At 70.6% G+C, this 56,902-nt stretch carries 54 protein-coding genes (2 of these 54 only partly in view); 27 read left to right on the top strand and 27 right to left on the bottom strand.

From position 1 onward, the window contains the following. A protein-coding gene (locus IE325_RS06765; RefSeq protein WP_190068794.1) for an SCO2524 family protein crosses the window boundary here: on the bottom strand, positions 1-1,085 show its 5' portion. The gene continues 766 nt to the left of window position 1, outside the view; 1,085 of the gene's 1,851 nt are visible here — the first part of the coding sequence; it begins with the start codon at positions 1,083-1,085; the stop codon falls past the left edge of the window. Between the two features lie 97 nt (positions 1,086-1,182). Next, complete coding sequence (locus IE325_RS06770) at positions 1,183-1,977, bottom strand: SCO2525 family SAM-dependent methyltransferase (RefSeq protein WP_190068795.1); 795 nt, start codon at positions 1,975-1,977, stop codon at positions 1,183-1,185. A 222-nt stretch (positions 1,978-2,199) separates the two neighbouring features. Between IE325_RS06770 and IE325_RS06775 the strand changes: the two genes are divergently transcribed. Together IE325_RS06775 and IE325_RS06780 are read left to right on the top strand one after the other, a co-directional pair. Next, positions 2,200-2,658: a GNAT family N-acetyltransferase gene (locus IE325_RS06775; protein WP_229911693.1), complete on the top strand. Its 459-nt coding sequence runs from the start codon at positions 2,200-2,202 to the stop codon at positions 2,656-2,658. 66 nt (positions 2,659-2,724) lie between these two features. Beyond that, positions 2,725-4,206: an alpha/beta hydrolase gene (locus tag IE325_RS06780; protein ID WP_190068797.1), complete on the top strand. Its 1,482-nt coding sequence runs from the start codon at positions 2,725-2,727 to the stop codon at positions 4,204-4,206. Here IE325_RS06780 and IE325_RS06785 read toward each other — a convergent pair. Beyond that, on the bottom strand, positions 4,194-5,357 hold the full coding sequence (locus tag IE325_RS06785; RefSeq protein WP_190068798.1) for a glycoside hydrolase family 113 protein: 1,164 nt from the start codon (positions 5,355-5,357) through the stop codon (positions 4,194-4,196). The genes IE325_RS06780 and IE325_RS06785 overlap by 13 nt on opposite strands. Before the next feature lie 96 nt (positions 5,358-5,453). Between IE325_RS06785 and bla the strand changes: the two genes are divergently transcribed. Continuing rightward, positions 5,454-6,350 carry a class A beta-lactamase gene (bla, locus tag IE325_RS06790; protein ID WP_190069215.1) on the top strand — a complete coding sequence of 299 codons (897 nt, stop codon included), beginning with the start codon at positions 5,454-5,456 and terminating at the stop codon, positions 6,348-6,350. A gap of 15 nt (positions 6,351-6,365) precedes the next feature. Here the strand turns inward: bla and IE325_RS06795 are convergent, their stop codons facing one another. From IE325_RS06795 to IE325_RS06810, 4 genes are all read right to left on the bottom strand, one after another. Beyond that, positions 6,366-6,710: a helix-turn-helix transcriptional regulator gene (locus IE325_RS06795; RefSeq protein WP_229911720.1), complete on the bottom strand. Its 345-nt coding sequence runs from the start codon at positions 6,708-6,710 to the stop codon at positions 6,366-6,368. 180 nt (positions 6,711-6,890) lie between these two features. Next, positions 6,891-9,260, bottom strand: coding sequence for an ATP-binding cassette domain-containing protein (locus IE325_RS06800; protein ID WP_190068800.1), 2,370 nt, complete (start codon positions 9,258-9,260; stop codon positions 6,891-6,893). 5 nt (positions 9,261-9,265) lie between these two features. After that, the gene (locus IE325_RS06805; RefSeq protein ID WP_190068801.1) at positions 9,266-9,676 is read right to left on the bottom strand and encodes a VOC family protein; all 411 of its coding nucleotides are present in this window, start codon (positions 9,674-9,676) and stop codon (positions 9,266-9,268) included. Positions 9,677-9,895: 219 nt separating this feature from the next. Continuing rightward, a complete protein-coding gene (locus tag IE325_RS06810) occupies positions 9,896-10,621 on the bottom strand; it encodes a FadR/GntR family transcriptional regulator (RefSeq protein WP_190068802.1) in 726 nt (241 codons plus the stop codon). 259 nt (positions 10,622-10,880) lie between these two features. Between IE325_RS06810 and IE325_RS06815 the strand changes: the two genes are divergently transcribed. Genes IE325_RS06815 through IE325_RS06840 form a run of 6 tightly spaced genes read left to right on the top strand, consistent with a single transcriptional unit; the run spans position 10,881 to position 18,246 of the window. After that, positions 10,881-12,509: an ABC transporter substrate-binding protein gene (locus tag IE325_RS06815; RefSeq protein ID WP_190068803.1), complete on the top strand. Its 1,629-nt coding sequence runs from the start codon at positions 10,881-10,883 to the stop codon at positions 12,507-12,509. A gap of 10 nt (positions 12,510-12,519) precedes the next feature. Next, complete coding sequence (locus IE325_RS06820) at positions 12,520-13,479, top strand: ABC transporter permease (protein ID WP_190068804.1); 960 nt, start codon at positions 12,520-12,522, stop codon at positions 13,477-13,479. Next, entirely contained in the window at positions 13,476-15,464 is a 1,989-nt protein-coding gene (locus IE325_RS06825) for a dipeptide/oligopeptide/nickel ABC transporter permease/ATP-binding protein (protein WP_190068805.1), read from the top strand. Before IE325_RS06820 ends, IE325_RS06825 begins: the two co-directional genes overlap by 4 nt. Then, entirely contained in the window at positions 15,461-16,480 is a 1,020-nt protein-coding gene (locus IE325_RS06830) for an oligopeptide/dipeptide ABC transporter ATP-binding protein (RefSeq protein ID WP_190068806.1), read from the top strand. The genes IE325_RS06825 and IE325_RS06830 overlap by 4 nt, the downstream gene beginning before the upstream one ends. Further along, positions 16,480-17,418: a dihydrodipicolinate synthase family protein gene (locus IE325_RS06835; protein ID WP_190069216.1), complete on the top strand. Its 939-nt coding sequence runs from the start codon at positions 16,480-16,482 to the stop codon at positions 17,416-17,418. The genes IE325_RS06830 and IE325_RS06835 overlap by 1 nt, the downstream gene beginning before the upstream one ends. Positions 17,419-17,472: 54 nt before the next feature. After that, on the top strand, positions 17,473-18,246 hold the full coding sequence (locus IE325_RS06840) for a DUF4253 domain-containing protein (RefSeq protein ID WP_190068807.1): 774 nt from the start codon (positions 17,473-17,475) through the stop codon (positions 18,244-18,246). A gap of 13 nt (positions 18,247-18,259) precedes the next feature. Here IE325_RS06840 and IE325_RS06845 read toward each other — a convergent pair whose 3' ends face one another. The 4 genes from IE325_RS06845 to IE325_RS06860 are packed head-to-tail and all read right to left on the bottom strand — an operon-like array spanning position 18,260 to position 23,533. After that, positions 18,260-19,459 carry a sialidase family protein gene (locus tag IE325_RS06845; protein WP_190068808.1) on the bottom strand — a complete coding sequence of 400 codons (1,200 nt, stop codon included), beginning with the start codon at positions 19,457-19,459 and terminating at the stop codon, positions 18,260-18,262. 39 nt (positions 19,460-19,498) lie between these two features. Continuing rightward, positions 19,499-20,158, bottom strand: a complete 660-nt coding sequence (locus IE325_RS06850) for a response regulator transcription factor (protein WP_190068809.1) — start codon at positions 20,156-20,158, stop codon at positions 19,499-19,501. Continuing rightward, on the bottom strand, positions 20,155-21,390 hold the full coding sequence (locus tag IE325_RS06855; RefSeq protein WP_373315120.1) for a sensor histidine kinase: 1,236 nt from the start codon (positions 21,388-21,390) through the stop codon (positions 20,155-20,157). Before IE325_RS06855 ends, IE325_RS06850 begins: the two co-directional genes overlap by 4 nt. A 55-nt stretch (positions 21,391-21,445) precedes the next feature. After that, a complete protein-coding gene (locus tag IE325_RS06860) occupies positions 21,446-23,533 on the bottom strand; it encodes an MMPL family transporter (RefSeq protein WP_190068810.1) in 2,088 nt (695 codons plus the stop codon). Between the two features lie 210 nt (positions 23,534-23,743). On the opposite strand from IE325_RS06860, the gene IE325_RS06865 reads away from it, so the two are divergent. Further along, positions 23,744-24,109, top strand: coding sequence for a DUF6234 family protein (locus tag IE325_RS06865; RefSeq protein ID WP_190068811.1), 366 nt, complete (start codon positions 23,744-23,746; stop codon positions 24,107-24,109). Positions 24,110-24,119: 10 nt separating this feature from the next. Here IE325_RS06865 and IE325_RS06870 read toward each other — a convergent pair whose 3' ends face one another. Together IE325_RS06870 and leuA are read right to left on the bottom strand one after the other, a co-directional pair. Next, the gene (locus IE325_RS06870; protein ID WP_190068812.1) at positions 24,120-24,818 is read right to left on the bottom strand and encodes a TerB family tellurite resistance protein; all 699 of its coding nucleotides are present in this window, start codon (positions 24,816-24,818) and stop codon (positions 24,120-24,122) included. Positions 24,819-25,004: 186 nt separating this feature from the next. Beyond that, positions 25,005-26,726 (bottom strand): 2-isopropylmalate synthase, encoded by a 1,722-nt coding sequence (leuA, locus tag IE325_RS06875; protein ID WP_190068813.1) that lies wholly within the window; start codon positions 26,724-26,726, stop codon positions 25,005-25,007. Positions 26,727-27,046: 320 nt separating this feature from the next. Between leuA and IE325_RS06880 the strand changes: the two genes are divergently transcribed. Genes IE325_RS06880 through IE325_RS06895 form a run of 4 tightly spaced genes read left to right on the top strand, consistent with a single transcriptional unit; the run spans position 27,047 to position 31,006 of the window. Next, positions 27,047-28,117: a M4 family metallopeptidase gene (locus IE325_RS06880; protein ID WP_190068814.1), complete on the top strand. Its 1,071-nt coding sequence runs from the start codon at positions 27,047-27,049 to the stop codon at positions 28,115-28,117. A 21-nt stretch (positions 28,118-28,138) separates the two neighbouring features. Continuing rightward, entirely contained in the window at positions 28,139-28,405 is a 267-nt protein-coding gene (locus IE325_RS06885; protein ID WP_190068815.1) for a protealysin inhibitor emfourin, read from the top strand. 46 nt (positions 28,406-28,451) lie between these two features. Beyond that, on the top strand, positions 28,452-29,768 hold the full coding sequence (locus IE325_RS06890) for a GH1 family beta-glucosidase (RefSeq protein ID WP_190068816.1): 1,317 nt from the start codon (positions 28,452-28,454) through the stop codon (positions 29,766-29,768). After that, entirely contained in the window at positions 29,765-31,006 is a 1,242-nt protein-coding gene (locus IE325_RS06895) for an MFS transporter (RefSeq protein WP_190068817.1), read from the top strand. Before IE325_RS06890 ends, IE325_RS06895 begins: the two co-directional genes overlap by 4 nt. 6 nt (positions 31,007-31,012) lie before the next feature. Here the strand turns inward: IE325_RS06895 and IE325_RS06900 are convergent, their stop codons facing one another. Together IE325_RS06900 and IE325_RS06905 are read right to left on the bottom strand one after the other, a co-directional pair. Continuing rightward, a complete protein-coding gene (locus IE325_RS06900) occupies positions 31,013-31,471 on the bottom strand; it encodes a peptidase inhibitor family I36 protein (protein ID WP_190068818.1) in 459 nt (152 codons plus the stop codon). 48 nt (positions 31,472-31,519) lie between these two features. Then, on the bottom strand, positions 31,520-32,374 hold the full coding sequence (locus IE325_RS06905; RefSeq protein WP_190068819.1) for an NAD-dependent epimerase/dehydratase family protein: 855 nt from the start codon (positions 32,372-32,374) through the stop codon (positions 31,520-31,522). Between the two features lie 119 nt (positions 32,375-32,493). Between IE325_RS06905 and IE325_RS06910 the strand changes: the two genes are divergently transcribed. After that, on the top strand, positions 32,494-33,342 hold the full coding sequence (locus tag IE325_RS06910) for a helix-turn-helix transcriptional regulator (RefSeq protein ID WP_190068820.1): 849 nt from the start codon (positions 32,494-32,496) through the stop codon (positions 33,340-33,342). Here IE325_RS06910 and IE325_RS06915 read toward each other — a convergent pair. Beyond that, complete coding sequence (locus IE325_RS06915; RefSeq protein ID WP_190068821.1) at positions 33,325-33,969, bottom strand: TetR/AcrR family transcriptional regulator; 645 nt, start codon at positions 33,967-33,969, stop codon at positions 33,325-33,327. The two genes, IE325_RS06910 and IE325_RS06915, sit on opposite strands and share 18 nt — an antisense overlap. 74 nt (positions 33,970-34,043) lie before the next feature. Here IE325_RS06915 and IE325_RS06920 point away from each other — a divergent pair, with 74 nt between their 5' ends. Together IE325_RS06920 and IE325_RS06925 are read left to right on the top strand one after the other, a co-directional pair. Next, positions 34,044-34,781: an SGNH/GDSL hydrolase family protein gene (locus IE325_RS06920; RefSeq protein ID WP_190068822.1), complete on the top strand. Its 738-nt coding sequence runs from the start codon at positions 34,044-34,046 to the stop codon at positions 34,779-34,781. Positions 34,782-34,949: 168 nt separating this feature from the next. Continuing rightward, a complete protein-coding gene (locus IE325_RS06925; protein WP_190068823.1) occupies positions 34,950-35,426 on the top strand; it encodes a hypothetical protein in 477 nt (158 codons plus the stop codon). A 45-nt stretch (positions 35,427-35,471) separates the two neighbouring features. Here the strand turns inward: IE325_RS06925 and IE325_RS06930 are convergent, their stop codons facing one another. Both IE325_RS06930 and IE325_RS06935 read right to left on the bottom strand, forming a co-directional pair. Further along, positions 35,472-35,810, bottom strand: a complete 339-nt coding sequence (locus tag IE325_RS06930) for a P-II family nitrogen regulator (RefSeq protein ID WP_190068824.1) — start codon at positions 35,808-35,810, stop codon at positions 35,472-35,474. After that, entirely contained in the window at positions 35,807-37,114 is a 1,308-nt protein-coding gene (locus IE325_RS06935; protein WP_190069218.1) for an ammonium transporter, read from the bottom strand. The genes IE325_RS06930 and IE325_RS06935 overlap by 4 nt, the downstream gene beginning before the upstream one ends. 174 nt (positions 37,115-37,288) lie before the next feature. On the opposite strand from IE325_RS06935, the gene era reads away from it, so the two are divergent. The 5 genes from era (at position 37,289) to IE325_RS06960 (ending at position 41,616) form a co-directional block, all read left to right on the top strand. Continuing rightward, positions 37,289-38,257 (top strand): GTPase Era, encoded by a 969-nt coding sequence (era, locus tag IE325_RS06940; RefSeq protein WP_190068825.1) that lies wholly within the window; start codon positions 37,289-37,291, stop codon positions 38,255-38,257. A 130-nt stretch (positions 38,258-38,387) separates the two neighbouring features. After that, entirely contained in the window at positions 38,388-39,446 is a 1,059-nt protein-coding gene (locus tag IE325_RS06945; protein ID WP_190068826.1) for a PhoH family protein, read from the top strand. 12 nt (positions 39,447-39,458) lie between these two features. Continuing rightward, positions 39,459-39,956: an rRNA maturation RNase YbeY gene (ybeY, locus tag IE325_RS06950; RefSeq protein ID WP_190068827.1), complete on the top strand. Its 498-nt coding sequence runs from the start codon at positions 39,459-39,461 to the stop codon at positions 39,954-39,956. After that, positions 39,953-41,260, top strand: coding sequence for a hemolysin family protein (locus IE325_RS06955; protein ID WP_190068828.1), 1,308 nt, complete (start codon positions 39,953-39,955; stop codon positions 41,258-41,260). Before ybeY ends, IE325_RS06955 begins: the two co-directional genes overlap by 4 nt. Beyond that, the gene (locus IE325_RS06960; RefSeq protein WP_190068829.1) at positions 41,257-41,616 is read left to right on the top strand and encodes an MmcQ/YjbR family DNA-binding protein; all 360 of its coding nucleotides are present in this window, start codon (positions 41,257-41,259) and stop codon (positions 41,614-41,616) included. Before IE325_RS06955 ends, IE325_RS06960 begins: the two co-directional genes overlap by 4 nt. Here the strand turns inward: IE325_RS06960 and IE325_RS06965 are convergent. Then, entirely contained in the window at positions 41,578-43,026 is a 1,449-nt protein-coding gene (locus IE325_RS06965) for an MFS transporter (protein ID WP_190068830.1), read from the bottom strand. The two genes, IE325_RS06960 and IE325_RS06965, sit on opposite strands and share 39 nt — an antisense overlap. A gap of 148 nt (positions 43,027-43,174) precedes the next feature. On the opposite strand from IE325_RS06965, the gene IE325_RS06970 reads away from it, so the two are divergent. From IE325_RS06970 to IE325_RS06980, 3 genes are all read left to right on the top strand, one after another. Further along, positions 43,175-43,996 carry a helix-turn-helix transcriptional regulator gene (locus tag IE325_RS06970; RefSeq protein WP_229911721.1) on the top strand — a complete coding sequence of 274 codons (822 nt, stop codon included), beginning with the start codon at positions 43,175-43,177 and terminating at the stop codon, positions 43,994-43,996. A gap of 30 nt (positions 43,997-44,026) precedes the next feature. Next, a complete protein-coding gene (locus IE325_RS06975) occupies positions 44,027-44,380 on the top strand; it encodes a cytidine deaminase-like protein (RefSeq protein WP_190068832.1) in 354 nt (117 codons plus the stop codon). Positions 44,381-44,518: 138 nt separating this feature from the next. Beyond that, entirely contained in the window at positions 44,519-45,322 is an 804-nt protein-coding gene (locus IE325_RS06980) for a VOC family protein (RefSeq protein ID WP_190068833.1), read from the top strand. A gap of 4 nt (positions 45,323-45,326) precedes the next feature. Here IE325_RS06980 and IE325_RS06985 read toward each other — a convergent pair whose 3' ends face one another. From IE325_RS06985 to IE325_RS06995, 3 genes are all read right to left on the bottom strand, one after another. Further along, positions 45,327-46,469: a carbohydrate kinase family protein gene (locus tag IE325_RS06985; RefSeq protein ID WP_190068834.1), complete on the bottom strand. Its 1,143-nt coding sequence runs from the start codon at positions 46,467-46,469 to the stop codon at positions 45,327-45,329. Between the two features lie 113 nt (positions 46,470-46,582). Then, positions 46,583-47,872 (bottom strand): glucarate dehydratase family protein, encoded by a 1,290-nt coding sequence (locus IE325_RS06990; protein ID WP_190068835.1) that lies wholly within the window; start codon positions 47,870-47,872, stop codon positions 46,583-46,585. After that, a complete protein-coding gene (locus IE325_RS06995; RefSeq protein WP_190069219.1) occupies positions 47,869-48,807 on the bottom strand; it encodes a 5-dehydro-4-deoxyglucarate dehydratase in 939 nt (312 codons plus the stop codon). The genes IE325_RS06990 and IE325_RS06995 overlap by 4 nt, the downstream gene beginning before the upstream one ends. A gap of 129 nt (positions 48,808-48,936) precedes the next feature. On the opposite strand from IE325_RS06995, the gene IE325_RS07000 reads away from it, so the two are divergent. Both IE325_RS07000 and IE325_RS07005 read left to right on the top strand, forming a co-directional pair. Then, positions 48,937-49,728, top strand: coding sequence for an IclR family transcriptional regulator (locus IE325_RS07000; protein WP_190068836.1), 792 nt, complete (start codon positions 48,937-48,939; stop codon positions 49,726-49,728). 200 nt (positions 49,729-49,928) lie between these two features. Then, positions 49,929-51,143 carry an MFS transporter gene (locus tag IE325_RS07005; RefSeq protein WP_190068837.1) on the top strand — a complete coding sequence of 405 codons (1,215 nt, stop codon included), beginning with the start codon at positions 49,929-49,931 and terminating at the stop codon, positions 51,141-51,143. On the opposite strand, the gene IE325_RS07010 is transcribed toward IE325_RS07005, so the two are convergent. The 5 genes from IE325_RS07010 to IE325_RS07030 all read right to left on the bottom strand — a co-directional run. Continuing rightward, entirely contained in the window at positions 51,136-52,128 is a 993-nt protein-coding gene (locus tag IE325_RS07010) for an adenosine deaminase (protein ID WP_190068838.1), read from the bottom strand. The genes IE325_RS07005 and IE325_RS07010 overlap by 8 nt on opposite strands. A 20-nt stretch (positions 52,129-52,148) precedes the next feature. Beyond that, on the bottom strand, positions 52,149-53,054 hold the full coding sequence (locus IE325_RS07015; protein ID WP_190068839.1) for a ribonuclease Z: 906 nt from the start codon (positions 53,052-53,054) through the stop codon (positions 52,149-52,151). Between the two features lie 12 nt (positions 53,055-53,066). Continuing rightward, positions 53,067-53,420, bottom strand: coding sequence for a histidine triad nucleotide-binding protein (locus tag IE325_RS07020; RefSeq protein WP_190068840.1), 354 nt, complete (start codon positions 53,418-53,420; stop codon positions 53,067-53,069). 96 nt (positions 53,421-53,516) lie between these two features. Further along, the gene (locus IE325_RS07025; RefSeq protein WP_190068841.1) at positions 53,517-56,729 is read right to left on the bottom strand and encodes a S41 family peptidase; all 3,213 of its coding nucleotides are present in this window, start codon (positions 56,727-56,729) and stop codon (positions 53,517-53,519) included. A 75-nt stretch (positions 56,730-56,804) separates the two neighbouring features. Continuing rightward, positions 56,805-56,902 carry the 3' portion of a hypothetical protein gene (locus IE325_RS07030; protein ID WP_190068842.1) on the bottom strand. Its footprint extends 442 nt past the window's final position, so 98 of the gene's 540 nt are visible here — the last part of the coding sequence; its start codon lies off the right edge, out of view; it ends in the stop codon at positions 56,805-56,807.

Below are 56,902 nucleotides of genomic sequence, written 5' to 3' on the forward strand. Positions count from 1 at the left end.
GAGAAGTACTCGGACTCCAGCTTCTGTCCCGTCGTACGCCAGGGGATGTCCTCCAGGGGCCAGCGCTCGTCGTCGAAGCGGGCGATGCGGGACCAGTACTGCTGGGTCAGCTCCCACCGCAGCCGGAGCGCCTCGGCGAGCCTCTGCTGTTCCGCGTTGAGCAGGCCGAGGGTGAGGGTGCGGTCGGAGAACAGGTCCTGGATACCGTCGAGGGCGACCACCGTGAAGTAGAGATACGGCACCGACTTGGCGACGCCCTGGGGCTGCGGCCCGATGGGTTCGCTGGTCTCGACCTCGGGGGCGTCGTCCACCATGCTCCAGGCCCAGCCGCACTCGAAGAGCTGGTTCTCGTCCTTGAGGCCTTCCTGGACGTCGATACCGAGGTAGACGCTCTCGACGATCGCCGCGCGCAGCGCACGGAAGCGGCTCTGGAACTTGTTCAGCACCTGGCGCTGCGACATCCGCCCCTGGCCGAGGAGTTCGGTGAGGGTGCGACCCTGCGAGGAGTCCGTGTCGAAGACGTTGACGACGAAGGAGCGCAGCAGGCTGACCATGGCGGCGGTGAGCCGGTTGCTGGTGGCCTGGCGGAGTCCGGCGATCGTCTCCTTGACGTCGCTGCGCCGGGTTCTGGTCTCGTAGACCTTGAGGAAGCCGAGGGTGGCCAGGCACAGGGTGATCGACATGGAGAAGGAGTCGACCACGCCGACCCGGCGCTGTTCCTCGCTGATCTCCTTGGTCTTGTCGGCCGAGCCGAAGTAGTAGCCGCCGGCGAAGGTGGGCCGCTTGTCGTCGCCGGTGTGCGCGTGCATGAACTGGGCGGCGGCCGTGACGATGTTGGCCGGGATGTCCAGTCGCCCGCCGGCCTTCTTCATGGCCTGTTGGACGTCCTCCTGGGTGGTGTCAGGGTCGTCGAGCCGGAACGCGGGGATCTCGGTCGCCGGGTACAGCAGGCAGAGCAGCCGCTCGGCGTCGGCCACACTGCTCTCTCCGCCCCATTCGCCCCATTCCCACTCTCCCCCGTCGAAAGAGTGGCGGGCGATTCCCTGCCAGATGTCCAGCAGATGCTGGCGTGGCTTGATCTGCATCCCATGCCCCTCACACAGGCCGCACTGCCATCAGTCGAGGAATATCCCTCTTCTGTTGTGAAGATGTGCTGTGAAGCTCACTTGCGAAAATCGCTGATCAGTCGATCGGAATGATCGAGTCCGAATTATTGCGCCAGCCGTAGGCGACGATCATTCCGGAATATCCGTCGCGCACCTCGGCCTCGGATTCGAGCCGTTGCACCTTGAAGTCGCCCACGAATGCCTCAAGGCTCGCGCGCACCTCGGATTCTCCCACGTCACACGCCGGGAAGAAATGCTCACCCGCGTGATAGCCCTTCGAATGTTCCATGAAGGCCGCCACGAACGGGGCGCCCGGGGACAGCGCCCGCATGAAGCGCTCGACGCCGAGCCGGAACTCCTGGTGGGACGTGGTCATCGACTCGGCGACGAAGAACATGGTCCCCATGGACCACCGCCGCTCGAACCGCGCGAGATCGAAGAGGTCGCCCTGCTGCACGGAGACGACCTTGCTGAACCGTTCACGCGGGTCCATGCCAAGGGAGTTGTACGCCTCGTGCTCGCACAGGGCGCTCCAGAACTGGTCCCAGTTGCGGTCGTAGGAGTCGACCTGACCGCGGAGGTAGTCGACGTTCGAGGACGAGCGCTCGAAGAGCGTGATCTCGTCACACCACGGCATCATGGAGAGCGCGGGATAGAGATTGGCACCGGCCCCCACGTCGATACCGGAAACGGGACCGCCGCCCTGCTTCTGGAAATGATCGCCGAAATGATCCCGGACCATGTGCAGGATCTCCGCGTCCTCTGCCTGTAGGTCGCGGTAGTTGTGCTCGACGTAGGCGATCGGGTCGAATGCCGCCCAGGTTACCTCTGCGTTCTTCAACTGGACGCCCCCCGACGATCTATGGGTCATTCTGTCACGGTACCAAAGAAAGAAGGCGCACCGGGAGCGCGTGGTAGCACGGAGACATCGCACTCTTGTACCTCCGGATCACCCATCTGAAGATGGGCTGATCTCGAACCAATCCATCGCATAGGGGGGCAGTCGATGGCCGTTCCGGAGGAACGTTTCCCTTTTTCAGGTCGCCACGCTGACCAGGCATTCCTCGCCGACAGCGGCGACCGGCCGCTGACCATGAGGGGCGTCACCGACGCGGACCTGCCGGAACTGCTCCGTGTGGACAGAGAGGTCTTTCCGGACGATCCGTATCCGTACTTCGTACTGCGCCAGCATCTCGACGTCCACGGCGACCGGGTCCTCGTCCTCGACGACGGCACCTGCCTGCACGGCTATGTCCTCTTCGTGACCACTTCGGACGGCTATGCCTGCTGGGTGCTGAGCCTGGCCGTCAGCGCCGACCAGCGCGGACGGGGGCTGGGGAAGCGGCTGATGCTGGAGGTGCTGCGGCAGTTACGGAGAGAGCGGGTGGGAGAGGTCCGGCTGACCGTGGAGCCGACGAACGCCGCGGCGATCATGCTGTACCGGACCCTCGGGTTCGCCCCGGAGGGAGGCGTGCACCGGAACTATCTGGGGCCCGGGGAGGACCGGCTCATCATGGTGCTGGGGTTGTCCAAGGGGGCGGCCGGGGGGTAATCCCCCGTGCATATACGGGAGTTGCCCGGATGTGACTGTCCGTCACGGTCGGCCAGGCTGCTGTGCATGAACCAGATCGCGAAGAGTGCAGCACTGATCGCCGCCGCCTCCGGAGTCGTCTTCGGCCTCATCACCCCGCTCACCGCGTCCGCCACCGACGCGCCCGCCTCGCTCAAGTGGACCAAGTGCGAGGGCGAGGGGCTCGATCCACGGCAGGAGTGCGCGACCGTCTCCGTGCCGATGAACTACGCCGACCCCGGCGGCCGGAGGATCGACGTCGCCATCTCCCGTATCCGCAGCGAGAACCCGTCCGCCCGGCGGGGCGCGCTGCTGATGATCCCCGGCGGCCCCGGCGGCGACAGCCTCACCGCCCCCACCGTCGAGGGCCGCAAGATGCCCCGCTCTGTGCGCGACGCCTACGACCTCATCGGCCTCGCCCCGCGCGGCAACGCGCCCTCCACACCGGTGAGTTGCCAGGTCGGGCAGCAGGACCTCGCCCGCACGACCCTGCGCCCCTGGCCCGCCCCGGACGGGTCCGTCGCCGAGAACATGGCCGTCGCCCGGCGTATCTCGGACGCCTGCGCCCGCAACGGGGGTGAGCTGATGAAGCACATCAGCACCAAGAACAACGCCCGCGACATCGACAGCATCCGAGCCGCCCTCGGCGAACGCAAACTGTCCGCCTGGGCCACCTCCTACGGCACCTACATCGGCGCCGCCTACCTCGACATGTTCCCCGGGCGCACCGACCGCATCGTGCTGGACAGCAACGACAACCCCGACCCCGTGCTGGCGGAACGCGCCTGGCTCCGGGCCTTCGAGGCCGGCGTCGAGGACAACTTCCCCGAGTTCGCCAAGTGGGCCTCCGCACCCGGCAACCCGGACCGCGTCGCCGACACGGCCGCCGAGGTACGGCCGCTCTTCCTGCGGCTCGCCGCACGCCTGGACCGCGAGCCGATTCCCTGGCCGGGGGCCAACCCGGCGGAGCTGAACGGCAACGTACTGCGCCAGACCATGCTGGACAGCTTCTACGACCCCGAGGACTATCCGGACCTCGCGAAGCTGATGCTGGCCGCGCGCAAGGGCACGGTACCGGCGGTTCCGCCGAGCCCTCCGGAGGAGCTGATCCAGAACTACGTCGCGGTGGGCGGCGCGACCATCTGCAACGACGGTGCGTGGCCGCGGTCGGCCGCGGTGTACGAGAAGGGCGTGGCCGAGAGCCGGAAGCGGTATCCGCTGACCGCCGGGATGCCGCGTAACGCGATGGTGTGCGCCGCGTGGGACTGGCAGCCGGCGGAGGCTCCGGTGCGGGTGGACGACCGGGGGCCGTCGAATGTGCTGCTCATTCAGAACGAGCGGGATGTGGCCACGCCGTTGAGCGGGGCGTTGAAGCTGCGCGAGGCGCTGGGGCGGAGGGCCGTGATGGTGACCGTCAACTCCACCGGGCATGGCTCCTATTTGGAGAACGGCAATGCGTGTGGGGATGCGGCGGTGTCCCGATACCTCGCTACGGGGAAGCGGCCGGGTGGGGATCTCTACTGCGAGTGACCGGGTCCCTGAGGGCGGCACTGTGCGTACCGGCGTGACAAGGCGTGGAACGCCTCCTTCGGCTCCCAGTGCCAGCCTGAAGTCGGGTCGTCCGGTCGGTCCTTGATCGGCTTGGTGATGGCGTAGCTCGCCAGGTCCAGGTCGTAGCGGGGATCGTCCGGGCGGTGCGGGGCGTCCGGGGTGACGAACTCGAAGGCCATGGCCGCGTACAGGCCCATCGACTCGAAGACGTCCAGCAGTTCGGTCAGGTAGGCGGCCTGGGTGCGTTCGCTGCGCACCGGGTCGCCTTTGATCTCGTTGGGCTCCTTCGTGTAGTCGACGATGTTCCAGCCCATGCCGGCGGTCTGCGGGGCGCCGACGTAGGCGCAGGTGCCGAACTCGGTGATGGCGAGGGGCTTGCCCCAGCGCTGGTAGCCGCGCAGTTCGCGGATGTAGTCGGAGTGGTCGCGGAAGTAGGAGTAGTAGTCGATGCCGACCACGTCGAAGAGGTTCCAGTCGACCGGCTCGAACTTCTCGTCCTGGGCGGCCGCGTAGCTGAGGCGGCCGTGGAAGACGGAGCGGCCGACCGCCGCCGCCTTCGCGGTGAAGCGGGCCAGGCGGCGCTGCATCTGCGCCATGTCGACGTTGCCCTTCTGGAGGTTGTCGACGCGGTCCAGGACCGTCTCGCCGGGGATGATCCCCGGCACGAACAGCCAGAACTCGCAGCCCACGCTGAAGTCGACGCTCGCGCCCTGCCGCCGCAGCCGCTCCGCGAACCGGCCGCACTCGGCGATCAAGTCCAGGATCTCCTTCGGCGGGATGTCTCCGAGGGTCGGCTGGAGCCAGAGGTGCAGCCCGCGTTCGGCGACCTCGGCGGCCGTGGTGGTGAGGCGTTCGACGTCGTCGCCGGTGACGTCGACCGTGTCGGCGTGCAGTTCGTCGCGGATGACGCGGATGTCCCGTCGCATCCGGGCGGCGCTCCACGCGGTGCCGGGGGTCTCCCCCGCGCCGAGGGTGTAGACGACGCCGCGATGCCGCAGCCCGCCATGACGGCCCCCGGTGGCCGCGGCCGACGTGGAGGGCAGCACCGCCCCGGCCAGTCCGACGGCCGCCGCCCCCGCGAGGAAGCGTGCCCTGCTGATGCCCTGGACGTCTTTCCTGGTGTTCTCCATACGGCCACTGTGGCGAGGGCGTGCGGGCCGCGTCGTCGGCCGATGGTCTATGACACGGCAACCAAGGAATGACGTACGGCGTCGATCACTGAAGAGATCGTCATCAGCCATGAGACGAAGGAGCCCGAGATTCTAGGCCGACGCACCCTGCTCACCGCAGGCACCGCCACCGCCGCCGCACTTCTCACCGGCGCGCCCGCCGCCCACGCCACCACCGACCGCCTCAGCGAACTCGAGCGGCAGCACGGCGCCCGGTTAGGCGTGTTCGCGTACAACGTGCGCACGAGGAAGACCGTCACCCATCGCGCCGACGAGCGCTTCCCGATCTGCTCGCTGTTCAAGACGCTGGCCGCCGCGGCCGTCCTGCGTGACCTGGACCGGGACGGCGAGGTGCTCGCTAAGCGGATCCACTACACGGCGGACGACCTGGTCGACAACTCCAAGGAGACCGAGAAGCACCTGGACACCGGCATGACCGTGGGCGAACTCGCCGACGTGGCCATCCGGTTCAGCGACAACACCGCGGGCAACCTGCTGCTGCGCGAGCTCGGCGGCCCCACCGCCGTCACCCGCTTCGCCCGCTCGATCGGCGACCCGGTGACCCGCCTCGACCGCTGGGAGACCGAGCTGAACTCGGCGGAGCCCTGGCGGATCACGGACACCACCAGCCCGCGCGCCATCGGCCGCAGCTACGCCCGGCTGGTCCTCGGCGACGTCCTGAACCACCGCGACCGCGACCTGCTCACCCACTGGCTGCTGAACAACACCACCAGCGTCAACCGCTTCCGCGCGGGACTGCCCCCGACCTGGGCGGTCGCCGACAAGACCGGCGGCGGCTTCTACGGCGCCAACAACGACGTCGGCATCGCCTGGACCGAGGACGGCACCCCGCTCGTTCTCGCGGTCCAGACGACACTGCCGGAACAGGACGCGGCGTACGACCACGACCTGATCGTGCAGACGGCGAAGCATCTCGCGGAGACGCTCGTCTGATCCGCCGGACCGGCGCTAGCGCCGCGGCCTGGTCACCTGCTTCGCCAGGCAGGACGGGATACCGGCCGCGGCGTCCGCCTCCAGGCGCCGGTACGCGCTCGGCGACATGCCGACCAGCTCCGTGAACCGGGTGCTGAAGGTCCCGAGGGACGAGCAGCCGACCTCGAAGCACACCTCCGTGACACTGAGGTCGCCGCGGCGCAGCAACGCCATGGCGCGCTCGATGCGCCGCGTCATCAGATAGCCGTACGGAGACTCGCCGTAGGCGGCCTTGAACTCGCGGCTGAGATGACCGGCCGACATGTGCACGCCCCGCGCGAGCGCCTCGACGTCCAGTGGCTGCGCGTACTCCCGGTCCATCCGGTCACGGACGCGCCGCAGCGCGACGAGGGTGCGCAGGCGCTGCTCGTCGGACGTGGAGTTGCGGGGGCTCACATCCGCATCTTCCCGGGCGGCCTCCCCTCCCGTCCACTCCCGCGTCTGGCGGGAGCGGGACGAGAGGAGGGCCATCACCGGTGCCGAGGCGAGACACATCGCAGGTCAGCCGCCGACGTAGGCCGCGAGGTGCTCACCGGTGACGGTGGCGCGCTCGGCGACCAGGTCGGCGGGGGTGCCCTCGAAGACGATCCGGCCACCGTCGTGACCGGCACCGGGACCGAGGTCGATGATCCAGTCGGCGTGCGCCATCACGGCCTGGTGATGCTCGATGACGATGACCGACTTGCCGGATTCCACGAGCCGGTCCAGCAGCCCGAGCAGCTGCTCGACGTCGGCGAGGTGGAGGCCGGTGGTCGGCTCGTCGAGGACGTAGACGCCGCCCTTGTCGGCCATGTGGACGGCCAGCTTCAGCCGCTGCCGCTCACCGCCGGACAGGGTGGTGAGGGGCTGGCCGAGGGTGAGATATCCGAGCCCTACGTCCGCCATACGCTCGACGATCTTGTGCGCGGCCGGGATCCGCGCCTCCCCCGCCCGGAAGAACTCCTCGGCCTCGGCCACCGACATCCCGAGCACCTCGCTGATGTCCCGTCCGCCGAAGTGGTACTCGAGCACCGACGCGTCGAACCGCTTGCCCTCGCAGTCCTCGCATGTGGTGGCCACGCTCTGCATGATCGCCAGGTCGGTGTAGATGACACCGGCGCCGTTGCAGGTGGGGCAGGCGCCCTCGGAGTTGGCGCTGAAGAGGGCGGGTTTGACGCCGTTGGCCTTGGCGAAGGCCTTGCGGATCGGTTCGAGGAGTCCGGTGTACGTGGCGGGGTTGCTGCGCCGCGAGCCGCGGATCGGCGTCTGATCGACCGAGACGACACCCTCCGGCGCCGGTATCGACCCGTGCACGAGCGAACTCTTGCCGGAACCGGCGACGCCGGTGATCACGCAGAGCACGCCGAGCGGGATGTCGACGTCGACGTCCTGGAGGTTGTTGGCGGTGGCGCCGCGGATCGCGAGCTTGCCGGTGGGCTTGCGGACGGTGTCCTTGAGGGTGGCCCGGTCGTCGAGGTGGCGGCCGGTGACGGTGTCGGAGGCCCGCAGCCCGTCGAGGGTGCCCTCGAAGCAGACGGTGCCGCCCGCTGTCCCGGCGCCGGGACCGAGGTCGACCACATGGTCGGCGATGGCGATGGTCTCCGGCTTGTGCTCGACCACGAGCACCGTGTTGCCCTTGTCCCGCAGGCGCAGCAGCAGGTTGTTCATGCGCTGGATGTCGTGCGGGTGCAGACCGATGGTGGGCTCGTCGAAGACGTACGTCACATCGGTGAGCGAGGAGCCGAGGTGGCGGATCATCTTGGTGCGCTGCGCCTCACCGCCGGACAGCGTGCCGGAGGCGCGGTCGAGGGAGAGATAGCCGAGGCCGATCTCGACGAAGGAGTCGAGGGAGTGCTGGAGCTTGGCGAGCAGGGGCGCGACGGAGGGCGCCTCGATCCCACGCACCCACTCCGCCAGATCCCGGATCTCCATCTTGCAGGCATCGGCGATATTGATCTTGCCGATCTTCGAGGAGCGGGCCAGCTCGCTGAGCCGGGTGCCGTCGCAGTCGGGGCACTCGGTGAAGGTGACCGCCCGGTCCACGAAGGCCCGGATGTGCGGCTGCATCGACTCGCGGTCCTTGGAGAGGAAGGTCTTCTGCAGCTTGGGGATCAGCCCTTCATACGTCAGATTCACCCCGTTGATCTTGACCTTGGTGGGCTCGCGGTAGAGGAAGTCGTGCCGCTCCTTCTTGGTGTACTGGCGGATCGGCTTGTTCTTGTCGAAGAGGCCGGACTCGGCGATGACCCGCACGACCCACCCATCTCCCGTGTAGGTGGGGATGGTGAACGGATCCTCGGCCAGCGACTTGCTGTCGTCGAAGAGCTGCGCGAGATCGATGTCGGAGACCCGCCCCCGCCCCTCGCAGTGCGTACACATGCCACCGGTACGGCTGAAGGAGACCTTCTCCGTCTTGGTCTTCTCGGCACCCCGGTCGACGGTGAACCCGCCGCTCGCGGAGACCGAGGCGACATTGAACGAATACGCCGCGGGCGGGCCGATGTGCGGCTCGCCGAGCCGGCTGAAGAGGATGCGCAGCATCGCGTTGGCGTCGGTGGCGGTGCCGACGGTGGAGCGGGGGTCGGAGCCCATGCGCTGCTGGTCGACGGTGATGGCGGTGGTCAGACCGTCGAGGACGTCGACCTCCGGCCGCGCGAGGTTGGGCATGAAGCCCTGGAGGAACGCGCTGTACGTCTCATTGATCAGCCGCTGCGACTCGGCGGCGATGGTGTCGAAGACGAGCGAACTCTTCCCGGAACCCGAGACACCCGTGAACACGGTCAGCCGCCGCTTCGGGATCTCGATGCTCACGTCCTTGAGGTTGTTCTCCCGCGCTCCGTGCACGCGGATCAGGTCATGGCTGTCGGCGATGTGCGACTGCGGCTCGGTCATCGTGTTCAGCCCCGCTCCTGGATACGGACCATGTTCCCCGCCGGGTCGCGGAAGGCGCAGTCGCGGATGCCGTACGGCTGGTCGGTGGGCTCTTGGACCACCTCGGCGCCGGTGGCCTGCACCTTCTCGAAGGTGTCGGTCACGTTCTCCGTGGCGAGGAGGATCCAGCCGTAGGTGCCCTTCGCCATCATCTCGGCGATGACCCGGCGCTCGTCGTCGGTGATGCCGGGGTCCGCGGTGGGGGGTGCGAGCAGGATGGACGTGTTCGGCTGGCCCGGCGGGCCGACCGTGATCCAGCGCATCTTGCCCTGGCCGACGTCGGTACGGACCTCGAAGCCGAGGGCGTCGCGGTAGAAGGCGAGGGAGGCGTCCGGGTCGTCGTGCGGGAGAAAACTGGCGTGAATACTGATGTCCATGCCCGTCACGCTAGCCGGGGCGCGGGGGCGGCGCTTCTCGATTCCTGACGGCTTGGGATCCCAGCTTCTACGGCTTGGGATCCCAGCTTCTTTTTCTTTCGCCCCCGCCGGTGGTCACTGAAATTCAGCCCCTTGGGGGTGCCCCCCTCTGGGGGAGTTTGAGGAGCGGGGTCTGGGGCGGAGCCCCAGGACGGGACGGCTAGGGGCGGCGGGGCGGAATCACTCCGCCCTCTGCCCCGCCCTCGCCGCGATCCCCCGAAAATGCACCGTCATCGCCCGCTGCGCCCCCTCCACATCCCCCGCACGCAGCGCCGTCACGATGTCCCGATGCCACCGAGCCGTCAGCGACGGAGACGGATCGTCCGGACGGCCCCGCGCACCGTTCACCCGCCGGAACACCGTCCAGAACGCGGCAAGCAACTGCGGCACAAGATCGTTCCCCAACGACGCGTACAGCAGCTCATGGAATTCGCGGTCCAGGTCAGGAAACGCCCGCCCCACCCGCCCCGCCGCCTCCATCCGCGACACGACGACCTCCAGCCGGTCCAGCTCGGCCTCCGTCACCGTCGCCGCCACCCGCCGGATCAGCCCCTCCTCCAGCACCTCCCGCACCTGGAGGATCTCCGACAGCGCCCCCGAGTCGTCGTGGTCGTGCCGGGCGAGCGTGCGAAACGTCAGCCCGTCGATCAGCGGGGTCAGCGAGGCCTCGCCGACATAGGTGCCATAGCCGTGCCGGATCTCCACGATGTCGAGGGCCTGCAGGGCCTTCAGCGCCTCGCGCACGGAGTTGCGGCTGACGCGGAGGTCGTCCATGAGCTCGGCCTCGGTGGGCAGGAGCGTGCCGGCCTGGAGCCTGCGGTCGATGATCAGCTGCATGATCTGGCGCTGGATCCGGCTGTTCCTGGACTCCTCGGACGTACGACTGTTCCTGGGCTGCCCGGGCATGCGGCGCATGGTACGCGCACCCGGACGTCCCACGTCCCATGTCCGCCGGATACACCCCTGACGAGGGATCAACTCGCGCCATTTCACAGCGCCATTGGTCCGACCTGTGGCAGATGCGCCATTCGTGTGAGATCCCTTGACCGCCCCCATCCCCCCACCTATGGTCGCGCTGACCGTCAGGACGTAGGACGTCGTATCTCCTCACATTTTCGAGCCCTTTCGCCGAGCCCTTCCCGAGCCCTTCCCCGCTGGAGGAACCGTGCGCGACGTGACCCACGACGTGCCGGCGCTGCACCGCCGGTCGTTCCTGAAGTACACCGGCGCGCTGGGCGCGGCCGCCGCCGTCTCCGCGTCGCTCTCGGCCTGTTCGTCGGGGCCGGAGTCCACGAACGAGACCGGTGGAGGCGGCGGCCAGGACAGGACGCTGACCGCCGTGATCGGTTACGGCAATGACGGGAGCTGGGACCCGACCCAGACCGCGTCGGCCTTCTGCATGGCCGCCAACAACCACATCTACGAGGGGCTGCTGGACACGGACCCGATCTCCCGGGAGCCGTACGCCGCGCTCGCCACCCAGGTGCCGGCCGACCCGAACGCCACGACCTGGAAGTTCACCCTGCGCGCGGGGGCGAGGTTCCACGACGGGAAGCCCGTCACCGCGGACGACGTCGTCTTCGTCTTCGACCGGATCCTCGACCCGAAGACACAGACCCTTGCCAAGGGGTTCTTCGCCAGCTGGCTGAAGGAAGTGCGGAAGGTCGACGCTCAGAACGTCGAGCTGGTGCTGAAGTTCCCCTTCCCGGACGGGCTTTCGCGGCTCACCCTGGCCAAGATCATGCCGAAGCACGTGTTCTCCCAGCCGGGTGGCTGGGACGACGCCATCAAGGGCAAGGCGATCGGCTCGGGGCCGTACCGGCAGACCGCGCACCACCCGAAGTCGAACACCACCTTCGAGGCGTACGCCGACTACAACGGCCCGCGCAAGCCCGCCTTCAAGAAGATGAACTGGCTGACGATCGTGGACGCCGCGCCGCGCGTGGCGCGGATCTCGGGCGCCAGCGCGGGCGCGCAGATCGCCGACAACATCCCGTACGCCAACATCGGACAGCTGGAGGGCGGCGGGCTGACCGTCGCGGGCGGTGCCGGGATGAACAACCTGTTCCTGATGTTCAACACCAAGCACAAGCCCTTCGACGACGTCCGTGTGCGCCAGGCCCTGCACTACGCCATCGACACCGGCAAGATGATCGAGGTCGCGCTGAAGGGGCACGGGAAACCGTCGGAGTCCTTCCTCAATCGGTCCAATCCCAGCTTCCGGGCGGCCAAGACCGTCTACGACTACGACCCCGACAAGGCGAAGGCGCTGCTGAAGGCGGCCGGGGTCAGCGGGCTGGAGATCGAGATCCTCGCCGTCAATGTGAGTTGGATCGTGGACTGTCTGCCGACCATCAAGTCGTCCTGGGACGCGATCGGCGTCAAGACGACCCTGAATCCGCAGGAGACCACGGCCGTCTTCACCAAGATGGACCAGAAGCAGGATTATCAAGTGGTCGCCGCCGCCTCGAACCCCAACCAGTTCGGCCTCGACGCCGATCTGATCATGCATTACAACTACGGGCCCGAGAACCTGTGGATGCAGTACACGCGGTGGGCCGACAACTCCGTCGCCAAGGCGCTCTTCAAGGACATGGACCGGGCGACCCGGGAGCCGGACGGCGAGAAGAAGAAGACGATGGTCCAGGACTACATCGACGTCGTCGCGGAGCAGGCGGTGCTCTATCCGGTCGTCCACAACGAGCTGATGACGGCCTGGAACGCCAAGCAGCTCACGGGGATAAGGGCACAGCCGTACCCCGGTATCAACCTCCTTCAGGCCAAGTGGGCCTAGGAGTCCGTGCGTGGTCACCGTCGTAAGGATCCTCGCCCGCCGCGTCCTGCTGCTCGTGCCGCTGATGCTCGGCATCGTGCTGTTCGTGTTCCTGGTCATGCGCTTCTCGGACGTCGACCCGGCGTCCGCGTTCTTCCAGGGCGCCAACCCGACGCCCCAGCAGCTGCACGACTTCCGTGAGCAGAACGGCCTGCTGGATCCCCTGCCCGTCCGCTACGTCATCTTCATCGGCGATCTGCTCCACGGGGACATGGGCACCAGCGCCCTGACCCGGGCGCCGGTCGTCGACCAGGTCATGACCGCGCTGCCGCTGACCCTCCAGCTGACCTTCATGGGTCTCGGCATCGCGGTCGTGCTGTCCCTGCTCGGCGGCGTCACCGCGGCCATCTACCGCGACCGGCTGCCCGACCAGATCATCCGCGTCGTCTCCCTGACCGGGGTCGCGGCCCCCGGCTTCTGGCTGGCGCTGCTGATGATCCAGTACCTCGCCGTCGACCTCGGCTGGTTCCCGACCGGCGGCTACATCAACCCGGCCGACTCCTTCACCGGCTGGCTGAAGACGATGACCCTGCCGGCCTTCGCGCTGTCACTGCCGGTGGCGGCGCAGCTGACGCGCATCGTGCGCACCTCGGTGGTGGAGGAGCTGGACAAGGACTACGTCCGTACGGCGGTGGGGAGCGGGCTGCCGCCGAGGGTGGTGGTGGGGCGGAACGTGCTCCGCAACGCCCTCATCAACCCGCTGACCGTCCTCGGACTGCGCGTCGGCTATCTCCTCGGCGGCGCCGTCGTCATCGAGACGATCTTCTCGCTGCCCGGGATGGGGAAGCTGATGATCGACGCGGTGAAGAACGGTGACCCGGCGGTCGTCCAGGGGGTCGTCCTGACGACCGCGATCGGCTTCGTGGTCGTGAACCTCGTCATCGACATCCTGTATCTGCTGGTCAACCCGCGACTGCGGGAGGCGACGTGACGTTCAACCGCAAGCGCCTGGCCGAGGCCCTGTCCCGGCCGGGCATCCGCCTGCGCGCCTGGCGCAAGCTGCCGCTGCTGTCGAAGGTGGCCGTCTGCTTCCTGGCCGTCGTGGTGCTGCTGGCCCTGTTCGCCCCGCTCCTCTCCCCGCACGACCCGCTCGACCAGCAGCCGCCTGTCGACGGCACCGGACACCCCTCCGCCGAGCACTGGATGGGCCAGGACAGCCTCGGCCGCGACATCCTCAGCCGGCTGATGTACGGCGCCCGCTGGTCCCTGGCGATCGGGCTCGGCGCGACCGCGCTCGCGCTGGTGGTCGGCGCACTGATCGGCGCCATCGCGGCGACCTCCCGCAAGGCGGTCGACGAGACGCTGATGCGCTGCCTGGACGTGGTGATGGCGTTCCCCGGCATCGCGCTGGCCGCCGTGCTGGTCGCGGTCTTCGGCGGCGGCATCACCGTCCTGATCTGCGCGATCGCGTTCCTGTTCACCCCGCCGGTGGCGAGGGTCGTACGGGCGAACGTCCTGGACCAGTACGGCGAGGACTATGTGACCGCCGAACGGGTCATCGGCGCCCGCACCCCGCACATTGTCATCAAGCACGTGGCGATCAACTGCGCCGCCCCGGTGCTGGTGTTCTGCACCGTGCAGGTGGCGGAGGCGATCGTGTTCGAGGCGTCGCTGTCCTTCATCGGCGCCGGTGTGCGACCGCCCGACCCGTCCTGGGGCAGCGTCATCGCGGACGGCAAGAACATGGTGCTCACCGGCGGCTGGTGGGCGACCGTCTTCCCCGGCCTGCTGATGCTGGTGACGGTGCTGTGCCTGAACATCCTCTCCGAGGGCGTCTCGGACGCGTGGGCGGCACCGTCGGCGCGCGAGGTCGATGTGAAGGACCAGCACGACCATCTGGAGGCACCGGAACCGGGCAGCGGCGAGGTGCTCCAGCTGCCCGGCCTGGCGGAGGCGGCGGCCCGACTGCGGTCGAGGGCCCGGCCCCTGCCGCAGGGGCGGCAACCGGTGCTGGCGGTGGAGAACCTGGCGATCGGGTTCGACAGCCGTCATGCCGGCGTGGACATCGTCGACGGCATCAGCTTCGAGGTGCAGCCGGGCGAGGTGCTGGGCCTGGTCGGCGAGTCGGGCTGCGGCAAGTCGCTGACCGCGCTCGCGGTGATGGGCCTGGAGCCGAAGGGCGCCCGGGTGCACGGCCATGTCCGCTTCAACCAGCGCCAGCTGGTGGGCGAGCCGATGCGGGTGCGCCGCAAGCTGCTGGGCCACGAGATGGCGATGATCTACCAGGACGCCCTGTCGTCCCTGAACCCGGCGATGACGATCCGCTCGCAGCTCAAGCAGGTCGTACGCCGCGGCGGCCGCCGTAGCCCGAACGAACTCCTCACCCTGGTCGGCCTCGACCCCGAACGCACCCTGCGCAGCTACCCGCACGAGCTCTCCGGCGGCCAGCGCCAGCGCGTCCTGATCGCCATGGCCCTGTCCCGCGACCCGAAGCTGATCGTCGCCGACGAGCCGACGACCGCGCTGGACGTCACCGTGCAGGCGCAGATCATAGAGCTGCTGCTGCGGCTGCGGGAGGAGCTGGGCTTCGCCCTGATCCTGGTCTCGCACGACCTGGCGCTGATCGCGGACGTCACCGACCGGGTGGTGGTGATGTACGGCGGGCAGATCGTGGAGACGGGCGTCACGGCCGACCTGGTGGAGTCCCCCGCGCACCACTACACGCGCGGCCTGCTGGGCAGCGTGCTGTCCCTGGAGTCGGCGCAGGAACGGATGACGCAGATCAAGGGCGTGGTCCCGTCCCCCGCCGACTTCCCCGCGGGCTGCCGTTTCGCGGACCGCTGCCCCCTGGCGAGCGAGGTGTGCCGTACGACGGCCCCCATCCTGGCCGGTACCTCCACCCATACGGCGGCCTGCCATCACCCGGCGATCCTGCTGGCGCCGACGGATCGCTCCGAAAGCGGGGTCGTGCAGTGAACGCGCTGGTGGAACTGTCGGACGCGCATGTCGTGCACAAGGCCCGCAGCGGCGGCCTGTTCACCCGGGACAAGGTGTACGCCCTGACCGGCGCCGATCTCACCATCGCGCCCGGCGAGACGGTGGGCGTGGTCGGGGAGTCGGGGTGCGGCAAGTCGACGCTGGCGAAGGTGCTGGTGGGGGTGCAGCGGCCGACGGCGGGGACGGTCGCCTTCCGGGGCCGTGACCTGTGGACGATGACACCGGGCGAGCGCCGGACGGCGGTGGGCGCCGGAACTGGGATGATCTTCCAGGACCCGTCGACGGCACTGAACCGCCGACTGCCGGTCCGCCAGATCCTGCGGGACCCGCTGGACGTCCACGAGCGCGGCACGAAACGCGAACGCGACGACCGGGTGCGGGAGTTGATGTCCCTGGTCGGTCTCCCCCGCGCCCTCACCGACGCCCTGCCCGGCCAGCTCTCCGGCGGTCAGCGCCAGCGCGTGGCCATCGCCCGCGCCCTGGCCCTGGACCCCGACCTGGTGGTGGCGGACGAGCCGACGAGCGCCCTGGACGTCTCGGTCCGCGCCCAGATCCTGAACCTCCTCCTGGACCTCAAGGAGCGGCTGGGCCTGGCCCTGGTGTTCGTGTCGCACGACATCCAGACGGTACGCCGGATGAGCGACCGGGTGATCACGATGTATCTGGGCCGGATCGTCGAGGAGGCCCCGGCGGCCGATGTCACCGACGGCTCCCGGCACCCATACACCCGCGCCCTGTTCTCCGCGACACCCGGTCTGCTGGACCCCATCGACCCGATCCCTCTGGTCGGCCCGGTCCCTTCGGCGACGCGCCCGCCGAGCGGATGTCCCTTCCGGACGCGATGCTGGAAGGCGAACGAGGTATGCGCGCAGGCAATGCCGGAGTTCTCGGCCACGTCCCACCCCGAGCATCGTTACAGGTGTCACCATCCGGTGGAGGAGGGCGAGGCCACCCGCGACCTCGTACGACAGAGCCATCACTCCAGGGAGCCTTGATCATGATCCCCACCCCGCTCACCGGTGTCGTCCCGCCCGTCTGCACGCCCCTGACACCGGACCGCGAGGTGGACGTCCCGTCACTGCGCAGGCTGATCGACCATCTGATGGAGGGCGGGGTGCACGGCCTGTTCGTGCTCGGCTCGACATCGGAGGTCGCGTATCTGACGAACCGGCAGCGGCAGGTCGTGGTCGAGACGGCCGTGCGGCATGTCGGGGGCCGGCTCCCGGTCCTGGCCGGTGTGATCGACATGACGACGCCGAGGGTCCTGGACCATGTGCGCGCGGTCACGGAGGCGGGCGCGGACGCGGTGGTGGCGACGGCCCCGTTCTACGCCCGCGTCACCCACCCGGCGGAGATCGCCCGCCACTACCGTCTGCTCGCGGCGTCGTCCCCGGTCCCGGTCGTGGCCTACGACCTCCCGGCCTCCGTCCACACCAAACTCCCCGCCGAGGTGATCCTCGACCTCGCCGCCGAGGGCGCGCTGGCGGGCCTGAAGGACTCCAGCGGCGACCTCGCCGCCTTCCGCGAGGTCGTCGTCGGCGTCCGCAACCGGCCCGAACTCAAGGGCTTCAGCGTGCTCACCGGCTCCGAGCTCATCATCGACGCGGCCCTCGCGGTCGGCGCGGACGGGGCGGTGCCGGGTCTCGCCAACGTCGACCCCGCGGGCTACGTCCGCCTCGACCGCCTGCACCACTCCGGCGACCTGGACTCGGCCCGCGCCGAGCAGGAACGCCTGTGCGCCCTGTTCGGCATGGTGACGGTCGGGGACCCCGGGCGGATGGGTGGCAGTTCGTCGGCGCTCGGGGCGTTCAAGGCGGCGCTGTATCTGCGCGGGGTGATCGACTGCCCGGCGACGGCGGAGCCTCAGATTCCGCTCTCGCCGGAGGAGGTGGAGCGGGTGGGGAAGTTCCTGGCGGGGGCGGGGTTGCTGTAGGCGGTGCGCGGCCGCGGTGGCCGCGTTGTCAGTGCCGCCGTCTACGGTGCCGCCATGTCGTTCCCCCTGCCCGACGGGCTGCCTGCCGGCCGGTTCCTGACTCGTGGGCCCGCGTCTGTGTGGGTCTCCGAGGAGTTCCCTGATGACGTCGAGCGGCTGTGGCCCCGGTTGAACATGCACGGCCTGGTTCCGCTGCTGTGCCCGCCCGACGCCCTGGGCGGACCGCTCGACCCGGAACAGGTCGACGCCGTCCGGCTGGAGGAAAGGCTGGCCGCGGACTTCGCCGAGTACCGTCGCCGGAGGCTGCCCCTGTGGAAGGCTCCGACGCCGGCTCAGGTGCCCGAGGACGTCGAGCCGTGGCCGCACGACCCCGGGCCGCCCTTCGAGCGGTGGCCGGGGCTGGCACCGCCGATGCCGGCCCCGCCCGCGGGCCCGACGCCCGAGGAGGCAGCGTCGGGCCTGGTTGCCGAACTCATCGACGAGGGTCGGTTCGGGCTGGAGGAGTGCTGCCTGATGCTCGTCCCTTCCCGTCGCAGCAGCGATGCCCTGGCGCTGACCGGCTGGTCCGCGGAGGCACCCCTGCCGCTGTTGTGCGCGCTCCTGCGGAGCTGGGAGGACCGCTTCGGCGCCCAGGTCGTGGCCGGGTTCGGCAGTGAGTTGCATGTCTCGGTCGCGAGACCTCCCGTCGGGGCGGAGCCCGCGAACCTGCTCGCCCTGGAGCATGTGCTGTCCACCGCGGACAACATCGTCGACGACCCGCCCACCCCCTTCCCGGAGTACGCGGCGAACCTCATCGGGCGGACTTCCTGGTCGTTCTGGTGGGACTAGGCGAGCAAGTCGGCTAGGTCAGGTCGGTCACCGGGATCCGCCGGAACTCGATCGTCTCGTACGTCCCCGACTCGCCCGTCTCGTACAGGATCCCCGCCGTCCGCCGGCCGAGCGGCACGAGGTCGGAGTAGGCCGCCCGGTGGTCGGACAGTGTCAGGGCCTTCTTGAAGGTCGCCCCGCCGTCCGTGCTGCGCCAGATCGCCATCGACTGGCGGGCGGTGGGGACGGACGGGCCGGAGAAGAGCAACGGGGCTCCGGGGGCGGGGAGTTGAAGGACACTGCCCTCGACGACCGGGACCTCGTTGAGGGAGGGCTGCACGGTGTACGGGCGGTCCAGGGTCTGTGCGCCGTCGCTGGAGACGCTGTCGACGCGGTTGCCGGCGCTCGTGCCGAGCTGGTCGCGTGAGTTGAAGTACACCCTGCCGTCGGGGAGTTCGGCGGCGGTGGACTCGTTGGCGTTGCTGTAGCCGTCGTAGGTCCGGTCGACGAAGCCCGTCCGCCATGTGTGCCCGCCGTCGTCGCTGTAGATGGCGTGGGCGCCGTAGTACTTCGCCTCCTGCCCCGTGTCGGAGGACCCGGACGGCGGGGCCACCGAGTGGTTCGACGGGACGACAAGACGCCCCGCGTGCTTGCCGTGCCGGAGGGCGATCGCATGCCCGGGGCCGGTCGCGTACCAGCGCCAGTTGGGCGGTTTCACGTCGCCCGTGACATCGCGCGGAGAGGTGAAGCTGCGGCCGTCGTCCGCGCTCCGCTGCACGAACACCCGCCGGCTCTGCTCCGCCGTCACCTCGCCCCGCATGATCTGGGCCTCCGTCACATCCCCGCTGTTGTAGGAGGTGACCAGCACCACCGCACCGGTGCGCGGATCCACCACCGGCGCCGGATTGCCCCGGGTGTCGCCATCCCCCTCGGCGACCACGGCCACCGGCCCCCAGGTGCAGCCGCCGTCGAGGGACCGTCTCAGGACGACATCGATGTCGCCGGTGTCACCGGCCCCGTCGTGCCGGCCCTCGGCGAAGGCCAGCACCGTGCCCCGTGGGGTCGTGATCGTCGCCGGGATGCGGTAGGTGTCGTAGCCGTCCTCGCCCGAGCGGTAGGGGACGGAGGTGGCGCAGGCGGTGCCCGCGGAGGCTTCGCCCGCGGACATGAGCGGTGTGGTCAGGAGTGCTGCGGTGGCGGCCAGGAGGAGGGACGTGCGGCTCAGGGTGGTCATCGGGCTCCCTTGACGGAGGGTCAGATGTGCACCTGTCCGTCACAGGTTCCCCGGTGTCACCATCCCTGACTCATACGCCACGACGACCAATTGCGCCCTGTCCCGCGCCCCCAGTTTCCCCATGATGCGGCTGACGTGCGTCTTCGCGGTGAGCGGGCTCAGTCCCAACGCCTGAGCTATTTCCGTGTTGTTGAGCCCGCGTGCGACCAGCGTCATCACTTCGCGTTCACGTTCGGACAGGCATTCGGGTCCACCGGCCGCCGGGGCGACAGGGCTGCACAGGAACCGCTCGATCAGCCGTGCGGTCGGGCCGGGTGACAGCAGGGACTCACCGGCCGCGACCGTGCGGATGGCGTCGAGGAGTTCCGCCGGGCGGGTGTCCTTGACGAGGAACCCGGAGGCACCGGCGCGCAGCGCGTCCACGATGTTCTCGTCGGTGTCGTAAGTGGTGAGGACCAGGATCCGCACCCCGGCCAGGTCGTCGTCGGCCGCGATGAGCCGGGTCGCCTCGATGCCGTCGAGGTCGGGCATGCGGATGTCCATCACGACGAGGTCGGCCTGAGTGCCACGGGCCAGTTCCGCCGCCTCCCGGCCGGTGGCCGCCTGGCCGACGACCTCCATGTCGGGGGCCGACTCGACCAGCATGGCGAACGCCTCCCGGACGAGCGTCTGGTCGTCCGCGAGCAGGACGCGGATCATCGCTCCCCCTCCCGGCCGCCGGTCCCGGTCGGCAGTACGGCACTCACCTCGAAGCCCCCCTCGTCGCGTGGTCCGGCGTCGAGTGTGCCACCCACGCTGCGGGCCCGCTCACGCATGCCGACCAGGCCGTACCCGCCGCTCGACGCGACCTCCGCCGGGCAGGTGCCGTCGTCCGTGACCGACACACGCAGGGCGCCCCGCTCCTCGTACAGCTCGACGCGCACGGCGGGTTCGGGGCCCGCGTGCCGGACCACATTGGTCAGCGCCTCCTGCACGATCCGGAACGCGGCCGCCCCCACGGCGGGCGGCGCCCCCGCCACCCGTACCGCCGACTCGACCCGCGCCCCCGCGAGCCGTGCCGCCGCCACCAGGTCCGGCACGCCGTCGAGGCCGGGCAGCGGACCGCGCGTCTCGCCCGCGACGCCTTGTTCGCGCAGCACCTCCAGCGTGCCGCGCACTTCGCCGCGTGCGGTGCGGCAGGTCTCGGCGATGTCGTCGAGGGCCTTCGCGATCGTCTCCCGGTCCAGCCGCTCGGGGTCGGCCGCCAGGACGTGCGCGGCCACCGAGGTCTGGACGCCGATGAGGGTGATGCTGTGGGCGAGCAGGTCGTGCAGGTCGCGGGCGATGCGCAGACGTTCCTCGGCGACGCGGCGGCGTGCCTCCTCCTCGCGGGTGCGCTCCGCGCGTTCGGCGCGTTCGACGATGGCGGCGACGTACTGGCGGTAGTAGCGGACGTCGATGCCGCTGAAGAGGAACGCGAGGACCCAGCCGGAGATCCGCACCAGCTCCATCGTGCCGTCGGGGTTGGTGATGGCGTTGAGGATCAGCGTCACGCCGAGGACGGCGGCGCCGGTGAGCAGGGTGCGGCGCACCGTGCCGGTCGCCGCGACCGTGTACAGCACCACCATGGTCGCGAAGATGGGCGCGGCGTGGTTGTTGTCCAGGGCGTGGTACGGGGCGATGCAGAGCATCACCGCGAGCAGCACCAGCAGGGGACGGTGGCGCCGCCACACCAGGGGTACATGGGCGGCGAACAGCAGGGTCCAGCCGAGCGCGTCGGGCCGCAGCTCCTTGTCGCCGAGCAGCGCGAGGACCGCGGCGAGGACGGCCCATGCCACGGCCAGCAGCGCGTCGTTGCGGGTGCGGTGCGGGGCGGTCATCGGGTCGCGGTTGATCGCGGCCATGACGCGCTCGCCGACGCGGGGCCGGGCCGGTGTTCTGGTTGCCTGCACGGGCTCATCCTCGGCGATGGGGGCGCCCCTCCGGGAGGGAGGGGCGCCCGTCGGTTCAGTGGGCGGCCACGGCCACGCGCTCGGGTTCCTTCGGCGGCACGGGCGGTTCGGGCGCGCGGGAGAGCCGGCCCGGCCACCACACCTTGCGCCCCAGGGCCACGCTCGCGCTGGTCACCAGGTAGGTGCGGACCAGGAACGTGTCGAGCAGGACGCCCACCGCGATGACGAAGCCCAGCTCGACGAGTGGCACCAGCGGCATGCTGGTGAGCACCGCGAAGGTGGCGGCGAGGACGAGGCCCGCGGAGGCGATGACGCCGCCCGTCGTGCGCAGCGCGGTGAGCGCGGCGGTGTCCGGTTCGGCGCCGTTCAGGCACTCCTCGCGCATCCGGTGCATCAGGAAGATGCCGTAGTCGACGCCGAGGGCCACGAGGAACACGAAGGACAGCAGTCCGAGGCCGGGGTCGGTGCCCTCGAAGCCGAAGAGCGGCTCGAAGACGAGTCCGCCGATGCCCAGCGCCGCGCCCCACACCGCGACGACGGCCGCCACCAGGATCAGCGGCGCGACGAGCGAGCGCAGCAGGACGACGAGGATCAGCAGCACGGACAGCAGCACGATCGGCACGACGACCAGCCGGTCGCGGGCGTTGGTGTCCTTCAGGTCGAGCTGCTGGGCGCTCGCCCCGCCGACGTAGGACCCGTCGAGCTTCTCGCGCAGGGCCTCGATGGTGGCAGTCTCGCCGGTGGACTGGGGCGGTGCGGTGGCGAGGACGGAGATCTCCGTCCAGCCGTCTCCGGTACGGCCTTCCCGCGCGCTGTCGACGCCGCGGGTGCCGCGGATCGAGGCGAGGGCGGACTCGGCGCGGTCCTCGGGCGTGAGGACGCTGATGGGCTGGGTGCCGCGCTCTGGGTAGGCCTTGCCCAGGGTCTCCATGGCGGCGACCGCGTCCGGCTTGGAGGTGAAGGAGTCCTCCTGCTTGAGGCTGCCGGGCAGGGTGAGGGTGCCGAGCGCGAGGGCGCCGAGCAGGACGGCGCCGCCCGCGAGGACGGTGAGCGGCCGGCGTCCCGCGGAGCCGCCCATCGCCGTGAACAGGGACCGGCGGGCCTTGGGTGTGCTGCCGTAGCGGGGCACCAGCGGCCAGAACACACGCCGGCCGAGCAGTACGAGGATCGCGGGCAGCAGCGTCAGCATGGCGAACAGCGCGCACAGCACGCCTACGGTGCCGAGCGGGCCCATGCCCCGGGTGGAGTTGAGGTCGGCGGCGAGCAGGCACAGCAGTCCGGCGGCGACGGTGCCGGAGGAGGCGAGCACGGCGGGCCCGCAGCCCTTGAGCGCGGCGGCCATCGCGTCGTAGGGGCGCTCGACGCGCCGTAGCTCTTCGCGGTAGCGGGAGACGAGCAGCAGGGCGTAGTCGGTGCCGGCGCCGAACACCAGGATCGTCATGATCCCGGAGCTCTGGCCGGAAACCGACGTCCCGAAGGCCTGGTTGAGGCCGTAGGCGACGCCCATCGACAGATAGTCGGCCATGCCGGCGACGGCGAGCGGCACCAGCCACAGGAAGGGGCTGCGGTAGATGAGGATCAGCAGCAGCGCGACGACGGCCGCGGTGGTGTAGAGCAGGGGCCCGTCGAGGGAGTTGTAGACCTCGGAGGCATCGGTGGCGAGCGCCCCCGTCCCTCCGACGTCGACGCTCAGCCCGTCGCTGCCCCGCGCGACGTCCCGTACGTCGTTGACGAGCCGGTCGCGTGCCTTCTCGTCGGTTCCCGGCTCGGTGCTGGCGATCGGGTACATCAGGGTGGTGCCGTCCCCCGACGGGACACCCCGGGGTTCCGCGGTGAGCCGGTGCTCGTCCGCGACGCGCCCGATCTGCTCGGCGGCGGTGGCCTTGTCGGCGCCGGTGAGTCCGCCGTCCCGGTGGTAGACGACGACCATCTCGGTGGCCTCGCCACCCGGCAGCCGCTCCTGGATCCTCGCCACCTGTGTGGAGTCGGCGCTCGCCGGCAGATAGTCGACGGCGCGGTCCCGCTGCACGTCCCCGAGCTTCGACGCGAACGGCGAGGCGAGCGCGAGCACGGCGATCCACAGCCCGAGCACGAGCCAGGGCACGGCCCGTCGTCGTCGAGTGCTTGTCCTTGCGGCCCCCATGAGACGGGCCTCCTTCCGCGGCGGTTGTCCGGTCGGGTTCCAGACTTCCGTCGGGCGGGGGCCGAATCGTCGGACGGGAGGGCGAGTTGGGGCCTACTGCCGGGGGCGGCGGCGAGCGGCGATTACTCCCCGGGGAGTACTGCGGGGCGGCGCGGGGCCTGAGTATCCGTACTCAGGCTCAGGGCCCGCTCTCTGTGGAGGATTGCTCCCATGACCGGCCTCCCTCACTTCCACGGCGCGAATGTGCCGCCCCCGCGTACCGAACGCCCATGGCTGCCCGTCGTCGGGGACATCGCCCTGGCGGTCGGCCTGCTGGTGCTGGACGCGATCGGGGTCGTGCTGGCCGTCGTCCTCGGCATCGACGTCCACGGCGACTGGAAGCCGTTCGACCCGGGCGCGGACAACTCCGACGTCACGATCACGGTCGAATGGCTCTACGTGGGCATCGCGGGCGCCCTCGTGACACTGAGCGCCGCGCTGCTTTACGCGCTGCGGGCGATCGTGAGCGCCGGGCTGCAGCTGCTGGTCGGCATGACCGTCGTGGTCGGCGCGGCGGCGTCCGTGGCGTACGGCTGACCGGCCTGGTCTACGACGGTGTCCGCGCCGCCGCGGCCAGCAACCGGGTCACATCCTCCGCGCGGATGGTGAGCGCGGCGCCGACCGTCGCGAGGGCGTCCCGTTCGGCGGGGGTGTAGGGGCCGTCGGCCAGGGCGATACGGGCTCCCGAGAGCAGGATCGACTCACGGCCGGTGGCGGCGAGGTGCGGGGCGAGGGGGTCCAGGGCCTCGTGGAGCTCTATGGCGAGGCCCGCGCCGCAGGGCGCGGAGAAGACGCGGCCGGTGTCGGCGGCCAGGGCCTCCACCAGGGCGCTCAGCTGTTCCTCCGTGCAGTCGTCGAAGCCGGCCGCGCGCACGGTGGCCGCGGCGGTCTCCAGCGACGGCCGGGCGCAGGTGCCGCCGGCCGCCAGTACCGCGAGGGCGACGGTGTGGACGGCGTCGCGGAGCATCGCGGAGAAGCGGGTGGTCGTCGGATGGTCGAGGACGTCGGTGCCGAAGTGGCGCCGGCAGGCCGCGCACTCCACGACGGGCGCGCTCTCGCCGCGCGGCAGCACGGGCACCCCGAGCAGGGTGAACCGGCGATGGCCGGTGAGCCGCTGGTAGTTGCGGTCGCCTCCGCATCCGGGGCAGAAGAACTCCCCGTCGCCCACGGCCGACCACGCGGTGCGGGTGCCCAGGATGCGCGCAGCCCTGGTGGCACGGCCGTTTCGTCCCCGTCCTGGCAGCACGTCGCACCTCCGCGAAACCTCGCGGCAACGTCGCCGCGCTTGCGTGATGTTAGCCACATCCCGGACGTGCAGTCAGCACCCCGGACGAGACCTTTCCGTGACCTGCACAGGTCAATGGCCGGAAATGAGCGGGCCCCGCCCGCCGGGAATCGGCGAACGGGGCCTTGAAACCGCCGGTCGGGCTGGTCAGCGAGCCGCTCGGTTGACGGCGGAGACGACCGCCTTCAGAGAGGCGCGAGTGGTGTTGGCGTCGATACCGATCCCCCACAGGACCTTGCCGTCGATCGCGCACTCGATATACGACGCGGCCTGCGCGGACGCGCCCTCGCTCATCGTGTGCTCCTGGTAGTCCAGCAGCCGGGCGTCGATGCCGATCTTCGCCAGCGCGTCGAAGAAGGCCGAGATCGGACCGTTGCCGGTGCCGGCCAGGACGGAGTCGACGCCGTCGACGGTGGCCTCCACCTTCAGCGTGTCCACGCCATCGGTGTCGGTCGTCGACTGGCCGTTCTTGACCTGGATCCGACCCCACGGGTTCTCGGGGTTCGGCAGGTACTCGTCCTGGAAGGTCGCCCAGATGTCGGAGCCGGTGACCTCTCCGCCCTCGGCGTCCGTCTTCGCCTGGATGATCTTCGAGAACTCGATCTGCATCCGGCGCGGCAGGTCCAGCTTGTGGTCGTTCTTCAGGACGTACGCGATACCGCCCTTGCCGGACTGCGAGTTGACGCGGATGACGGCCTCGTAGGAGCGGCCGACGTCCTTCGGGTCGATCGGCAGGTACGGCACGGCCCACTCGATGTCGTCGACGGTGACGCCCTTGGCGGCCGCGTCGGCCTCCATCGCGTCGAAGCCCTTCTTGATGGCGTCCTGGTGGGAGCCGGAGAAGGACGTGTAGACCAGGTCGCCCACGTACGGGTGGCGCGGGTGGACCTCCATCTGGTTGCAGTACTCCCAGACGCGACGGATCTCGTCGATGTCGGAGAAGTCGATCTGCGGGTCGACGCCCTGCGAGAACAGGTTCATGCCCAGGGTGACCAGGTCGACGTTGCCGGTGCGCTCGCCCTGTCCGAACAGACAGCCCTCGATGCGGTCGGCGCCGGCCATCAGCGCCAGCTCGGCCGCCGCGACCGCCGTACCGCGGTCGTTGTGCGGGTGCACGGACAGACAGACGTACTGTCGGCGGGACAGCTTGCGGTGCATCCACTCGAAGCGGTCCGCGTGCGTGGACGGCGTCGAACGCTCCACGGTGGCCGGCAGATTGAGGATGATCTCGCGGCCGGGACCGGGCTGCCAGACGTCCATGACCGCCTCGCAGACCTCCAGGGCGAAGTCCAGCTCGGTGTCGGTGAAGATCTCCGGCGAGTACTGGTAGCCGAACTCGGTCTCGGGGCCCAGCAGCTTCTCGGCGTACTCCACCACCAGGCGGGTGCCGTCCACGGCGATCTGCTTGATGTCGTCCTTGGAGCCGCGGAACACCACACGGCGGAAGACGGGGGCGGTGGCGTTGTACAGGTGCACATTGGCGCGCCTGGCGCCCTTCAGCGACTCCACGGTCCGCTCGATCAGGTCCTCGCGGGCCTGGGTCAGCACGGAGATGGTGACGTCGTCCGGGATCGCGCCCGGCTCCTCGATGATCGACCGTACGAAATCGAAGTCCGTCTGTCCCGACGCGGGGAAGCCGACCTCGATCTCCTTGTAGCCCATCTTGACCAGCTGGTCGAACATCCGCCGCTTGCGCTCGGGCGACATGGGGTCGATCAGGGCCTGGTTGCCGTCACGCAGGTCGGTGGAGAGCCAGCGGGGAGCGGTGGTGACACGCTGCTCGGGCCAGGTGCGGTCGGGGATGTCGACCTGCTCGTAGCGGCCGTACTTCTGGATCGGCATGGAACTGGGCTGCTGGCGGTTCGCCATGATTGCGGGGCTCCTCAGGATGTCCGGCAAGGACGGCCGACGACGCATCACCAAGCTCCGCGGGGAGGGAGTCGACCTGGACTACAGGCCCTCGCCGCGGCAGCTAAGAAGAAGCAGCCCGAAACGCATGATGCGAAGCATGCTAGCCGAGCCTCTTCGGATGCGGGGCGCCGTATCAGTATGCGGGACCTGGAGCACGAAAGGGAAAAAACGTGCGCCATAGCACTTGGTCACGGCGCGAGTGGCCCTCTATCCCCATATTTCACCAATCATGGTTGCGCCTAGTGACAGCCATCTGACGCAGTGCAATGGTGCCGGGCATGACGACAAACGGGGGCTTCGAGCCCGTCTTCTGCACCGTCGTTCCGCCACACGTCCTGGACAAGCTGGCCCGCAACGACGACCCCGCACTCTCAGGACCGGCCCGCCGGACCCTGATGCGCGACAGCGAGCTGCGCGGCAGGCGCCGTGTCACGACCGAGTTCGCCCTCGCGGCCGCCCCGACGGCGAAGGCACCGTCGGAGCAGGCGCTGCGCACCATCTACGACGCCCGGCACGGCACCGCCCTGCCCGGCACCAAGGTCCGCGAGGAGGGCGCCGACCCCGGCCAGGACGCCACCGTCAACCGCGCCTACTCCGGGCTCGGCGCCACCTTCGAGCTCTTCCTGAAGGCCTACGCCCGCCACTCCATCGACGGCGACGGCCTGCCGCTGGACGCCACCGTCCACTACGACGAGAACTACAACAACGCCTTCTGGAACGGCGAGCAGATGGTGTTCGGCGACGGTGACGGCGAGATCTTCCTCGACTTCACCATCCCGATCGACGTCATCGGCCATGAGCTCACCCACGGCGTCACCCAGTACACGGCGAACCTGACGTACTACGGCCAGCCGGGCGCGCTGAACGAGTCGATGTCGGATGTCTTCGGCGCCCTCATCAAGCAGTACACGCTCGGCCAGACCGCGGCCGAGGCCGACTGGCTGATCGGCGCGGGGCTGCTCGCGCCCGGCGTCTCCGGCAAGGCCCTGCGCTCCATGAAGGAGCCGGGCAGCGCGTACGACGACGACGTCCTCGGCAAGGACCCGCAGCCAGGCACGATGGACGACTATGTCCGCACCGGCCGTGACAACGGCGGTGTGCACATCAACTCCGGCATCCCGAACCACGCCTTCTACCTGGCCGCCACCGCCCTCGGCGGGCACGCCTGGGAGAAGGCCGGGCAGGTCTGGTACGACGTGCTGACCGGCGGTGAGCTGTCGGACCGGGCCATGTTCACCGACTTCGCCAAGCTGACCGTGAAGGCCGCGAAGGACCGCTTCGGGGACGGCGGCGAGGAGCTCCAGGCCGTGTCGAAGGCATGGGAGCAGGTCGGGGTGCGGATCTCCTGAGTCCGTACTAGACAGGGACCCATGCGGATTTTGGTAAGGCGCACGGGTGGATTCGCGGGCATCGAGCGGCACGCCGAGGTCGACACCTCGGGGCGCCCCGACGCCCAGGACTGGCACGCCCTGGCCGAGAGCGCGGTCGCGTCCGGCCGGGGCACGCCCCCGGTCGGGGTTCCGGACGGCTTCAGCTACCAGATCACCGTGGACGGCAACACGGTGTACTGCTCGGACCCCCGGCTCACCGACGAGCAGCGCAAGCTGATCTCCAGGGTGCTGAAGGAAGGAGCGTAACGGGCAGTTCACGCCGAGGCGTTGACTTCCGTTACCGCCGGTACGGATGATCCGGCGCATGGCGACTGACCCGATACCCCAGTTCCCGGCCGGCTTCCTGTGGGGCGTCTCGACGTCCGCCCATCAGATCGAGGGCGCGGTGGACGAGCGCGAGCGGTCCGTGTGGGACGCCTTCACGGCCGAGCCGGGGACGGTGAAGGACGGCTCGACGGCGGCGGTGGCCTGCGACCACTACCACCGCTACCGCGAGGACGTGGCGCTCCTGGCCGACCTGGGCGTGGACGCGTACCGCTTCTCGGTCTCCTGGCCCCGGGTGAACTCCCCGAAGGGCCTCGACTTCTACGACCGCCTGGTGGACGAGCTGTGCGCGGCGGGCGTCCGCCCGGTGCCGACCCTCTTCCACTGGGATCTGCCGGTCACGCTGGACTGGCTGGAGCGGGACACGGCGGCCCGTTTCGCCGAGTACGTGTCGCTGGTCGCCGAGCGCCTCGGTGACCGGGTCGGCAAGTGGATCACCCTCAACGAACCCGCCGAGCACACCCTCCTCGGCCACGCCCTCGGCACCCACGCCCCCGGCAGGCAGCTCCTCTTCGACGCCCTCCCCGTCGCCCACCACCAGCTCCTGGCCCACGGTCTCGCCGTACGGGCCCTGCGCGCGGCCGGCGCGACGGACATCGGCATCGCCAACTCGCACGGCCCGACCTGGCCGGCCTCGAAGGAACAGCCGGACCTGGAGGCGGCCGACTTCTACGACCTGCTCCTGAACCGCCTGTTCGCCGACCCGCTCCTGCTGGGCCAATACCCGGAGGGAATCGGCGAGTTGATGCCGGGCGATGTCGAGGCGGATCTGAAAGTGATCTCCGAACCCCTCGACTTCTACGGCGTCAACTACTACGCCCCGACCCGCGTCGGCGCCCCGCAGGGCACCGAGATCGAGTTCGGCGGGATCAGCATGCCGGCCGAACTGCCCTTCTCGGTACGGCAGATCGAGGGCGTGCCGACGACGGACTTCGGCTGGCCGGTGGTCCCCGAGGGCCTGACGGAACTGCTGACGGCCTTCCGCGACCGCTACGGCGACCGGCTGCCGCCCGTCGTCATCACCGAGAACGGCTGCTCCTACGAGGGCGTCGACGACCAGGAGCGGATCGCCTACCTGGACGGCCATGTCCGGGCGCTGCACCGGGCGGTGGAGGCGGGCGTGGACGTACGCGGGTACTTCGTGTGGTCGCTGCTGGACAACTTCGAGTGGGCGGAAGGGTACGCGCGCCGGTTCGGCCTGGTGCATGTGGACTACGAGACGCAGGTCAGGACGCCCAAGCGGTCCTACGGCTGGTTGCGGGACGTGCTCCGGGCGCAGAGATGACAACCGAGGCCCTTGCTCTCGCGGAGCCGGTGGACCGGGTCGGCAAGGGCTGGACGGCGGCGCTCTCGCTGGCCAACGTGGCGATCTGGGTGGGCTGGTACGGCCCGCTGCAGATCCTGCTGGCCCGGCAGGCGGAGGACTTCGCGCCCGGCACCGGGATGTCGAAGGAGACGCTGCTGGCCTGGGTGACGGGCGTGGGCGCGGCCGTGTCGCTGGCGGCCAACCCGTTCTTCGGCGCCCTGTCGGACCGGACGACGGCCCGCTGGGGGCGCCGTACGCCGTGGATCGTGGCCGGGGCGGCGGGCGGGGCGCTGTCGTTGCTGGTGCTCGCGGGGGCGAGCGGGCTGTGGGTGATGGCGGTCGGGTGGTGCCTGGTCCAGCTGACCCTGAACGCGGCGTTCGCGGCGGTGACGGCGGCGGTGCCGGACCGGGTGCCGCGGCTGCAACGGGGCGCGGTGGGCGGCTGGTTGGGGGCGGCGCAGATCCTCGGGGCGGTCGTCGGGACGGGTCTCGCGACGGCGGCGGGCGGGATCGCGGCGGGGTATGCGGCGTGCGCGGTGTTCGCGGTGGCGGGGGTGCTGCCGTATGTGCTCCGGTACCGGGATCTGCGGCTCGTGGACCGGGACCGGCCGTCCGCGCGCTCCTTCGTCCGCGGGTTCTGGCTGAGCCCGCGCCGCTACCCGGACTTCGGCTGGGCCTGGCTGACCCGCTTCCTGATCAACCTCAGCAACGCGCTGGTCCTGCTCTACCTGCTGTATTACCTGCGGGACCGGCTGCACCACCACGACCCCGAACAGGGCGTGCTCATCCTCACCGCGGTGGACAGCGTGGCGCTGCTGGCCACAGTCGTGGTGGGAGGCGTCTGGTCGGACCGCGTGGGCCGCCGCAAGCCGTTCGTGCGGTGGTCCGGGGTGCTGATGGCGGCCGCCACCGCCCTGCTGGCGGTCTGGCAGACCTGGGCGGGCGCGATCGTCGTGGCGGCGTTGCTGGGCGTGGCTCTCGGGGTGTTCATGTCGGTCGACTTCGCGCTGATGACGGACGTACTGCCAAAGGCGCGGGACCGGGGCAAGGACCTCGGCGTCATCAACGTCGCCAATGCCCTGCCCCAGGTCGCGGCACCCGCCCTCGCCGCGCCGATCGTGACCCACCTGGGCGGGTATCGCGTGCTGTACCTGCTGGCCGCGGTGATCGGGTTGGCGGGGGCGGTGCTGGTGGGGCGGATCAAGGGCGTGGAGTAGGCGAACTCAGCACTCGCCGCCCCAGCGTGCGCTGTGCAGGGTGATGGGGCCCTCGAAGGTCACCATGTGCGTGTCGGGCGGGTAGTGCAGGCAGCCCTTGAAGTTGCCGCCGTTCTCCGGCGTGGCGGTGAGGTTGTACCAGATGTGGTCCGCGCCCGGCAGGCGCTTGCCGTTGTTGACGATGGTCACCCCCTTCTCCGAGCGCAGGTCGTACAGGTTCCCCTTCGACTTCCACTTCGGCTGGCCCGACGCCGTGTCGTTGTCCCATACGCAGACGTATTCCTTGGGACAGTCCGCCGGGGCCGCCGATGCCGACGGCGCGGCGGCCACCCCCATGGCCGCCGTCATCAGCAGCGCCGCCACCCCCACGCCCGCCTTCATACGAAACCGTGCCTTCACCATGTCCTCCGTCTCGGTCACCGTGGGGCGGCGATGGTCGGTCGCCGCCTCCAAGTGCCCCAGCATCACGCATGGTTCAGCTCTTCGGTCCCTGACAGATGTCAGGGGCGCCGCTCACAGGGCTCCGGCGTCCCGGGCCGTGTAGACCGACGGATACACCGGCCGGTAGCCCAGCTCGCGGCGGATCCGCTCGGTGGAGGTGATCTGGTTCCACGGGTCGGGGTCGGTGCGGGTGTACAGCTCCTCCGGGATGTCGACGCCGTTGAGCTGGTGCAGTTCGACCGCCGTGACGGGGGCGTCGTCGGCGATGTTGTAGATACGGCCCGCGATGCCCGGGGCGTGCAGGATGCGCAGCAGGCCCTGGGCGACGTCCACGTGGTGGCCCATGTGGAGGCGCTGGGTGGCCGCCCAGTTCTTGGCCCAGATCAGGGACTGGGCGAGATGCGGGTCGCCCTCGCCGTACACGAAGGGGAGACGGGCGACGCGTACGTCTATGCCGTCCAGGGCGCGCAGCTCCCGCTCGGCCCGCGCCTTGGACTCGGGGTAGGCGCCCCACATGCCCCCGCCGGGCCGGCTCTCGTCGTCCTCGGTCAGCGGGCGGCCGCGTCCGGTGCCGTACACAAGACCCGTGCTGACCTGTACGAACCTCTCGACATGGGCCGTCTGCGCGGCGCGGCCCAGCTCTACGGCCGCCTCGTGGTTGACGGCCCACGCCTCCTCGTCGGGGACCCCGCGGAAGGACGCCGCGACGTTCACGACCGCGTCGACCCCGGCCACCGCCTTGCCGAGCACCTCGGTGTCCCGCAGGTCGCCGACGACGACCTCGGCGCCCAGCTCCGCGAAGGGCTCGCCCCGCGCCGCGTCCCGCACCAGCACCCGTACCTTCTCCCCCGCCCTGGCCTGCGCCAGCAGCCTCGGCACGAAGCGCCGGCCGACCTGCCCTGTCGTACCTGTCACCAACGTCAGCATGTCCTGCTCCTCTCGTCACTCACCACCCTCGGACGGGACCGGGGTGGGCGGGAGAGACCCGTTGATCAGGGGATCGGCAGTCCCTGGATAAGGCGCGCGCCGTGCCGCACGCTGGAGAGGTGAACCGAGCCGAACTCGCCGACTTCCTGCGCCGCGGCCGCGCCCGGCTGGCCCCGTCGGACGTGGGCCTCACGCCCGGCCCCCGGCGCCGTACGCCTGGCCTGCGCCGCGAGGAGGTGGCGCAGCTGGCGGGCATGTCCGTGGACTACTACACCCGCCTCGAACAGTCCCGGGGCCCGCACCCGTCCCGTCAGATGCTCACCGCGCTGGGCCGTGCCCTGCGCCTGACCGATGTGGAGCAGGACCATCTGTTCCATCTCGCCGGTGAGGAGCCGCCGCGGCGCGAGACGGCGTCACCACATGTCCGCCCGGGGCTGCTGCTGATCCTGGACCGGCTGCACGACACCCCGGCCCAGGTGGTGAACGACTGCGGGGAGGTGCTGGCCCAGAACGCCATGGCCAAGGCGCTGGTCGGCGATGTGATGTCCGGTCCGCGCCGCGAGCGCAACCTGATCCGGCTGTTCTTCCTCGACCCGGTCGCGCGCACGATCATCCCGGAGGAGGACTGGCCGGGCCACGCCCGTGCCCATGTCTCCAGCCTGCGCGCGGTGGCGGCGGCCCGCCCCGACGACCCGGAACCGGCCGCGCTGGTCGCCGAACTGCGCGCCGGCAGCGAGGAGTTCGCCCGGCTGTGGGACGAGCACGAGGTGTCCCGGCGCGACCAGGCGACCAAGCGCTTCAAGCACCCGCTGGTCGGCCTCCTGGAACTGGACTGCGAGGTCATGGTCAGCCACGAGCACCACCACCTCCTGGTCGTCCACTCCGCCCGCCCCGGCACGGATGCCTATGAGCGGCTGCGACTGCTGCGGGTCGTGGGCCTCCAGGACATGTCACCCAGCAAGGCCTGACCGCACCGAGGCCGCCGCGCGCTCCGGGTCGTCGCCCGCCGCGACCGCGAAGTCCCGCAGCGTTCCGGCGAGGACGTCGTCGGGGCCGTAGACGCCGATGATGTAGCCGGCGTGCGCGAGCTGGGCGAGACCGTGCATCTGGACGAACAGCTGCCGTACGAGGAGATCGGCGTCGGTGTCCGGGCGGAACCGCCCGGCCGCGGCGCAGCGGCGGATGGCGTTGCGCGGGTAGCGCAGCAGCCGTACGCCCATCCCCCGGTCGTCCTCGGTGAGTTCGAACCCGGCGGTGCCTGAGCCGCCGAACATGACGGCGTACACCTCGGGTTCGGCGCGGGCGAACTCCTGGTAGACGCGGCAGAGTTCGACGAGCTCGCGCACGGGATCGTCCCCCGCGGCGACCTCGGCCACGCGTCCCTCGAAGCGGGCGATGCCCTCCCGCATCACCTCGCGCACCAGCCCCGGCATCGACCCGAAATGCGTGTACACGGCCATCGTGGAGGCCCCGACGGCCTTGACGAGACGGCGGGCGCTGAGCGCGGCCGGGCCCTCCTCGGCGAGCACGCGGGCGGCTTCGTCGACGAGGAGGCGGCGGGTGTGGGCGGCCGGGCGGTCCTTCGCTGTTGACACGGAGTGAGAATAACGCTGTTATAGGTATAACGCTGTTATGACGCCGTTATGGGGCGTCGGGTACGGGGGTCCAGATGTTTGCGAAGGGCGTCACAAAGGGCATGCGGGGGCGGCTCATACGGCTGCCCGAGGCGGCGGGGGCCGACCACGGCACGACCGAGGGCAAGGAACCCGCGCTGCGAATGGCCGTGCTCGGGGACTCGGTGGCGGCGGGCGTGGGGGCCGCCGAGCACCGGGAGGCGATGGCCGGGCGGCTGGCGGAGGCGGTGTCGGCGATGACGGGGCGGGCGGTGTCCTGGAGGGTGTCGGCGCGGGCGGGGGCGACGCTGACGGTCGTACGGCAGGGCCTGCTGTCCGGGCTGACCGACCCGATGACGCGGTGGCGGCCGGACGTGGTCGTCGTGGTGGCCGGCACCAACGACGCCCTGCGGCTGCGCCGGCCGCGCGCCTTCCGCCGGGATGCCGAGCGCCTGATCCGCGACGTGCGGCTGCGGCTCGGTGAGGACGTGCCGATGGTGTTCGCGGGACTGCCCTCCGTCGACCGGCTGGCGGCACTGCCGCGCCGGGTGCGGATCCCGCTCGCCTGGTACGTCCGTGTACTCGACCACCAGCTGAAGACGGCGGCCACGAGGGGAGTCGCCGTCTTCCACCTCCCTTCCGGAGGCCCACCCGAGCACACGGGCGAGTGGCTGGCCGCGGACCGCTTCCACCCGTCGGCGGACGGATACCGGGCGTGGGCGCGGGTGTTGGCGGCACGGCTGGCGACGCTCATGGAGGCGACGCTCACCCACCGCCAACTGACTCGCGAGTAAGCAGGCCGGAAATCACCCTTGCCGACCCCCGTCCCACGCGTATCAATGGAACCGACGGTTTCCGACGGACCGTCAGATTCGGTCACCGCGCAGCGTGTTCGCACCCACCTGCCGGCCAACCCCCCACGCACACCGAATTCCCCCACCCCCGAAAGGGAGCGATTCCCCATGAGACGAACGCGCACAGGAGCAGGTGCGGCCCTCGCGGCCGGGGCCCTCGCCGTCACCGGCCTGGCCTTCGCACCCGCGGCCCTCGCCGTCACCCCCGCCACCGCCACGATCACCGCCGACTGCGGCAGCTTCGGCGGCGGCGAGGCCACGCTCACCGCGACTCAGGACGGCACGTCCGCCACCATGACCGTCAACTCGTCCGCGATCACCGCCCCGATCGCACTCTCCGCGGACTCGATCTCCTCGACGCTCACCCTGGTCAAGGCGAGCGGCGGCACCACCACCTTCACCGCCACGGAGAACCCGGCGATGGCCGCCGGCGACCCCGTCCAGGTCGGCCCCCTCCCCGGCACCGTCGCCTCCGGCGACAGCCTGGAGGCCTTCGGCGGCTCCCTGAAGATGACGGTCCTCGGCATCACGATCACCTGCACGGCGACGGGGGCGCAGTCGCCGGGTCCGTTCGTGTTCGACTGAGCCACCTGACGCACCGAGAGCGCGGTCCCGGCCCCGCTACGACCGCTACAGCGCGTCCGGGCCGCGCTCGCCCGTCCGTACCCGTACGACCGTGTCGACCGGCAGTGCCCAGACCTTGCCGTCGCCGATCTTGCCGGTCTGGGCGGCCTTCACGATGGCGTCGATGACGTCCTCGGCGGCCGCGTCGTCGACGACGACCTCGATACGGACCTTCGGTACCAGGTCGACCTGGTACTCCGCGCCGCGGTACACCTCGGTGTGGCCGCGCTGGCGGCCGTAGCCGCTGGCCTCGGTCACGGTCAGGCCCTGGACGCCGATCTCCTGGAGAGCGGTCTTGACCTCGTCGAGCCGGTACGGCTTGACGATCGCGGTGATCAGCTTCATGCCTGCTTCTTGACCTTCTGCGCGGCGGGGACGGACGCGGTGACCGGGGCGCCGTGCCCCAGGACCCCGTGATCGTAGGCCGTCTCGGCGTGCACCGTAAGGTCCAGGCCGGTGTGCTCCTGCTCCTCGCTCGCCCGGAAGCCCATGACCTTGTCGATCAGCTTGCCGATGCCGTAGGTGACGAGGAAGGCGTACGCCGCCACCACCACGATCGCCACCAGCTGCTTGCCGAGTTGGGCGAACCCGCCGCCGTGCAGCAGGCCCTCCGCCCCGCCCGTCATGGTGGCCGTCGCGAAGACGCCGATCAGCAGGGTGCCGATGACACCGCCGACCAGGTGGACACCGACGACGTCCAGGGAGTCGTCGTAGTTGAACTTGAACTTCCAGCCCACGGCGTAGGAGCAGACGACACCCGCGGCGAGGCCGATGACCAGCGCGCCGAGCAGGGAGACCGAGCCGCAGGACGGGGTGATGGCGACGAGCCCGGCGACCGCGCCGGAGGCCGCGCCCAGGGTGGTGGGGTGGCCGTCGCGCTTGTGCTCGACGAGGAGCCATCCGAGGAGGCCGGTGCAGCCGGCGGCGAGGGTGTTGAGGAAGACGGCGGCGGCGAGACCGTTGGCGCCGAGGGCGGAGCCCGCGTTGAAACCGAACCAGCCGAACCACAGCAGACCGGCGCCGAGCACCACCATCGGCAGGTTGTGCGGCCGCATCGCGTCCTTCTTGAAGCCGAGCCGCGGGCCGAGGACCAGGCACAACGCCAGTCCGGAGGCGCCCGAGGTGATCTCGACCGGAAGGCCGCCCGCGAAGTCCAGGGCGCCGAGCCCGTCGAGGATCCAGCCACCGGGGCCCCACGTCCAGTGCGCGACCGGAACGTATACGAGCAGCGCCCAGAGCGGGACGAAGACCAGCCACGCCCCGAACTTGGCCCGGTCCGCGACGGCGCCGCTGACCAGGGCGGCGGTGACGATCGCGAAGGTCAGCTGGAAGGTGGCGAAGAGGAGGGTCGGGACGGTGCCCTGGACGCTGTCCGGTCCGATACCGGCCATGCCGGCGTGGTCGAGGCCGCCGATCAGCCCGCCGCCGGCGTCGTCCCCGAAGGCGAGCGCGTACCCGCAGAGCAGCCACACGACGGTGACCAGCGCGATGGACACGAAGCTCATCATCAGCATGTTCAGGACGCTCTTCGTGCGGACCATGCCGCCGTAGAAGAGGGCCAGACCCGGGGTCATCAGCAGGACTAGCGCGGTGGCGGCGAGCAGCCAGGCGGTGTCGCCGGTGTCGATGCCTGCGGCGGCGAGGGGCACGGTGGTCATGGTCCTCTCCAACGGTGTGGGGGCTCGTCAGAGATTCACGGGCTCGCGTTTCCGGCCGTGCACGGGTGTGTTTCGGGGACGTTTCATTGCGTGAGGGTTTCCGGAAGCTCACACGACAGGGGGTGGTCGCTCCCTTGTGCGGCAGGGGCTTGTGGATCAGGGAGAATGGTCGCCATGAGCGTTCGCAGCAAGTCATCCGAGCCGTCGGTACCCTCGCAGGCCCCCCACCGCGCCGGCTTCGCCTGCTTCGTGGGCCGCCCCAACGCGGGCAAGTCCACCCTGACGAACGCTCTGGTCGGCCAGAAGGTCGCGATCACCGCGAACCAGCCGCAGACCACGCGGCACACGGTCCGGGGCATCGTGCACCGGCCCGACGCCCAGCTGATCCTGGTCGACACCCCTGGCCTGCACAAACCGCGCACCCTGCTCGGCGAGCGGCTGAACGACGTCGTCCGCACCACCTGGGCCGAGGTCGACGTGATCGGCTTCTGCCTGCCCGCGAACGAGAAGCTCGGCCCCGGTGACCGCTTCATCGCCAAGGAACTCGCGTCGATCAAGAAGACGCCGAAGATCGCGATCGTCACCAAGACCGACCTCGTGGACGGCAAGACCCTGGCCGAGCAGCTCATCGCGATCGACCAGCTCGGCAAGGAGCTCGGCTTCGAGTGGGCCGAGATCGTGCCGGTCTCGGCGGTCGGCGACAAGCAGGTGGGCCTGCTCGCCGACCTGATCGTGCCGCTGCTGCCGGAGGGGCCGGCCCTCTACCCCGAGGGTGACCTGACCGACGAGCCCGAGCAGGTCATGATCGCGGAGCTGATCCGCGAGGCCGCCCTGGAGGGCGTCCGCGACGAGCTCCCGCACTCCATCGCCGTCGTCGTGGAGGAGATGCTCCCCCGCGAGGACCGCCCCGCCGACAAGCCCCTCCTCGACATCCACGCCTTCGTCTACATCGAGCGCCCCAGCCAGAAGGGCATCATCATCGGCCCCAAGGGCAAGCGCCTGAAGGACGTCGGCATCAAGTCCCGCAAGCAGATCGAGGCGCTGCTGGGGACGCCGGTCTTCCTGGACCTGCATGTGAAGGTGGCCAAGGACTGGCAGCGCGATCCGCGGCAGCTGCGCAAGCTGGGCTTCTGAGAGCCGTAACCTCCTCGCCGAAAAGCCCTACGGCACTGTCACTCCCCCGGCGTACCCTTGAAATCGCCAGGCCGCCCCTGTGGCGGGCGAGTCGTATCGAGGAGGACGAGCAAGGCCTACGAGCCGGCCCATGACTCAGACACCCACAGCTCACACACCCGCGCAGGGGCAGGCGAGAGCACAGTTCACCGTCCCCGCCCAGCACCCCATGGTGACCGTGCTGGGGTCCGGCGACTCCCTGCTGCGCGTGATCGAGACGGCCTTCCCGGCGGCCGACATCCATGTCCGGGGCAATGAGATCAGCGCCATCGGCGACTCGGCTGAAGTCGCCCTCATACAGCGCCTGTTCGACGAGATGATGCTGGTGCTCCGCACCGGGCAACCGATGACGGAGGACGCGGTGGAACGCTCGATCGCCATGCTGCGGGCGAGTGAGGACGGCGAGGGCGACGGCCAGGAGACCCCGGCCGAGGTGCTCACCCAGAACATCCTGTCCTCACGCGGCCGCACCATCCGCCCCAAGACGCTCAACCAGAAGCGGTACGTCGACGCCATCGACAAGCACACCATCGTCTTCGGCATCGGCCCCGCCGGTACGGGCAAGACCTACCTGGCCATGGCCAAGGCGGTGCAGGCCCTGCAGTCCAAGCAGGTCAACCGCATCATCCTGACCCGCCCGGCGGTCGAGGCCGGCGAGCGCCTCGGGTTCCTGCCCGGCACGCTCTACGAGAAGATCGACCCGTATCTGCGCCCGCTGTACGACGCGCTGCACGACATGCTGGACCCGGACTCGATCCCGCGGCTGATGGCGGCCGGGACGATCGAGGTCGCCCCGCTGGCATATATGCGCGGCCGTACGCTCAACGACGCCTTCATCATCCTGGACGAGGCCCAGAACACCTCGCCCGAGCAGATGAAGATGTTCCTCACCCGCCTCGGCTTCGACTCGAAGATCGTGATCACGGGTGATGTGACCCAGGTCGACCTCCCGAGCGGCACGAAGTCGGGTCTGCGTCAGGTCCAGGACATCCTGGAGGGCCTCGACGACGTCCACTTCTCCCGGCTCACGTCCCACGATGTCGTACGGCACAAGCTGGTCGGCCGTATCGTCGACGCGTACGAGAAGTACGACAGCCGCAACGGCACGGAGAACGGCACCCACAAGGGCGCCCGTAACAAACGGAAGTAGACCAGCGCGACCATGTCGATCGACGTCAACAACGAATCCGGAACCGAGGTCGATGAGCAGGCGATCCTCGACATCGCCCGCTACTCGCTCGCGCGGATGCGCATCCACCCGCTCTCCGAGCTCTCGGTGATCGTCGTGGACGCCGACGCCATGGAGCAGCTCCACATCCAGTGGATGGACCTGCCCGGGCCGACGGATGTCATGTCCTTCCCGATGGACGAGCTGCGCCCGCCGTCGAAGGACGACGACGAGCCGCCGCAGGGGCTGCTCGGCGACATCGTGCTCTGCCCCGAGGTCGCCGCCAAGCAAGGGACGGAAGCGCCCACACAGCACTCCATGGACGAGGAGCTCCAGCTGCTCACCGTTCATGGGGTGCTGCATCTCCTCGGGTACGACCATGAGGAGCCCAATGAGAAGGCCGAGATGTTCGGTCTGCAGGCGGCCATCGTGGACGGCTGGCGTGCGGAGAAGGGCCTGACCGGGCCCTCCCCGGCCCCGACCGTGTCATGAGTCTCGCCCTCGTCTCGGGCGCCATCGCCCTGGTGGTCGTCGCCTGGCTCGCCGCCTGCGCGGAGGCGGGCCTGGCGCGCGTCTCCAGCTTCCGCGCCGAGGAGGCCGTACGGAGCGGGCGGCGCGGGAGTGAGAAGCTCGCGCTGATCGCCGCCGATCCCACGCGCTATCTCAATGTGGCACTGCTGGTGCGCGTGGCCTGCGAGATGGCCGCCGCCGCGCTGGTCACCTACGCCTGCCTCAAGGAGTTCGACAGCACCACCGAGGCCCTGCTGGTCGCGATAGCGGTGATGGTGCTGGTGTCGTACGTGGCCGTCGGGGTCTCGCCGCGCACCATCGGTCGCCAGCATCCGCTCAATACGGCGACGGCGGCGGCGTACGTCCTGCTGCCGCTCGCCCGGATCATGGGCCCGATCCCGTATCTGCTGATCCTCATCGGCAATGCCCTGACTCCCGGCAAGGGCTTCAGGCGCGGTCCGTTCGCCTCCGAGGCGGAGCTGCGGGCGCTGGTCGATCTCGCCGAGAAGGAGTCGCTGATCGAGGACGACGAGCGCCGTATGGTGCACTCGGTCTTCGAGCTCGGCGACACCCTCGTGCGCGAGGTCATGGTCCCGCGCACCGACCTCGTCGTCATCGAGCGCTACAAGACCATCCGCCAGGCTCTCACCCTGGCCCTGCGCTCCGGGTTCTCGCGGATCCCGGTGGTCGGGGAGAGCGAGGACGACGTGGTGGGGATGGTGTATCTGAAGGACCTGACCCGCAAGACGCACATCTCGCGGGACGCGGAGAGCGAGCTGGTGTCGACGGCGATGCGGCCCGCGGTCTTCGTGCCCGACACCAAGAACGCCGGTGATCTGCTGCGCGAGATGCAGAAGGAGCGCAATCACGTCGCCGTCGTGATCGACGAGTACGGCGGCACCGCGGGCATCGTCACCATCGAGGACATCCTCGAGGAGATCGTCGGTGAGATCACCGACGAGTACGACCGTGAGCTGCCGCCGGTGGAGGAGCTGGGCGAGGACCGCCACCGCGTCACCGCCCGCCTGGACATCACCGACCTGGGCGAGCTGTACGGCCTCGACGAGTACGACGACGAGGATGTGGAGACCGTCGGCGGACTGCTGGCGAAGGCCCTGGGCCGGGTGCCGATCGCCGGGGCGTCGTCGGTGGTCGAACTGCCCGACGGACGGGTGCTGCGGCTGACGGCGGAGGCCGCGGCCGGGCGCCGGAACAAGATCGTGACGGTACTGGTGGAGCCGGTGGGTCCCGCCGGTGCCCCGGACGAGGAGACGAAGCCGGAGTGACCCCTCAGGAGCTGCGCGCCTTCTGCCTGTCCTTCGACGCGGCGGTGGAGGACTTCCCCTTCGCCCCCGAGATCTCGGTCTTCAAGGTGCTGGGCAAGGTGTTCGCGCTGAGCTGGATCGATGCGCGCCCCCTCAAGGTCAACCTCAAATGCGACCCGGAGGACGCGGTACGGCTCCGCGACGAGCACGAGGGGCTGATCATGCCCGGCTACCACATGAACAAGCGGCACTGGAACACCGTCACGGTCGACGGCGAGCTCCCGGACCGGCTGGTCCGGGAGCTCATCGAGGACTCGTACGACCTGGTGGTGGCCGGTCTACCGAGAGCCGAGCGGCTGCGTCTCGACCGCCCCTGAGCCCTGGGCACTCCTTGCGCGCAGGCCTACGGCGATCAGGGCCGCCGCCACCAGCACGATCGCCGCGTTGAGGGCCATCACCGTGCGGGTGCCGGAGAGCAGGTCGTCGGAGGTCGTCGCGAGGACGCCGAGCAGCGGGATGCCGATGGTGATGCCGATCTGCTGGGTCGAGGTGACCAGGCCGGTGGCCAGGCCCTGTTCCTCGTCGGGGACGCCCGAGGTGACCGTGAGGCCGTAGGAGATGATCGCGCCCAGGTGGAACATGCTCGCCACCGAGACGGCGGCCGTGGCGAGCCACACGGACCAGGTGCCGGCGTCCAGGAACACCAGGGCGGCGACGAAGACGCCCTGACCCGTGAGGGAGAGGACCAGGGTGCGGCGGGCGCCGAGGCGGCTGACGAACCTCGGGGTGAGTGCGCCGGCGACGACCGAGACCACGCCCTGGACGCCGAAGACCAGACCCGTCTCCCAGGCCGACAGGTCCAGGGTCTCCTGGAGGTACAGGGTCAGTACGAAGACCACCGTCGACATCATCGAGAAGGTGACCAGCCCGCCGAGGTTGCCCCACGCCACGGTGCGGCGGCGCAGCATGGGCAGGGAGACCAGGGGTGCCGCGGTGCGGGACTCGACGATCACGAAGGCGGCCAGCAGCGCGAGGCCGGCGATGAGGGTGGCGATGACATCGGTGCGGGCGAAGCCGTGGTCGGCGGCCGTCGTCAGGGCGTAGATCAGGGACAGCAGACCGCCGGTGACGGTGATCGCGCCGGGGACGTCCAAGTGCGGGCGGTGCGGGGTGCGGGACTCGGGCAGCAGGCCGGGCGCGAGGGGCAGCACGACCAGGGCGAAGATGGTGAGCAGGCCCATGGTGGAGCGCCAGCCGAACGCGTCGGTGAGGACGCCGCCGGCCACCATGCCGATGGTGAAGCCCAGCGACATCAGCGTCCCGGAGATGCCGAGCGCGCGGTCCCGGGCGGGGCCCTCGGCGAAGGTGGTCGTCAGCAGGGACATGCCGGTCGGGACGATGACCGCCGCGCCGAGTCCCTGGAGCGCGCGTCCGGCGAGGAACGACGCCGGGTCCCAGGCGAACGTCGCGAGCACCGAGGCGGCGGCGAACACGGCGAGACCGGTGAGGAACAGCTTGCGGCGGCCGTAGAGGTCGCCGATGCGGCCGAACAGCAGCAGGAAGCCACCGGACGGCAGCGCGAACGCCGTCACCGCCCACTGCAGCGCCGAGGTGCTCATGCCGAGGTCGGCGCCGAGGACGGGGAGGGCGACGTTCAGGACGGAGAAGTCCAGCGCGACCATGAACTGGGCGGCGCACAGGACGAACAGGACGAGTTTGTCGCGGGTCGACAGCCGGGGGGTGTCGAGCGGTGGAGTGGGGGTCGGGGTCGTGGTGTCGATCGCCATGGGTACGAGACTGGCGGCTCCGGAATAGCCGTGGGGAGCGGGAAGTTGTGCTGGTGGTGGCACCACCAGGCAACGGGATGAGGGGGATCCGTACGTGTCCGAGGGCACGCTGAAGAGCCATCGGCGGCTCGAACTGCGCGAGTTCCTGATGAGCAGGCGGGCCCGGGTGACTCCGGGCGAGGCGGGGCTGCCGGACGGCGGCGCGCGGCGCCGTACGCCGGGGTTGCGGCGCGAGGAGGTGGCCGTGCTCGCCGGGGTGGGCGCGTCCTGGTACCAGTGGCTGGAGCAGGGGCGGGACATCTCCGTCTCGCCGCAGGTGCTGGACTCGGTGGCCCGGGTGCTGCGGTTGAGCAACGCCGAGCGGCGGCATCTGTATCTGCTGGCCGGGTTGAATCCGCCGGTGGCCGAAGTGGCGCCGGAGAAGCAGGACATGTGCGACGGGCTGCGGCGGCTGATCGACGCGTGGATGCCGTATCCGGCGCACATCATGGACAGGTACTACAACGGCGTCCTGCACAACGACGCGGCGGCGATCGTGCTGGGTATGCGGCCCGGTAAGCGCTGGAACTGTCTGATCGACTTCTTCACGGACCCGATGTACCGGGCGCGTTCTCGTAACTGGGACGCGAACGCGGCGACGGTCGTGGCGCAGTTCCGGGCGGTCTGCTCGGCGTCCCCCGACGACGAGGGGTTCCAGGCGGTGCTGGCCGAGGCGAAGGCGTCCAGTGCGGAGTTCAACGAGCTGTGGGAGCGGCGGGACATCGAGGACGCCGGGCAGATCCGCAAGGAGCTGGAGCATCCGCTGGTCGGGGTGCTGTGTCTGGAGTCGAGCGTGATGCAGATGCCGGTGCGGCCGGATCTGTCGATCGTGCTGCACACCCCGCTGGACGAGGCGAACACGGCGGCGAAGCTTCAGTGGCTGGCGTCTCCCGAGGGGCGGCGCGGGGCGATGTACCCGGTGGCCGGATAGGGCGCCGGTGGCGCTACGTATGCTCGGATCATGACCGACAACAGTGCGCTTGACCCCGAGGACCGCAAGATCGTCACCCTGGCCCGTTCGGCGCGGGCCCGCAACGGTGTGCCCGAGGGGGCGGCGGTGCGGGACTCCACGGGGCGTACGTATGTCGCCGGGACCGTGGCCCTGGAGTCGCTGAAGCTGAGCGCGCTGCAGACGGCTGTGGCGATGGCGGTGGCTTCGGGGGCGACGTCCTTGGAGGCGGCGGCGGTGGTGACGGAGGCGGACGGGGCGTCGGACGCCGACCGGGCCGCTGTGCGGGATCTTGGTGGGGCGGGGACGCCGGTGCTGGTGGCGGGGCCGGATGGGGCGGTGCGGGTGGTGGTGACGGCGGGCTGAGGGCCGGACCTTTTTTCGCCCCTGCCGCCCCTACCCGTCCCGTCCCCGGGGGCGGCGGGGGCGAAAAAGAGTCGACGGGCGATTGTCCCTGGCCGGTGTCAGGCTGAAGGCATACCGGATCGGCGGAAGGGAATCGTCATGATCACCACCGACCAGGCGCCCGGCTCCCCCTGTTGGCTGGACCTCGGCGCACCCGATGTGCGGGCTTCCGCGGACTTCTACGGTGCGGTGCTCGGCTGGGAGTACGAGTCGATGGGTGAGGGGGAGGAGTTCGAGGGCGGGATGTTCAAGAAGGACGGCAAGACCGTCGCCGGGCTCGGGAAGCTCACCGAGGAGGGGGCGCGGTCGGCCTGGATGATCTACTACACCGTCACCGACGCGGACGCCGCGGCGCAGGCCGTGCAGAGCGCGGGCGGCACCGTGCGGGTGGCGCCGATGGACCTGGAGGACTGGGGTCGGATGGCGCAGTTCACGGATCCGCAGGGCGGGCAGTTCGCCGTGTGGCAGCCGGGGAAGAACTCGGGCTTCGAGTTGGCGGACGAGTCGGGGTCGTTGTCCTGGACCGAGCTGTACACGACCGACGCGGCGGCCGCGAAGGAGTTCTACGGCGGGCTCTTCGGCTGGCAGTACAGCGACATGGAACTGCCGGGCGGCGGTGGCGCGTACACCCTGATCACGCCCGCCGGGCTGCCCGAGGACCGGATGCAGGGCGGTGTGATGCAGCTGCCGGCGGAGAACCTGGCGCTGGCAGGCGGGCGGCCGTACTGGCACCCGGTGTTCAACGTCGACGACTGCGACGCGGCGGTCGCCAAGGTCACCGGGAACGGCGGCAGTGTGCAGATGGGCCCGGAGGACGCGGAGGGCGTCGGCCGGCTGGCGGTGTGCGTGGACCCGTCGAACGCGGACTTCGTCGTACTGACCCCGGCGACGCCGCCGAGCTGAGCACTCACGCCGACCGTCTGAACCCGATCGTCGGCACCGCCCTGCGCAGCGGCCAGGGTCTGCCCGCCTCCTCCGGCACCAGGTCCGCGAGGAAGGCGTACCGGCGCAGGGCCTCGGGGTCCTGCCGGTCGAGGGACTGGACCTGACGCCACCAGGCGCCGATCTCGGCCCAGCCGGGGGCGGAGAGGGAGCCGCCGAACTCCTGGACGGAGAGCGCGGCGGTCAGCCCGGCGAAGGCGAGGCGGTCGGCGAGCGGCCAGTCGGCGAGGGTGCCGGTGACGAATCCGGCGACGAAGACGTCACCGGCGCCGGTCGGGTCCAGGGCCTCCACGGCGATGGCGGGGACCACAGCGGTCTCGCCGGTCCTGCCGTCCACGGCGTACGCGCCCTCCGCGCCGAGGGTGACGACCGCCAGCGGGACGTACTCGGTCAGGGCGTGGGCGGCCTCGCGGGGGCACTCGGTGCGGGTGTACCGCATGGCCTCCTGCGCGTTCGGCAGGAATGCCTCGCAATGCTCCAGGTCCGCGAGGCCCGCCAGATCCCATGCGCCCGTGTCGTCCCAGCCGACGTCGGCGAAGATGCGGGCGCCCTTGCTCGCGGCCTGGGCGATCCAGGGTGCGCGGGTGCCCGGCACCAGGGAGGCCACGGCGGCACGCGCGCGGGGCGGGCAGTCCGGACCGCCCTCTTGAACGAGCACAGCCTCCGGGGGCGGCTCATGGCCGTGGGAGACCATGGTGCGCTCCCCTTCGTAGGCCATCGACACCGTCACCGGTGAGTGCCAGCCCGGCACGGTGCGCGACGGGGAGAGGTCGATGCCCTCGCCCTGTTCCAGCGCGTCCCAGCAGTAGTCGCCGTAGTGGTCGTCGCCGAAGGCCGCCGCGAGCGAGGTGCGCAGGCCGAGGCGGGCCAGGGCGGTGGCCATGTTCGCCACGCCGCCGGGGCTGGAGCCCATGCCGCGCGCCCAGGACTCGGTGCCCCGCACCGGCGCGGAGTCGAGGCCGGTGAAGATGATGTCCAGGAACACCGTGCCGGTGAGGTAGACGTCCCAGGGCGGGTCGGAGGGCGCGCGCAGGCCGACGAGGGGGTCGACCTGGGCCCGGCGGTACGGTCCCTGTGCCGCGGGTCCCCTTGCGGTGGGCGTGGTCACGGTGCGCTCCCTGACGTGGTGCTGATCTGGCCAGTGTGCACCACGCCACTGACAACGCCACCGCGATCCCGGCCGAGCCCCTCCGGGTCACCGTCGAGGCGGCGCCTCCGGTCTCACCAGCGGGGCACGGACGGCATGACCCACGCCGGATCCGCGACCCGCATCGCCGTCGCGTCGTCGCGGTCCCTGAGCGCGCCGTCGTCATCCAGCCACCGCCGGTGCAGCTCGGCGAGCCGGTCGCGGTCCAGCTCGACACCGAGGCCTGGCGCGTCGGACACCGCGACCTTGCCGTCGTCGAAGGCAAGGCGCCGCGTCAGTACGTCCTCGGACTGCCAGGGGTAGTGGGAGTCGCAGGCGTGGTGGAGGTCCGGCACGGTCGACGCGACGTGGGTCATCGCGGCGAGGGAGATGCCGAGGTGGGTGTTGGAGTGCATGGACACCCCGACGCCGAAGGTCCGGCAGATCGCGGCCAGCTGCTGGGTGTTGCGCAGTCCGCCCCAGTAGTGGTGGTCGGAGAGGACGACCTGCACGGCGTCCCGTGTGAACGCCTCCTTGATCTCCGCGAACGTCGTCACACACATGTTGGTCGCCAGCGGCACCCCGGCCCGCGCGGCCACCTCGGCCATACCGGCGGTACCGAGCGTCGGGTCCTCCAGGTACTCCAGTACGTCCCCGAGTTCCCGGGCCACCTCCAGCGAGGTCTCCACCGACCAGGCCCCGTTGGGGTCGAGGCGCAGGGGATGCCCGGGGAATGCCTCCGCGAGCGCCCGTACGGCGGCGATCTCCTCTTCCGGCGGGAAGACGCCGCCCTTGAGCTTGAAGGAGGTGAAGCCGTAGCGCTCCTTGAACCTGCGTGCCTGCTCGACGATCCCGGCCGGGTCGACGGCGGCACCCCAGTCGTCCTTCTCCGCCCGCACGCCCTCCGGATGGAGGGCCCACTTGTAGAACAGGTACGCGCTGTACTCGACCGCGTCCCGCACCTTGCCACCGAGCAGCGCGTGCACCGGCAGCCCGAGCGCCTTGCCGAGGGCGTCGAGACAGGCGACCTCGAAGCCGGAGAGGACGGAGAGCCGCAGCTTGTCGGCGGTCTGGACGCCGCGCTGTCCTCCGACGTCGAGCTGCCCGGAGACCCGGGACCGGTCGACGGCCACCTCGTCGGCGACGGCGAACAGGCCGTTGAGGTCGCTGACTTGACGACCGATCAGCTTCTGCGCGAAGGGCCGGGCCAGCTCCAGGTACTTGGTGTCGCCGTACGTCTCCCCCACTCCCACGACCCCGTCCGCCGTCTCGACCTCCACGATCAGTCGGGGCGTGTACGGCTGGTGGACGCCCTGGGTGTTCAGCAGGGGCGGGTCTGCGACGAGGATCGGGGTCAGGCGTACGTCGGTGAGGGTGAGGTTCACAGGGCGGCTCCCACGAGGTCGAGTCCGGTGACGAGAAGGGCCCGCAGCTCGGCCAGGTCGGTGGCCGAGGGGTCGGTGAGCGGGGCGCGCACGGGGCCGACGGGGCGGCCGCGCAGCCGGGCCGCCGCCTTGACCAGCGAGACGGCGTAGCCGGGGACCCGGTCGCGGAGTTCGACGAGCGGGACGTAGAAGTCGCGCAGCAGCTTGTCGGTACGGCCGTGGTCGGCGTCCCCCAGCGCGGCGAAGAAGGCGTTCGCGATCTCGGGGGCGAAGGCGTGCACGGCGGAGGAGTAGGCGGGGACGCCGACCGTGGCGTAGGCGCGGGCCTGGATCTCGGCGGTGGAGGCGCCGTTGAAGAACAGGAAGCCCTCGGGTGCGGCCAGGGTGAGGCGCTGGAGCCGGTCGAGGTCGCTGTGGCCGTCCTTGAGGCCGATGACACCGGGGATCCGGGCGATACGCCGCAACGAGTCGGCGGTGAAGGCGACCTGGCCGCGCTGGTAGGCGATGAGCGGCAGCCGGGTCCGGGCCGCGAGCCGCTCCAGCTGGGCGACCAGGCCGTCCTGCGGAGCGGCGACGAGATAGTGCGGCAGGACGAGGAGGGCGTCGGCGCCGGCCTCCTCGGCGATCCGGGCGAACCGGGCGGCCTGCGCCCAGCCGTACCCGACCCCGGCGACCACGGGCACCCTGCCGCCGGCCTCCTCCACGGCCGCGGTGACGACGACGCGGTACTCGTCCTCGTCGAGCGAGAAGAACTCGCCGGTGCCGCAGGCGGGGAAGATCGCGCCAGGCCCGGTGGCTAGCTGGGCGGCGACATGGGTGCGGAAGCCGTCCGGGTCCAGCGAGCCGTCCTCGTGGAAGCTGGTGAGCGGGAACGACAGCACGCCGCGTGCCATGCCGTCCCGCAATCGCCGGGTCGTGTCCGTATCCAGAGTCACACCGTCATCCAGAGTCACACCGTCTCCCCATGTAGATGTCATCCATGTATGAGAATCGAGATTAGATACGCGAACCGCCACCGTCAATGACACCGCCCACCACGAACTCCGCCCGTTTACGATCGGCCCATGTCAGAGACAGGCGGCGTCCGTGAAGTGAAGTCGGCGGCGCGCACGGTCGAGTTGCTGGAACTCCTCGCCCTGCGCGGCGACCGGCCCGCGCGCCTCCAGGAACTGGCGGACGAACTGGAGGTGCCGCGCAGCTCGATGTACGCGCTGCTGCAGACCCTGATCTCCCGCGGCTGGGTCCGCACCGACGTCACCGGCTCCCTCTACGGCATCGGCATCCACGCCCTGCTCACCGGCACCAGCTATCTCGACTCCGACCCGCGCGTCCGCGCCGTACGCCCGTATCTCGACGAGGCCTCCGAGGCGCTGGGCGAGACCATCCACATGGCGCGCCTCGACGGCCAGGACGTGGCTTATCTGGCCACGCGCGAGTCGCACGAGTACCTGCGTACCATCAGCCGGGTCGGCCGGCGCCTCCCCGCGCACATCGGCGCCCTGGGCAAGGCCGTGCTCGCCGAACGCCCCGACACCGACCTCCCCGAGGGCCCTTACGAGGCCCGCACCCCCAACTCCCACACCACCCGCGAGTCCCTCGCCGCCGACCTCGCCGAGGTGCGGCGGCGCGGCTACTCCGTCGACCGCGAGGAGGGCGTCCCCGGCATCGTCGGCTTCGGCTTCGCGCTGCGCTACGACGCCCCGGCCCAGGACGCGATCAGCTGCTCGGTGCCGGTGGCCCGGCTGTCGGCGGAGCACGAGGGGCGGATCGTCGCGGTGATGCGGGAGATCAGGGCGAAGATCGAGGCGACGGTGCCGGGCGGAGGCGTGCGCGGAGCGGTGCATTGGCGCAAGTGAGGCGGCCGTAGCGGACGGATGAGGGCGACGTTCCTACCCCCCTTCCCTCACCGCAAACAGAACGTGCCTCAGATCACACCGTCCCCACTTTTTCGCGCGTCCTTTCGCTTGATACAAATTGCCCGCGCGTTCCTGTCCGTCGACGGCCTGCGCCCCTCCCCCTTCTTGTGCCGCTCCTTTCGCATGCCCTGGGAACGCCCGTGTTCGCCCCCCGCACCACTCCCTGGCCCCTCGTCGCCCTTTTCACGGCCGGGTACCTCGCTCCGTATCTGCTGCCGACGGTCGTCGGCAGGCTCGACTCCGGTCTTCCGCTCTCGCCCACCCAGGCGGGCGCCGTCGGCAGCGCGCTGCTGCTGAGTTCGGCGGCGGCGGGCTTCCTGCTGGCGTCCCGCGTCGAACGCGCAGGCGCCCGCCGGCTGGCCCGGATCGGCCTCACCCTGGCCCTGCTCGGCTATGGCGGCGCGGCCCTCGCGCACACCGTCCCGGCCGTCGTCCTCGGTGTGCTGATCGGCGGCCTCGGATCCGGTACGGCCACCGCGGTCGCCGCCACCCGTATCGCCGCCCAGCCCGACCCGCACCGGGCCACCACGGTCGGCCTGCTCGGCGTCTCCGCCCTCGCGGGCGCCGTCTATCTGACGGTCCCGCACCTCGGCCCCGGCCACGGCCAGCCGCTGGCAGCGATCGCCCTCACGGCGCTCGCCGTATGGCCGACGACGAGCCGATTGCCGTTGGACAGCGCCCCGCACCCGCAGACCCGCGCGACCACCCGGCTCCCCCACCGTCGCCCCGGCCGAACCCTCGCCGCCTGCATGCTGTGCTGGTCCCTCGCCCAGAACTCCCTCTGGGGCGTCAGCGGCCGGATCGGCCTGACCCAGGCGCAGCTGACGGAGGCCACGGTCGGCGCGGTGTTCGCCGTGGCGCTCGGCACCGGGCTGCTCGGGGTGACCGGGGCGGGCGCGCTCGGCCCGCGCCTCGGCCGCGCGCTGCCCATCGGCGGCGGCACGGTCCTCATCGCGGCCTGCATCGTGCTGAGCGCGTCCGCGACCGACCTGCCGACCTTCGCGACCGGCGAGATCGCCTGGAACACGCTCTACCCGATCGTCCTGTCGTACGTCATCGGCCTCGCCGCCTCCCTCGACACCCGCGGCCGCTGGGCGGTGCTCGTCGGCTCGGCGTCATCGCTGGGCACGGCGGCGGGCCCGCTGGCCGGGAGCGTGCTGTCGGCGCAGGCCGGGTTCCCGGTCATGGGCCTGGTCCTGGCGGTGGGGCTGCTGGTGATCGCCGTACCGATGACGGCGGTGGCGCTGGGCAGGCGCCACGAGGCGACCGTCGAGATCGCGGAAGGCCTGGATGTCGTCGAGATCCCCTTGGACACCGCGCAGGCCGCCCCCGACCGCCTGACCCCGGCTACGTGAACTCGTAGCCCTCCACCTCGGCGAGATACCGCGCCCGCAGCTCCTCGTCGTCCTCCAGGAAGGAGGCGAGGAAGGAGTTGCGGGCCAGCTCCCGGAGCCGTTCCCGGTCAAGGCCCAGCGCCGAGCGGACCGCGTCGAAGTTGTCGCCGGCGTACCCGCCGAAGTAGGCCGGGTCGTCGGAGTTCACCGTGCACATCAGCCCGGCGTCGAGCATCGCGGGCAGCGGATGGTCGGCCAGGGTGTCGACGGTCCGCAGCCGGACGTTCGACAGCGGACACAGCGTCAGCGGCACCCGCTCCCGCACCAGCCGCTCCACCAGCGCCGGGTCCTCCACGCACCGCAGCCCGTGGTCGACGCGTTCGACGCCGAGGACGTCCAGGGCCTCGGTGATGTAGGCGGGCGGCCCCTCCTCGCCCGCGTGCGCGACCCGACGCAGCCCGAGCGCGGCGGCGGCCTCGTACACCTCGCGGAACTTCACCGGCGGGTGGCCGACCTCGGCCGAGTCGAGGCCGATGCCGGTGATCCGGTCGAGATACGGCTCGGCGGCCCGCAGCGTCTCCATCGCCGACTCGGCGGAGTCGTCGCGCAGGAAGCACATGATGAGCCGGGTGGAGATGCCGTGGTCGGCCTGGCTCCGCTCAAGCGCCCGCCACAGCCCCTCGACGACCGTGCCCAGCTCGACGCCCCGCTTGGTGTGCGCCTGCGGGTCGAAGAAGATCTCCGCGTGCCGTACGCCCTGGGCGGCGGCGCGGGCGAGGTAGGCGTTCGCGAGGTCGGCGAAATCCTGCTCGGTGCGCAGGACGGCCATCAGCTCGTAGTACAGGTTCAGGAAGGACTGCAGATCCTCGAACTGGTAGGCCTTGCGGAGCGCGTCGGTGTCGCCGTAGGGCAGTTGGACGTCGTTCCGGGCGGCCAGCTCGAAGGCGAGCTCCGGTTCGAGGGTGCCTTCGATATGGAGGTGCAGTTCTGCTTTGGGGAGGGGCATCAAGGCATCGTACGGCCGTATTACCGACGTTTCGGCAGCGGGACCCGCAGCAGGTCGTGGGCCACCGTCAGCTCCCCGTCGAAACCGGCGTCCCGTGCCTGCCGCTCGAACTCGTCGGGGTCGGTGTAGCGCTGGCTGAAGTGGGTGAGCACGAGGTGTCGCACTCCGCTTTCGACGGCGACGCGGGCGGCCTGACCGGCGGTCAGATGGCCGTGCTCGACGGCGAGTTCGGCGTCCTCGTCCAGGAAGGTGGACTCGATGACGAGCATGTCGCAGCCGTCGGCGAGGGTGTACACCCCGTCGCACAGCCGGGTGTCCATGACGAACGCGAACCGCTGCCCGCGCCGGAACTCGCTCACCTCGTCCAGCGAGACCCCGCCCAGCTCGCCCTCACGCTGCAGACGGCCGACGTCCGGGCCCTTGATGCCATGCGCGGCGAGCCGTTCGGGCAGCATGCGGCGGCCGTCGGGCTCGACGAGGCGATAGCCGTAGGACTCGACGGGGTGCGAGAGCCGGGCCGCGTGGAGCGTGTAGCCATCGGTCTCGGCGATCACGCCGTCGGCGCTGATCGGTTCCTGCGCCAGGTCGACGGTCTCGCGGTAGGCGGTGGCGTACCGCAGCCGGTCGAAGAAGCGCTGGCCGGAGCGCGGGTAGTGCGCGGTGACGGGGTGCGGGACCCGGTCGAGGTTGATCCGCTGGATGACTCCGGCGAGTCCGAGTGAGTGGTCGCCGTGGAAGTGGGTGACGCAGATCCGGTTCAGGTCATGCGCGGCGACCCCGGCACGCAGCATCTGCCGCTGGGTGCCCTCGCCGGGATCGAAGAGGATGCCCTCGGCGTCCCAGCGCAGCAGGTAGCCGTTGTGGTTCCGGTGCCGGGTGGGGACCTGGCTCGCCGTCCCCAGGACGACCAATTCACGTACGGACACGGGGACTTGGACCTATCCGGGGGGCCACTGCATGCCGCGGCCGCCGAGGACGTGGGCGTGCGCGTGGAAGACGGTCTGGCCTGCGCCGGCGCCGGTGTTGAAGACGATGCGGTAGCTCTCCAGCTTGTCCTCGTCGGCGACGGCCTTTGCTTCGCGCAGGACGTCCGCGGCGAGAGCCGGCTCGGCGGTGGCCAAGGTGGCGGCGTCCTTGTAATGCGTCTTGGGGATGACCAGGACGTGAGTGGGAGCCTGAGGGTTGATGTCCCGGAAAGCGACGGTCGTGTCCGTCTCTCGCACGATCGTCGCCGGGACGTGGCCTGCGACGATCTTGCAGAACAGGCAGTCGTCCTGCGGCTCGCCTGACATTTTCCCTCCGGGGGTTCGGCCGGTTCACATACGGGGGGCATCGTATCGTCGCTGGGTGCGGGTGCGTGGGGGTTGATCGCGCAGTGCCCCGCGCCCCTACGAGGTGGGCAGCGTCGGCGGAGTCTTCGCGGGCCGTTCCTCCAGCCCGGCCAACGCCAACCGCACCGCCTCGTCCAGCTGTACGTCCCTCCCCGCCACCCAGTCCTGCGGCCGCTGCACGACCTCCACATCCGGGTCCACCCCGTGGTTCTCCACGTCCCACCCGTACCCCTCCAGCCAGATGGCGTACTTCGGCTGGTTGATCAGGGTGCCGTCGACCAGGCGGTAGCGGCTGTCGATGCCGATCACGCCGCCCCAGGTCCGGGTGCCCACCACGGGGCCCAGTCCCAGTGCCTTGATCGCGGCGTTGACGATGTCGCCGTCCGAGCCGGAGAACTCGTCGGCGACCGCGACGACCGGGCCGCGTGGGGCGTCCTGGGGGTAGCTGTAGGGGCGCATGCCGCGGGGCAGGCCCCAGCCGACGATGCGTCGGGCCAGCTTCTCCACGACGAGTTGGGAGGTGTGGCCGCCGCCGTTCTCGCGGATGTCGACGACGAGGCCCTCGCGGGCGACCTCGACACGCAGGTCGCGGTGGATCTGGGCCCAGCCGGGGGCCTGCATGTCGGGGATGTGGAGGTAGCCGAGGCGGCCGCCGGACTTCTCGTGGACGTAGGCGCGCCGGTCGGCGACCCAGGCGTGGTAGCGCAGGGGCTGCTCGTCGGCGATGGGGGTCACGACCGCGTGCCGTACGTCCCCGCCGCCGGCCGGCGAGATCGTCAGCTCCACCGGCTTGCCGGCCGTGCCGACGAGGAGGGGGCCGGGGCCGGTGACCGGGTCCACCGGTACGCCGGCCACCGCCACGATCGCGTCGCCGACGCGCACCGCGACTCCGGGTGCGGCCAGGGGTGCGCGGGCCTCGGGGTCGGAGGTCTCCGAGGGGAGGATGCGGTCGATGCGCCAAGTGCCGTCGGTGTGCCGGGAGATGTCGGCGCCGAGGAGGCCCTGCCGGGCGCCGCCGCCGTATCCGCCGCGCGGTGAGACGTATGCGTGCGAGGTGCCCAGTTCGCCCTGGACCTCCCACAGCAGGTCGACCAGGTCGTCGTGGGTGGCTACGCGGTCGAGGAGGGGACGGTAGCGGTCCAGGACTCCCGGCCAGTCGACGCCGCTCATGTCGGGGCGCCAGAAGTGGTCCCGCATGATGCGGCCGGCCTCGTCGAACATCTGCCGCCACTCGGCCGACGGGTCGACCGTCTGCCGTACGCGGGTCAGATCGACGGTGATGTTCGAGTCGCTGTCCTCGTCGCCCGAGGCCCGCCGGTCGCTCGGTACGACCTTGAGCCTGCTGTCGGTCCACAGCAGCACTCGCTTGCCGTCGCCGCTGACCTCGAAGTCGTCGGCGTCGTCCGCGAGATGCTCGACGCGGCGCTGGAGGAGGTCGTAGCGCTCCAGCTCGGTCTTGGGCTCGGGGTCGTCGGGGGTGGCCCGGGAGGCGCCGAGGGCGCCGCGCACGGGGTGGCGCAGCCAGAGCACGCCGTCCTTGGCGGCCCGCAGGGTGGTGTAGCGGGCGGCCTCGACCGGGAACGGGACGATCCGGTCGGCGAGGCCTTCGAGGTCGATACGGGTGGTGGGCGTGCCCTCGCTGTCGGGGGTCTCGTCCTTGTCGGGGGCGTCGAAGGGGCGGCCGTGGCGTTGCGGACCGAAGGGGGACGGGGTGGTGGCGGCGAGGGTGATCAGGTGGGGGCGGGAGCCGACCACGAAGGCGAGGTCGAAGACATGCTCGTCGTAGACCGGGTCGAAGGCGCGCGTCGACAGGAAGACCAGGTGCTTGCCGTCCTGGGTGAAGGCCGGTGCGAAGTCCTGGAAGCGCAGCGGGGTCGCCTCGGAGACCGACAGGTCGGTGGTGTTGGCGAGCTTGAGCTGGCACAGCGGGCGCGGGCCGGGGTGGGACCAGGCGAGCCAGGCCGAGTCGGGTGAGAAGACCAGCCCGGAGACATCGCCGTCCTCGCTGCGGTCGACCTCGCGGACCTCGCCGGTCTCCCGCTCGACGAGCAGCAGCCTTCCGTCGTGCGCGGCGACCGCCGCCCTGCTCCCGTCGGGCGCCATGGCGAGTTCCAGGACGCGGCCCAGCTGCCCGGCGGCCAGTCTGCGCGGGGTTGCCCCGGGCGCGAGTCCGGTGGCGGGGGCGAACTCCAGGGCGTCGTCGCCCTCCGCGTCCGTCACCCACACCACCCACTCCTCGCCCTCCGCCCGGAAGGTGCGCGGCAGCCGGGCCCGTACGCCGGGCTCGGCGGCCAGCGCGCGGGCGGGGCCCGAGCGGTGGGTGACCCAGTGCACGGCGCCCCGGACGCAGACGGCGCTGCCGCGCGCGGTGTGGTCGGGCGCGGCCTCCCCGAAGGAGCGGGCGGCGTTCAGCTGGTACGGCTGCCGGTCGGTGCGCTGCCCACCGAGCCGGATGTCGAGGCGGCGCGGTTCGGCGCCGTCCAGGTCGTCCAGGAGCCGGAGTTCACCGGCGGACGAGAAGACGACGCGGGTGCCGTCGCTGGTGGCGTGCCGGGCGTAGAAGCCGTCGACGGGGGTGTGCCGGCGCAGGTCGGAGCCGTCGGCGAGGGAGGAGTAGACGGCGCCGACCCCCTCGTGGTCGGAGAGGAAGGCGATCCGCTCCCCCACCCACATGGGGTCTTCGAGGTTCCCGTCCAGGTCCTCGTGCAGCCGTACGAACTCGCCCTCCCCGTCCCGGTCGATCCACAACTTGCCCGCCGTACCGCCCCGGTAGCGCTTCCACCGGGCGGCCTCGAGGCCCATCGGCGCGGAGGCGACCACCAGGTGCGGGCCGTGCACGACGTCGCCGACCGGGCCGTAGGGCAGAGTGGTGGCGGGGCCGCCGTCCAGCGGGAGCGTGCGGGCCCAGGTGCGGCGGTTGCTGCCCTGGCCCTGGGTGCTGATCACCAGGACCTGGCCGTCCGGGGTCCAGCCGCGCACCCGGGTCTGCCAGCTGCCCCAGTGCGTGAGGCGCCTGGAAGGGCCGCCGTCGACCGGTGCGATGTGCACCTCGGGGGCGCCGTCGCGGGTGGAGGTCCAGGCGACGGTGGTGCCGTCGGGCGAGATGCGGGGCCGGGAGACCGGCACATTGTCGGCGCTGACCCGCCAGGCGCGGCCGCCGTCGACGGGGGCGAGCCACACGTCGTCCTCGGCGGTGAAGGCGACCAGGTCACCGTGCAGATGCGGATACCGGAGGTAGGACGACGATCCGGGCGTCGCTGGCTGAGTCACCCGATCACCTTAAGCAGCGGGCGGCGTCCGGGAACAGGCCTTTCGATCACTTGGCCAACTCCCGCTCGGATACGGTCACTTGCCCTGCGGCCAGCAGTTCGGGTGCTGCTGGCAGTAGACGGTCCTGGTGACCGTCACCGTGACGGTGGGGCCGGGCTGCTGTCCGCCGCCGG

The sequence above is a fragment of the Streptomyces lanatus genome (genome assembly GCF_014655715.1).
In the GTDB taxonomy this organism is placed as follows: domain Bacteria; phylum Actinomycetota; class Actinomycetes; order Streptomycetales; family Streptomycetaceae; genus Streptomyces; species Streptomyces lanatus.

Coding starts and splice junctions, on each gene's coding strand:
- IE325_RS06770 (WP_190068795.1), bottom strand. CDS start 1,977: ATGACCCATAGATCGTCGGGGGGCGTCCAGTTGAAGAACGCAGAGGTA.
- IE325_RS06775 (WP_229911693.1), top strand. CDS start 2,200: ATGAGGGGCGTCACCGACGCGGACCTGCCGGAACTGCTCCGTGTGGAC.
- IE325_RS06780 (WP_190068797.1), top strand. CDS start 2,725: ATGAACCAGATCGCGAAGAGTGCAGCACTGATCGCCGCCGCCTCCGGA.
- IE325_RS06785 (WP_190068798.1), bottom strand. CDS start 5,357: ATGGAGAACACCAGGAAAGACGTCCAGGGCATCAGCAGGGCACGCTTC.
- IE325_RS06795 (WP_229911720.1), bottom strand. CDS start 6,710: ATGGACCGGGAGTACGCGCAGCCACTGGACGTCGAGGCGCTCGCGCGG.
- IE325_RS06800 (WP_190068800.1), bottom strand. CDS start 9,260: ATGACCGAGCCGCAGTCGCACATCGCCGACAGCCATGACCTGATCCGC.
- IE325_RS06805 (WP_190068801.1), bottom strand. CDS start 9,676: ATGGACATCAGTATTCACGCCAGTTTTCTCCCGCACGACGACCCGGAC.
- IE325_RS06810 (WP_190068802.1), bottom strand. CDS start 10,621: ATGCCCGGGCAGCCCAGGAACAGTCGTACGTCCGAGGAGTCCAGGAAC.
- IE325_RS06840 (WP_190068807.1), top strand. CDS start 17,473: ATGTCGTTCCCCCTGCCCGACGGGCTGCCTGCCGGCCGGTTCCTGACT.
- IE325_RS06845 (WP_190068808.1), bottom strand. CDS start 19,459: ATGACCACCCTGAGCCGCACGTCCCTCCTCCTGGCCGCCACCGCAGCA.
- IE325_RS06850 (WP_190068809.1), bottom strand. CDS start 20,158: ATGATCCGCGTCCTGCTCGCGGACGACCAGACGCTCGTCCGGGAGGCG.
- IE325_RS06860 (WP_190068810.1), bottom strand. CDS start 23,533: ATGGGGGCCGCAAGGACAAGCACTCGACGACGACGGGCCGTGCCCTGG.
- IE325_RS06865 (WP_190068811.1), top strand. CDS start 23,744: ATGACCGGCCTCCCTCACTTCCACGGCGCGAATGTGCCGCCCCCGCGT.
- leuA (WP_190068813.1), bottom strand. CDS start 26,726: ATGGCGAACCGCCAGCAGCCCAGTTCCATGCCGATCCAGAAGTACGGC.
- IE325_RS06880 (WP_190068814.1), top strand. CDS start 27,047: ATGACGACAAACGGGGGCTTCGAGCCCGTCTTCTGCACCGTCGTTCCG.
- IE325_RS06885 (WP_190068815.1), top strand. CDS start 28,139: ATGCGGATTTTGGTAAGGCGCACGGGTGGATTCGCGGGCATCGAGCGG.
- IE325_RS06890 (WP_190068816.1), top strand. CDS start 28,452: ATGATCCGGCGCATGGCGACTGACCCGATACCCCAGTTCCCGGCCGGC.
- IE325_RS06895 (WP_190068817.1), top strand. CDS start 29,765: ATGACAACCGAGGCCCTTGCTCTCGCGGAGCCGGTGGACCGGGTCGGC.
- IE325_RS06900 (WP_190068818.1), bottom strand. CDS start 31,471: ATGCTGGGGCACTTGGAGGCGGCGACCGACCATCGCCGCCCCACGGTG.
- IE325_RS06905 (WP_190068819.1), bottom strand. CDS start 32,374: ATGCTGACGTTGGTGACAGGTACGACAGGGCAGGTCGGCCGGCGCTTC.
- IE325_RS06920 (WP_190068822.1), top strand. CDS start 34,044: ATGTTTGCGAAGGGCGTCACAAAGGGCATGCGGGGGCGGCTCATACGG.
- IE325_RS06925 (WP_190068823.1), top strand. CDS start 34,950: ATGAGACGAACGCGCACAGGAGCAGGTGCGGCCCTCGCGGCCGGGGCC.
- IE325_RS06930 (WP_190068824.1), bottom strand. CDS start 35,810: ATGAAGCTGATCACCGCGATCGTCAAGCCGTACCGGCTCGACGAGGTC.
- era (WP_190068825.1), top strand. CDS start 37,289: ATGGTCGCCATGAGCGTTCGCAGCAAGTCATCCGAGCCGTCGGTACCC.
- IE325_RS06945 (WP_190068826.1), top strand. CDS start 38,388: ATGACTCAGACACCCACAGCTCACACACCCGCGCAGGGGCAGGCGAGA.
- ybeY (WP_190068827.1), top strand. CDS start 39,459: ATGTCGATCGACGTCAACAACGAATCCGGAACCGAGGTCGATGAGCAG.
- IE325_RS06955 (WP_190068828.1), top strand. CDS start 39,953: ATGAGTCTCGCCCTCGTCTCGGGCGCCATCGCCCTGGTGGTCGTCGCC.
- IE325_RS06965 (WP_190068830.1), bottom strand. CDS start 43,026: ATGGCGATCGACACCACGACCCCGACCCCCACTCCACCGCTCGACACC.
- IE325_RS06970 (WP_229911721.1), top strand. CDS start 43,175: ATGAGCAGGCGGGCCCGGGTGACTCCGGGCGAGGCGGGGCTGCCGGAC.
- IE325_RS06975 (WP_190068832.1), top strand. CDS start 44,027: ATGACCGACAACAGTGCGCTTGACCCCGAGGACCGCAAGATCGTCACC.
- IE325_RS06980 (WP_190068833.1), top strand. CDS start 44,519: ATGATCACCACCGACCAGGCGCCCGGCTCCCCCTGTTGGCTGGACCTC.
- IE325_RS07000 (WP_190068836.1), top strand. CDS start 48,937: ATGTCAGAGACAGGCGGCGTCCGTGAAGTGAAGTCGGCGGCGCGCACG.
- IE325_RS07010 (WP_190068838.1), bottom strand. CDS start 52,128: ATGCCCCTCCCCAAAGCAGAACTGCACCTCCATATCGAAGGCACCCTC.
- IE325_RS07020 (WP_190068840.1), bottom strand. CDS start 53,420: ATGTCAGGCGAGCCGCAGGACGACTGCCTGTTCTGCAAGATCGTCGCA.